Source organism: Streptomyces sp. NPDC043854 (assembly GCF_056436005.1).
On the sequence record NZ_JBWKDK010000002.1, the window covers coordinates 1 to 56381 of the forward strand.

53 protein-coding genes and 1 riboswitch (1 of these 54 running past the window's edge) are annotated in these 56381 nt (G+C 73.3%); of the genes, 39 read left to right on the top strand and 14 right to left on the bottom strand.

Features of this window, described 5'->3' with window-relative positions:
* A partial coding sequence (locus tag AC068A_RS02005) for a maltokinase N-terminal cap-like domain-containing protein (RefSeq protein WP_478579404.1) occupies window positions 1-241 on the bottom strand: 241 nt, incomplete at its 3' end.
* Between the two features lie 54 nt (window positions 242-295).
* Window positions 296-1021, bottom strand: a complete 726-nt coding sequence (locus AC068A_RS02010) for a MerR family transcriptional regulator (protein ID WP_478579406.1) — start codon at window positions 1019-1021, stop codon at window positions 296-298.
* Window positions 1022-1121: 100 nt separating this feature from the next.
* On the opposite strand from AC068A_RS02010, the gene AC068A_RS02015 reads away from it, so the two are divergent.
* On the top strand, window positions 1122-2963 hold the full coding sequence (locus tag AC068A_RS02015) for an AMP-dependent synthetase/ligase (protein WP_478579409.1): 1842 nt from the start codon (window positions 1122-1124) through the stop codon (window positions 2961-2963).
* A 229-nt stretch (window positions 2964-3192) separates the two neighbouring features.
* Here AC068A_RS02015 and AC068A_RS02020 read toward each other — a convergent pair whose 3' ends face one another.
* Both AC068A_RS02020 and AC068A_RS02025 read right to left on the bottom strand, forming a co-directional pair.
* Complete coding sequence (locus tag AC068A_RS02020; protein ID WP_478579412.1) at window positions 3193-3537, bottom strand: DUF6415 family natural product biosynthesis protein; 345 nt, start codon at window positions 3535-3537, stop codon at window positions 3193-3195.
* An 84-nt stretch (window positions 3538-3621) separates the two neighbouring features.
* Complete coding sequence (locus AC068A_RS02025) at window positions 3622-4797, bottom strand: helix-turn-helix domain-containing protein (RefSeq protein ID WP_478579413.1); 1176 nt, start codon at window positions 4795-4797, stop codon at window positions 3622-3624.
* A gap of 114 nt (window positions 4798-4911) precedes the next feature.
* Between AC068A_RS02025 and AC068A_RS02030 the strand changes: the two genes are divergently transcribed.
* Complete coding sequence (locus tag AC068A_RS02030) at window positions 4912-5457, top strand: flavoprotein (RefSeq protein ID WP_478579415.1); 546 nt, start codon at window positions 4912-4914, stop codon at window positions 5455-5457.
* A gap of 134 nt (window positions 5458-5591) precedes the next feature.
* Here AC068A_RS02030 and sph read toward each other — a convergent pair whose 3' ends face one another.
* Entirely contained in the window at window positions 5592-6584 is a 993-nt protein-coding gene (sph, locus tag AC068A_RS02035) for a sphingomyelin phosphodiesterase (RefSeq protein WP_478579418.1), read from the bottom strand.
* Between the two features lie 100 nt (window positions 6585-6684).
* A complete protein-coding gene (locus AC068A_RS02040) occupies window positions 6685-7752 on the bottom strand; it encodes an aminoglycoside phosphotransferase family protein (protein WP_478579421.1) in 1068 nt (355 codons plus the stop codon).
* Window positions 7753-7878: 126 nt separating this feature from the next.
* Here AC068A_RS02040 and AC068A_RS02045 point away from each other — a divergent pair, with 126 nt between their 5' ends.
* Window positions 7879-8781: an oxygenase MpaB family protein gene (locus AC068A_RS02045; protein WP_478579423.1), complete on the top strand. Its 903-nt coding sequence runs from the start codon at window positions 7879-7881 to the stop codon at window positions 8779-8781.
* Window positions 8782-8835: 54 nt separating this feature from the next.
* On the opposite strand, the gene AC068A_RS02050 is transcribed toward AC068A_RS02045, so the two are convergent.
* Window positions 8836-10401: a M1 family metallopeptidase gene (locus AC068A_RS02050; protein ID WP_478579425.1), complete on the bottom strand. Its 1566-nt coding sequence runs from the start codon at window positions 10399-10401 to the stop codon at window positions 8836-8838.
* A 493-nt stretch (window positions 10402-10894) separates the two neighbouring features.
* Between AC068A_RS02050 and AC068A_RS02055 the strand changes: the two genes are divergently transcribed.
* From AC068A_RS02055 to AC068A_RS02075, 5 genes are all read left to right on the top strand, one after another.
* The gene (locus tag AC068A_RS02055; protein WP_478579428.1) at window positions 10895-11761 is read left to right on the top strand and encodes an SCO6745 family protein; all 867 of its coding nucleotides are present in this window, start codon (window positions 10895-10897) and stop codon (window positions 11759-11761) included.
* 221 nt (window positions 11762-11982) lie between these two features.
* Entirely contained in the window at window positions 11983-14412 is a 2430-nt protein-coding gene (locus AC068A_RS02060; protein WP_478579430.1) for a Tex family protein, read from the top strand.
* Between the two features lie 258 nt (window positions 14413-14670).
* A complete protein-coding gene (locus tag AC068A_RS02065) occupies window positions 14671-15171 on the top strand; it encodes a hypothetical protein (protein WP_478579433.1) in 501 nt (166 codons plus the stop codon).
* On the top strand, window positions 15161-16342 hold the full coding sequence (locus tag AC068A_RS02070) for an MAB_1171c family putative transporter (protein WP_478579436.1): 1182 nt from the start codon (window positions 15161-15163) through the stop codon (window positions 16340-16342). The genes AC068A_RS02065 and AC068A_RS02070 overlap by 11 nt, the downstream gene beginning before the upstream one ends.
* A gap of 33 nt (window positions 16343-16375) precedes the next feature.
* The gene (locus AC068A_RS02075; RefSeq protein ID WP_478579438.1) at window positions 16376-17149 is read left to right on the top strand and encodes an SDR family NAD(P)-dependent oxidoreductase; all 774 of its coding nucleotides are present in this window, start codon (window positions 16376-16378) and stop codon (window positions 17147-17149) included.
* 48 nt (window positions 17150-17197) lie between these two features.
* Here AC068A_RS02075 and AC068A_RS02080 read toward each other — a convergent pair whose 3' ends face one another.
* Window positions 17198-18835 carry an ABC-F family ATP-binding cassette domain-containing protein gene (locus AC068A_RS02080; protein ID WP_478579441.1) on the bottom strand — a complete coding sequence of 546 codons (1638 nt, stop codon included), beginning with the start codon at window positions 18833-18835 and terminating at the stop codon, window positions 17198-17200.
* A 111-nt stretch (window positions 18836-18946) separates the two neighbouring features.
* Between AC068A_RS02080 and AC068A_RS02085 the strand changes: the two genes are divergently transcribed.
* Together AC068A_RS02085 and AC068A_RS02090 are read left to right on the top strand one after the other, a co-directional pair.
* Complete coding sequence (locus tag AC068A_RS02085) at window positions 18947-19906, top strand: GlxA family transcriptional regulator (protein ID WP_478579444.1); 960 nt, start codon at window positions 18947-18949, stop codon at window positions 19904-19906.
* Between the two features lie 104 nt (window positions 19907-20010).
* Window positions 20011-20649: a DJ-1/PfpI family protein gene (locus AC068A_RS02090; RefSeq protein ID WP_478579447.1), complete on the top strand. Its 639-nt coding sequence runs from the start codon at window positions 20011-20013 to the stop codon at window positions 20647-20649.
* Here AC068A_RS02090 and AC068A_RS02095 read toward each other — a convergent pair.
* Window positions 20624-21397, bottom strand: coding sequence for an enoyl-CoA hydratase/isomerase family protein (locus AC068A_RS02095; protein ID WP_478579450.1), 774 nt, complete (start codon window positions 21395-21397; stop codon window positions 20624-20626). The genes AC068A_RS02090 and AC068A_RS02095 overlap by 26 nt on opposite strands.
* A 79-nt stretch (window positions 21398-21476) precedes the next feature.
* Between AC068A_RS02095 and AC068A_RS02100 the strand changes: the two genes are divergently transcribed.
* Together AC068A_RS02100 and AC068A_RS02105 are read left to right on the top strand one after the other, a co-directional pair.
* Window positions 21477-22226, top strand: a complete 750-nt coding sequence (locus tag AC068A_RS02100; protein ID WP_478579453.1) for an HdeD family acid-resistance protein — start codon at window positions 21477-21479, stop codon at window positions 22224-22226.
* A gap of 130 nt (window positions 22227-22356) precedes the next feature.
* Window positions 22357-22878 (top strand): ATP-binding protein, encoded by a 522-nt coding sequence (locus tag AC068A_RS02105; RefSeq protein WP_478579456.1) that lies wholly within the window; start codon window positions 22357-22359, stop codon window positions 22876-22878.
* A gap of 137 nt (window positions 22879-23015) precedes the next feature.
* Here the strand turns inward: AC068A_RS02105 and idi are convergent, their stop codons facing one another.
* Window positions 23016-23615: an isopentenyl-diphosphate Delta-isomerase gene (idi, locus tag AC068A_RS02110; protein ID WP_478579459.1), complete on the bottom strand. Its 600-nt coding sequence runs from the start codon at window positions 23613-23615 to the stop codon at window positions 23016-23018.
* A gap of 152 nt (window positions 23616-23767) precedes the next feature.
* Window positions 23768-24229 carry a GNAT family N-acetyltransferase gene (locus tag AC068A_RS02115; protein ID WP_478579462.1) on the bottom strand — a complete coding sequence of 154 codons (462 nt, stop codon included), beginning with the start codon at window positions 24227-24229 and terminating at the stop codon, window positions 23768-23770.
* A 201-nt stretch (window positions 24230-24430) separates the two neighbouring features.
* Between AC068A_RS02115 and AC068A_RS02120 the strand changes: the two genes are divergently transcribed.
* The 15 genes from AC068A_RS02120 (at window position 24431) to AC068A_RS02190 (ending at window position 41564) form a co-directional block, all read left to right on the top strand.
* Complete coding sequence (locus AC068A_RS02120; protein ID WP_478580049.1) at window positions 24431-26200, top strand: DUF5941 domain-containing protein; 1770 nt, start codon at window positions 24431-24433, stop codon at window positions 26198-26200.
* Window positions 26197-26949: a phosphocholine cytidylyltransferase family protein gene (locus tag AC068A_RS02125; RefSeq protein ID WP_478579465.1), complete on the top strand. Its 753-nt coding sequence runs from the start codon at window positions 26197-26199 to the stop codon at window positions 26947-26949. The genes AC068A_RS02120 and AC068A_RS02125 overlap by 4 nt, the downstream gene beginning before the upstream one ends.
* Window positions 26937-27998, top strand: coding sequence for an iron-containing alcohol dehydrogenase family protein (locus AC068A_RS02130; protein WP_478579468.1), 1062 nt, complete (start codon window positions 26937-26939; stop codon window positions 27996-27998). The genes AC068A_RS02125 and AC068A_RS02130 overlap by 13 nt, the downstream gene beginning before the upstream one ends.
* Window positions 27976-28755 carry a CDP-alcohol phosphatidyltransferase family protein gene (locus tag AC068A_RS02135; protein ID WP_478579470.1) on the top strand — a complete coding sequence of 260 codons (780 nt, stop codon included), beginning with the start codon at window positions 27976-27978 and terminating at the stop codon, window positions 28753-28755. The genes AC068A_RS02130 and AC068A_RS02135 overlap by 23 nt, the downstream gene beginning before the upstream one ends.
* A 35-nt stretch (window positions 28756-28790) precedes the next feature.
* Window positions 28791-29645, top strand: coding sequence for a glycosyltransferase family 2 protein (locus tag AC068A_RS02140; RefSeq protein WP_478580052.1), 855 nt, complete (start codon window positions 28791-28793; stop codon window positions 29643-29645).
* Window positions 29646-29741: 96 nt separating this feature from the next.
* Window positions 29742-30671 carry an ABC transporter permease gene (locus AC068A_RS02145; RefSeq protein WP_478579473.1) on the top strand — a complete coding sequence of 310 codons (930 nt, stop codon included), beginning with the start codon at window positions 29742-29744 and terminating at the stop codon, window positions 30669-30671.
* A complete protein-coding gene (locus AC068A_RS02150) occupies window positions 30664-31446 on the top strand; it encodes an ABC transporter ATP-binding protein (protein ID WP_478579475.1) in 783 nt (260 codons plus the stop codon). Before AC068A_RS02145 ends, AC068A_RS02150 begins: the two co-directional genes overlap by 8 nt.
* Window positions 31447-31822: 376 nt before the next feature.
* Entirely contained in the window at window positions 31823-32761 is a 939-nt protein-coding gene (gene hpnC, locus AC068A_RS02155) for a squalene synthase HpnC (RefSeq protein WP_478579478.1), read from the top strand.
* Complete coding sequence (hpnD, locus tag AC068A_RS02160) at window positions 32758-33717, top strand: presqualene diphosphate synthase HpnD (protein WP_478579481.1); 960 nt, start codon at window positions 32758-32760, stop codon at window positions 33715-33717. Before hpnC ends, hpnD begins: the two co-directional genes overlap by 4 nt.
* The gene (gene hpnE, locus AC068A_RS02165; protein ID WP_478579484.1) at window positions 33714-35093 is read left to right on the top strand and encodes a hydroxysqualene dehydroxylase HpnE; all 1380 of its coding nucleotides are present in this window, start codon (window positions 33714-33716) and stop codon (window positions 35091-35093) included. Before hpnD ends, hpnE begins: the two co-directional genes overlap by 4 nt.
* 50 nt (window positions 35094-35143) lie before the next feature.
* Entirely contained in the window at window positions 35144-36247 is a 1104-nt protein-coding gene (locus tag AC068A_RS02170) for a polyprenyl synthetase family protein (protein WP_478580055.1), read from the top strand.
* Between the two features lie 130 nt (window positions 36248-36377).
* Window positions 36378-38444, top strand: a complete 2067-nt coding sequence (gene shc, locus AC068A_RS02175) for a squalene--hopene cyclase (protein ID WP_478579487.1) — start codon at window positions 36378-36380, stop codon at window positions 38442-38444.
* On the top strand, window positions 38444-39109 hold the full coding sequence (locus AC068A_RS02180) for a phosphorylase family protein (protein ID WP_478579490.1): 666 nt from the start codon (window positions 38444-38446) through the stop codon (window positions 39107-39109). The genes shc and AC068A_RS02180 overlap by 1 nt, the downstream gene beginning before the upstream one ends.
* A 5-nt stretch (window positions 39110-39114) precedes the next feature.
* On the top strand, window positions 39115-40173 hold the full coding sequence (gene hpnH / locus AC068A_RS02185; protein ID WP_478579493.1) for an adenosyl-hopene transferase HpnH: 1059 nt from the start codon (window positions 39115-39117) through the stop codon (window positions 40171-40173).
* Window positions 40170-41564 carry an aspartate aminotransferase family protein gene (locus AC068A_RS02190; RefSeq protein WP_478579496.1) on the top strand — a complete coding sequence of 465 codons (1395 nt, stop codon included), beginning with the start codon at window positions 40170-40172 and terminating at the stop codon, window positions 41562-41564. Before hpnH ends, AC068A_RS02190 begins: the two co-directional genes overlap by 4 nt.
* A 37-nt stretch (window positions 41565-41601) precedes the next feature.
* Here the strand turns inward: AC068A_RS02190 and AC068A_RS02195 are convergent, their stop codons facing one another.
* A complete protein-coding gene (locus tag AC068A_RS02195; RefSeq protein WP_478579499.1) occupies window positions 41602-42420 on the bottom strand; it encodes a tyrosine-protein phosphatase in 819 nt (272 codons plus the stop codon).
* A gap of 312 nt (window positions 42421-42732) precedes the next feature.
* Window positions 42733-42951: riboswitch (cyclic di-AMP (ydaO/yuaA leader) on the top strand.
* Between the two features lie 2 nt (window positions 42952-42953).
* Between AC068A_RS02195 and AC068A_RS02200 the strand changes: the two genes are divergently transcribed.
* From AC068A_RS02200 to AC068A_RS02240, 9 genes are all read left to right on the top strand, one after another.
* Window positions 42954-43925 (top strand): M23 family metallopeptidase, encoded by a 972-nt coding sequence (locus AC068A_RS02200; protein ID WP_478579502.1) that lies wholly within the window; start codon window positions 42954-42956, stop codon window positions 43923-43925.
* A gap of 166 nt (window positions 43926-44091) precedes the next feature.
* The gene (locus AC068A_RS02205) at window positions 44092-44895 is read left to right on the top strand and encodes an SGNH/GDSL hydrolase family protein (protein ID WP_478579505.1); all 804 of its coding nucleotides are present in this window, start codon (window positions 44092-44094) and stop codon (window positions 44893-44895) included.
* Window positions 44896-45105: 210 nt separating this feature from the next.
* Window positions 45106-46308, top strand: a complete 1203-nt coding sequence (locus AC068A_RS02210) for an MBL fold metallo-hydrolase (RefSeq protein ID WP_478579508.1) — start codon at window positions 45106-45108, stop codon at window positions 46306-46308.
* 308 nt (window positions 46309-46616) lie between these two features.
* Window positions 46617-48539 (top strand): sensor histidine kinase, encoded by a 1923-nt coding sequence (locus tag AC068A_RS02215; RefSeq protein WP_478579511.1) that lies wholly within the window; start codon window positions 46617-46619, stop codon window positions 48537-48539.
* Between the two features lie 125 nt (window positions 48540-48664).
* Window positions 48665-49084: a roadblock/LC7 domain-containing protein gene (locus AC068A_RS02220; protein WP_478580058.1), complete on the top strand. Its 420-nt coding sequence runs from the start codon at window positions 48665-48667 to the stop codon at window positions 49082-49084.
* Window positions 49084-49506, top strand: coding sequence for a DUF742 domain-containing protein (locus AC068A_RS02225; protein ID WP_478579514.1), 423 nt, complete (start codon window positions 49084-49086; stop codon window positions 49504-49506). Before AC068A_RS02220 ends, AC068A_RS02225 begins: the two co-directional genes overlap by 1 nt.
* A complete protein-coding gene (locus AC068A_RS02230) occupies window positions 49484-50134 on the top strand; it encodes a GTP-binding protein (protein WP_478579517.1) in 651 nt (216 codons plus the stop codon). Before AC068A_RS02225 ends, AC068A_RS02230 begins: the two co-directional genes overlap by 23 nt.
* The gene (locus AC068A_RS02235; RefSeq protein WP_478579520.1) at window positions 50131-50685 is read left to right on the top strand and encodes a GAF domain-containing protein; all 555 of its coding nucleotides are present in this window, start codon (window positions 50131-50133) and stop codon (window positions 50683-50685) included. The genes AC068A_RS02230 and AC068A_RS02235 overlap by 4 nt, the downstream gene beginning before the upstream one ends.
* Before the next feature lie 117 nt (window positions 50686-50802).
* Window positions 50803-51159 carry an MmcQ/YjbR family DNA-binding protein gene (locus AC068A_RS02240; protein WP_478579523.1) on the top strand — a complete coding sequence of 119 codons (357 nt, stop codon included), beginning with the start codon at window positions 50803-50805 and terminating at the stop codon, window positions 51157-51159.
* A 281-nt stretch (window positions 51160-51440) separates the two neighbouring features.
* On the opposite strand, the gene AC068A_RS02245 is transcribed toward AC068A_RS02240, so the two are convergent.
* Window positions 51441-51929 carry a ribose-5-phosphate isomerase gene (locus AC068A_RS02245; RefSeq protein WP_179175802.1) on the bottom strand — a complete coding sequence of 163 codons (489 nt, stop codon included), beginning with the start codon at window positions 51927-51929 and terminating at the stop codon, window positions 51441-51443.
* A 218-nt stretch (window positions 51930-52147) separates the two neighbouring features.
* On the opposite strand from AC068A_RS02245, the gene AC068A_RS02250 reads away from it, so the two are divergent.
* Window positions 52148-53584: an amino acid permease gene (locus AC068A_RS02250; RefSeq protein WP_478579527.1), complete on the top strand. Its 1437-nt coding sequence runs from the start codon at window positions 52148-52150 to the stop codon at window positions 53582-53584.
* A 78-nt stretch (window positions 53585-53662) separates the two neighbouring features.
* On the opposite strand, the gene AC068A_RS02255 is transcribed toward AC068A_RS02250, so the two are convergent.
* Complete coding sequence (locus AC068A_RS02255) at window positions 53663-54250, bottom strand: biotin transporter BioY (protein WP_478579530.1); 588 nt, start codon at window positions 54248-54250, stop codon at window positions 53663-53665.
* 281 nt (window positions 54251-54531) lie between these two features.
* On the opposite strand from AC068A_RS02255, the gene AC068A_RS02260 reads away from it, so the two are divergent.
* Complete coding sequence (locus AC068A_RS02260) at window positions 54532-55944, top strand: amino acid permease (RefSeq protein WP_478579533.1); 1413 nt, start codon at window positions 54532-54534, stop codon at window positions 55942-55944.
* Window positions 55945-56153: 209 nt separating this feature from the next.
* Window positions 56154-56381, top strand: the 5' end (the start) of a protein-coding gene (locus tag AC068A_RS02265) for a superoxide dismutase (protein ID WP_478579535.1). The gene runs 429 nt beyond the window's last position; only the first 228 of its 657 coding nucleotides appear in the window; the start codon lies at window positions 56154-56156; its stop codon lies off the right edge, out of view.

The window sequence follows — 56381 nt, forward strand, 5'->3', positions numbered from 1 at the left end:
GGAGCGGGGCGCTTGGGGGGGTAGGCGGCGGGGGGGGGGGGGCGGGCGGCCCCCCCCCCCCCCCCCCCACGACCATGAAGTCGATGCCCACCTCGCCCTCCGGGTCGTCGAGGCGGAACCCGCCGGCCTTCACCGGCTCCGGGGCGCCGCCCGTGGCGGTGTACCAGGGCTGGTCGGGGAGCCAGGAGGCGAGGAGCTCCAGCTTGGTGGGGGTCATCGTGGTTTTGTGGATCACTGCCATGCGGCCGAACCTACCTCCCCCGCACCGGAGTTGGGAGATCCGGGCGGGGCGCGGTCAATCGCCCGTGGCGAACTCCGCCTTCAGCTCCTCCTTCAGCGACCGCTGGAACGCGGTCACCAGCGCCTGCACCATCATCGGCTGCATGTGCGCCGACAGCGCCTTCATGGACTCCACCCGCTCCGGGTCGTCCTCGCCCTCGGTGAACGGCCCCCACACCTCGTCGCGGAAGAGGCGGGTCAGCTCCTGCGCCGTCGCCCGGGCGTGCTCCAGCATCACCCGGCGTGCCGCGAGGATCGTCTCGTGGGAGATCGGCACGTCGAGCAGCGCCACCCCGAGCCGCAGCAGCGACAGGTCCACCCGGAACCCCCCGCCGCTGTCCGCGATCACGTCCATCGCGGCGAGGCGGTGCAGGTCCTCCTCCGGCAGCGGCCGCCCGGCCCGCTTCTCCAGCTCCTCCCGGGACACCTCCTCGGCCGAGTCCGGCGCCCAGGTCGCCACCAGGGCCCGGTGGATGGCCAGGTCGTGCGCGCTCAGGTCGTCGGGCAGGGCGTCGAGGTAGCGCTCGATGGCGGACAGGGTCATGCCCTGGTGCTGGAGCTCCTCGATCAGCGCCAGCCGCGACAGGTGTTCGAGCCCGTAGTGCCCCACACGACGGGGTCCGATCACGGGAGGGGGCAAAAGGCCGCGGGTGCTGTAGAACCGTACGGTGCGGACGGTGACCCCCGCCCGGGAGGCGAGCTCGTCGACGGTGAGCACGGGCTCGGGTACCCGGGTGGTCATGGTCGCTCGCCCCGCTCTCTGATCAGCACGTCCCGTTTCAGTACCGCGGTTCAACAGTATTGCTGTCGCACCAACGATGTGAAACGGCCAGGAGCTGCCCATGACCACGAAACTGCGACTGCCCGGACGTCCCGAAGAGCTCACCCTCCCCGCCCTGCTGGCCCGCAACGCCGCCGAGTACGGCGACCTCCCCGCCCTCTCGTGGCGCACCGCCCCCGGCTCCGCCGACTGGACCACCCTCGGCTGGGCCGAGGTCCGGCGCAGGGTCGCCGTCCTCGCCGCCGGGTACGCCGCCCTCGGCGTCGAGCGCGGCGACCACGTCCTGATCATGATGGGGAACCGGCCCGAGCACTGGCTCAGCGACCTCGCCCTCGTCCACCTCGGCGCCGTCCCGGTCACCGTGTACGGGACCTCCGCGCCCGGGCAGATCGCCCACATCGCCCGCCACAGCCGGGCCCGCCTCGCCCTGGTCGAGGGCGCCCGCGAGCTCGCCCGCTGGGAGCCGCTGCTCGCCGACCCCGCCGTCCCCCTGGAGCGGCTGGTCGTGGCCGACGCCGCGGACGCCGCCGGCCACGGCACGTACGGCTCGCTGTACGCGAGCGGGGCCCGGCTGCACCGCGCCGACGCCTTCGAGAAGGCCTGGCAGGAGACCCGGCCCGAGGACCCGCTGACCGTCGTCTACACCTCGGGCACCACCGGGGACCCCAAGGGCGTCCGGCTGACCCACCGCAACATCCTGCTCCAGTCCGTCCGCCTGGACCGGCGCGTCGAACTGCCCGAGCACGCCGAGCACATCTGCTACCTGCCCTTCGCGCACATCGCCGAGCGCATCCTCGGGATCTACCTGCCGCTGCTGCGGGCGGCGCACGTCCGGATGGTCGCCGACCCGGCCGCCGTGGCGCCTGCCGTCCGCGAACTGCACCCGGTGCAGTTCTTCGGGGTGCCCCGGGTGTGGGAGAAGCTCGCCGCGTCCGTGCGGGCGGTGCTCGCGCAGCTGCCCGCCGGGCAGCGGGAGGCCATCGAGGCGGCGGGCGACCTCGCGCGCGCCCGGGCCGGGCACCGCGAGCGCGGCGAGCCGGTCCCGGCCGCGCTCGAAGCCTCGTACGCCCGGGCCAAGGAGCAGGTCCTGGACCCACTGCTGGGGCTGGCCGGGCTGGACCGGCTCGTGTGGACGGCCAGCGCCACCGCGCCGATGCCGATCGACGTGGTCCGCTTCTGGGCGGGCTGGGGGATCACGATCATGGACGCCTGGGGGCTGACCGAGACCTCGGGCGTCTGTACGGTCAACAGCCCCGACGCCTTCCGCCTCGGCTCCGTCGGCCGCCCGATCGACGGGCTGGAGCTGCGGCTGGCCGGGGACGGGGAGATCCTCGCCCGCGGGGAGACCGTCTTCGGCGGCTACCTGCGGCCCGACGGCTCGCTGGAGCCGGCGCACGACGCCGACGGCTGGTTCCCGACCGGGGACGTCGGCCGGCTCGACGAGGACGGGTTCCTGTGGCTGACGGACCGCAAGAAGGAGCTCATCATCACCTCGAACGGCAAGAACGTCTCGCCCGCCCTGGTGGAGAACACCGTCAAGGAACACCCGCTGATCGGCCAGGCCATGGTGCACGGCGACGGCCGCTCCTACCTCGTCGCCCTGCTGGTGCTGGACGCGGAGCTGGCTCCGGCCTGGGCGGCGGCCCGCGGCATCGAAGCCGCCTCCCCCGCTGAACTCGCCTGCCACCCGGAGGTCCGCGAGGAGATCGCCCGCGCGGTCGAGGCGGCCAACGCCCGGCTCAACCGCACCGAGCAGATCAAGCGCTACCGGCTGCTGACCGAGGAATGGGGCCCGGAGTCGGGCGAGCTGACGCCCTCGCTCAAGCTCCGCCGCCGCGTGGTCCGGGACAAGTACGCAGACCTGATCGACGGCCTGTACGCGGACCCGCACGAGGCCCCGTAGCGCGGCATGGCTGTGGCCCCCGGCCCCCGGCCTCCCGGCCGGCCCCACGGCGCGGCCGGCCCCGCCCCCGGCCCCCTGCCTCCGGGCGGTGGGCGGTCGGGGGCCGCGTCGCCGCGGACTGGACCCACCCGTGCAGGGCCGGGGGCTCAGGTGCGTGCGATGCCGTTGACGAGCAGGCCGAGAGCCGCGAGCAGGGCCACGACGTACAGGCCGTCGAGGGCGTGCCGGGTCACGACGCGCTCGCCCCGCGCTCCGCCCCGGCCGCATGCTCCAGTGCGCGCACGAGCTGCCGGATGATCCTGGCCAGGCCCCTCGCATAGTTCCAGTTCGCGTGGGGGCCGGACCCCAGCGGGCCGACGGCCGCGAAGTACTCCCATTCGGCGAGGGCCTCGAACGCCCCGACGGGGCGGTGCTGCGAAGGCATCCTGGAGAGGGCATCGTGCAGCTTCTGCCCGCAGGTGATCAGTTCGTCGGTGAGCGCCGCGACGCCCTCTTGGGCAGGCCGCTCGCCGTACGGGGCGAGCGCCCGGCCGACCAGGGCGGTCGCGACCATGTGATCCTGCGGCATGCTCATGCCGGTGCTCCCTACCGTCGTGAGGAGGTGGAGACACCAGCGTGACGGCCCGGCGAGGGATGAACGCTCACAGAATTGTGAGTGCTACATGCCGACCCAGCGGGCCATCCCCCCGAGGCTGTCCGGGGCTCGCCGCGACATGTGCACCAGTCCGCGGATGGTGCTCCGGGTACCGGGAAGATGCCGTGTCTGTTCCGGCGCCAACTTCCTCGCCTCCGCCAAGTACCGCAGTGACGTCTTGGCGGAGCCGGCCTCCATCTCGACAAGCGCCCGATCCACCAAATAGCGGGCCCGGCGCGACATCAGCATCGACTCCGGCAGCTTCAGCGCGCGGGCCTGACCGAGAGCATCATCGAAGCGGCGCATCGCGATCGATGCGCCAAGCTCGTGCAACTGGACGTTGACCCGCCCGAACGAGAGCCAGTGCACCTCCCTGGCTTCGCCGCCGACGCGGTCCGCCAGGTCACGGGCGGCGGCCAGATGCGTTGCCACAGCGGTGGCGTCCTCGTTCCTCGCGGCGACCGTGGCCGCCCCGAGGTGGAGCTGCCCGGCCACGGCGAGGGCCTCACGGCTCGTCTCCTCGGCCAGCAGGCTGTGCCCCGAAGAGATCAGCGGCAGGCTCGTCGCACAGCGCCAGAGAATCGCCCGCTTGTACCGCTGTACCGCTTCGGTGCACGGGTCCGAGGCCCTCCCCGCGGCCCACCCCATCCGGTCCAGGGCGACGCGGGCGAGGTCAGGGTGGTCAAGCTTGAGCGCCACATCGTGGGCGGTCCGGTACGCCGAGGCGAGGGCCCGCCACAGCGACGTTGACGGGGCGGTCCATACAGTGTGGGTCAGTTCCACGATCAGGCCGGGCAGCGCATCGGCCGCCGCACGCAGGTGCGCGGCACGCACCTGCCGGCACAGCGCGTCCGCCTCGGCGATCAGCTTGGGCGCCGGCCGGACAGCGGTCAGGTCCGGGTTCGGTCCGAGGTCGAACCGGTCGAGCGCCTCCCGGATCGGGACGACGAGGGCGAGCAGCCGCTCGGAGGGCAGTTGTGCCGTGGCTGGCGGTCCTGTCAGCTTGGACGTGTCCACCCCAAGCGCTCGTGCCACTGCCGCCACGAAACCGGGAGTTGCGGAGCGGGCGCCGCACTCGACCTGGTTCAGCAGGCTGAGGCTGTACGGAATGCGGTCGGCCAACTCGCGCTGTGAGAGACGTCGTAAGCGACGCTGCTCCCTGATCCGAGAACCGGTGCGGTCGTCGTCGGGTAGAGGCATATCGGTCTCCGTCCAAGACTCGTCATCAAGGACGGTACCCGTGCCCGCGGCGCCGACCGCGTGGTCGCCCCCGGCTCCTCGGGGGGTGGGGGCGATTGCATAGGCTCGGGAGCCATGACGACGAGGACCGTGTACCTGCTCTGCTCGGCCGCCCCGCCCGTCTTCGAGATCGCCGGGGTGGTGGAAGAGGCGCAGCGTCGCGGCTGGGACGTCTGCCTGGGCCTGACCCCGACGGCCGCGGACTGGCTGGAGGACAGTCTCCCGGGGTTGGCCGCTCTGACCGGGCATGCGGTGCGCACGCGGTACAAGCGGCCCGGAGAGGCGGACGTGTGGCCACCCGCGGACGCCGTGCTGTTCGCCCCGGCGACCATGAACACCGTCAACCGGTGGGCGTTGGGGATCACCGATACGTGGGCCGTCGGGGTCGTGGCGGAGGGCATTGGCAAGGGCATCCCGATGGCCGTCATGCCGTGCGTGAATGCCGCCTATGCGCAGCACCCCCAGTTCCCGCTGTCGCTGGAAACGCTCCGGTCGGCCGGTGTCCGGGTGCTGTATGGCGAGGGCGGGTTCGTGCCGAACCAGCCGGGCGAGAAGAAGCCGTACCCATGGGGGCTGGCCCTGGATGCCCTGGACAGCGTGGTGCCGGTGCACGGGGACTGAACGCACGAAGGCGCCCCCTCCCGCGGCCCGCAGGCCGAAGAGGGGGCGTCGTGTCGTTCAGGAGGTGCAGTACCACCCGCTGGCCCAGCCGGTGTTGGGACGGGCCCGCAGTCGACTGATCCGGATGCGGGGGGCTAGCGGCCGATCACCGGGTAGTGGTCGGAGAGGTTGGTGTACGTGTAGGACGTGCCCCAGCTGGAGACCGTCCAGGGGGCGGATTCCTCCTTGACCACGTTGTTCTCCCAGCCGGCCGGGCGGGCGTTGCCCTTGCGGTACAGGACGTAGTCCAGGTCCTCGCGCGGGTCCGTGGGGTAGCGGTAGTTCGCGATCGAGTTCAGGGCCGTGTCGAAGGAGTACGGGTGCCCCGTGCGCGTGTCGGAGCCCGCCAGGTCGGCGTTGGCGAGCATGGACGCGTACTCGGGGGTGCGCGAGTCGACGTTCATGTCGCCGGCCACGATGACCTGCTCGTTCGCCGGGATGTTCTTGCCGTCCAGGAAGGCGTCGATCGCCTGGAACTGGCGGGCGCGCATCTGCGCCGCCTCGCCCGCGCCGCAGCCCGGGTCGGTGGACTGCGCGTGCGTGCCGACCACGTGCACCTTCGCGCCGTTGACGTCCAGCACGACGTAGGCGAAGCCCTTGTTGGACCACCAGTCGGCGCCGCAGGCGTCCTTGTAGACGAACTGCTCCTTGCGGACGATCGGCCACTTGCTCAGGATCGTGACGCCGCCGTCCTCCGGGGTGGTGGTGGAGTAGGCGCCGCCCGTCGCGTCCCAGCCGGTCTTGCTGCGGCCGACGACCGGGGTCTGGTACGGGTACTGGGCCGCCGAGTTGGCCTTCAGCGCGTCCGAGGAGCTGTTGTCGAAGGCCTCCTGGAGCACGACCACGTCGTGGCCCTGGTAGAAGGAGGTCCGGGGTATCTGCGCGGCCCGGTGGTCCTGGCCCCAGTTGGGGTACAGGTTCTTGCTCATCAGGAACACGTTGTACGTCAGGACGCTGAGCCGGGGGGCCGTGCTGCTCTCCGCCGCGGTGGCGGCGGGAGCCGTGGTGACGGTCAGGGCGCCGGCGGCGACCGCTGCGACCGCCGCCGCGGCGGCGCGGTGACGACGGGTGTGCTCGAGCTGCGGCATGAACTCTCCAGCATGGCTGTGGGGGAGATCGACGCCCGCAATCCAAGCAGCCGCAGTTACCTCTGGGTAACACCCGTGACAACACTTTCTGGCGGTTGTCCTACAGCGCGGGCTCGGACAGCAGTTCCAGCAGCCAACGGGCGCTGTCGGCGTGCCCGTTCGCGCCATTCGGGCCGTTCGCCACGCCTGTGCCGGCTGCTTGGGGGAAGACGCGGCTCCACGACGCGGCGCGGCCGATCGCCCCGAGCCGCCACGCCAGCGACACCGCGCGCCGCAGCCCCCCGGCCGCGGCCCCGCCACCGGTCCACGGCTCCAGGTAGGCGTCCCGCAGCCGGGGCAGCACCTCGGCCCCGTACCGCGCGCGAGCCGCCCGGGCCGGGACCAGCAGGCTGCAGAACGGGTGCGACACGGCGGCGTCGCCCCAGTCGAAGAAGGTGAACCGGCCCGGCTGCGGGACGAAGAGCTGGCCGTCGTGCAGATCGGAGTGGTCGAGCGTGTCGGCGATGCCGAGGCCCGCGAGCTCGGCGCACCAGTCCGCGAGCCGGGGCCGCAGCGCGTGCAGTGCGGCCCGCTGCTCCGGCTCCAGCGCGGTGTTCTCCCCGACGAGCCGGTCGAAGACCTCCGGCAGCGCGGCCGTGCGCGCGGACGGCACGCCCAGGGCCTCGATCTCCGCGGTGTACGGCACCAGGGCCCGCTGGAGGGCGGCGTACCGGCGGAGCGGCTCCTCCCAGGCGCCCGGGCCGGCGGGCCCGCGGTCGAGCAGGTCCCGGAACAGGGTCCCGCCGTCGGGCAGCAGCGCCCAGTCGCGGCCGGCGGCGACCGCGAGCGGCGCGAGCACGTGCTCGGGCACCCAGCGGGCCAGGGCTGCGGTCAGCCCGGCCTCGAACGCGCCGGCCGGCGGGTTGGCCTTGAACCAGACGGGTGCGCCGCGGGATCCGGTGGTGATTTCGCTACCCGGGGCTCCTTCGGCCGCCTCCACGGACAGGCGTACCAGGACCGACCACGGCCGCAGGCGCACCTCGTGCCGGCCCGTCTCGCGCAGCCCGCCGGCGGCGAGCTCCCGCTCCAGCCAGGTGAACACCCCCGCCCGCCACGGCTCTTCGTCCCAGGGCGTCACCGCCTCCGGGAAGCCGCCCCGGTCCACCACCGCCCGCATGTCGTCGCGCATGGGCCCCATCACACCACCGCGTACGGCGCCGCCTCCACCGACTTTGCCCGCCGGGCCGCCGACCTGGGGATACGGCCCCCGCGCGGCCATACTGGAGGTACGGAGCACCGAACCAGGGGGACGCACATGACCACCGCACAGCAGCCGGCCGCACCGAGCCCGCGCCCGGCCGGTACCCGCCGGCCCGACCCGCGGCCGCCGGCTCCCGGCGGGGTGCTGTGGACCATATCGGGGGACATCCGGGCGCTGCTGATGCTGCCCGCCGCCTTCACCATGCAGGTCGCCCACCCCGCCATCGGGGCCGGCGTCGACGAGCACTCGGTCTTCCGCACCGACCCCTGGGGGCGCGGCGAGCGCTCGCTGCGCTCCGTCCAGCTGTGGGTGTACGGCGGGGAGCAGGCCGCCGAGGAGGGCCGCCGGGTGCGCCGCCTGCACAAGGAGATCCAGGGCATCGACACCCGGGGCCGGCGCTACCACTCCCTCGACCCCGCCTGCTACGCGTGGGTGCACGCCACCGGGTTCCCGATCTACCTGTACGCCGGGCGCTACCTCCTGCGCCGCTTCACCCCGGCGCAGGAGCGGCAGCTGTACCGGGAGTGGCTCCAGGTGGGGCGGATCCTCGGCCTGCACGACCGGGACATGCCGCAGACCGTGGAGGAGTACTGGCCCTACTACCGCCGGATGCTGGCCGAGGAGATCGAGCCGACCAAGGTCGCCCGGGAACTCGTCGCCACCGACGTGCCCCTGCCGCGGCCCACGGGCGGCCCGCTGCCCGTGCGGCTGCTGCTGCGGGTCTTCTGGCCGGTGCTGCGGGCGGTGTTCCTGCGCTTCAGGGCCTTCGTCACCGTCGGGTACATGCCGCCCGAGGCCCGCGCCGCCATCGGGCTGGAGTGGTCCGCGGCCCAGGAGCGCAGGCTCCGGCGGTTCAGCACGGCCGTACGGCTGCTGGTGCCGCTGCTGCCGGAGCGGCTGCGGTACCTGCCCATCGCCTACCGGGCGCGGGCGCAGTGGCGCGCCGGCGCCCGCTGAGGGACGCCGGCGCGCGGGAGCCCGTACGGACCCGGGGCGGGTGCGGCAGCAGGCTCAGTGGCCGTGGCCGTGGCCGTGGCCGTGACCGCGCCCGCTGCCGCTGCCGCTGCCGTGCTCGCGGTCGTGGACCGAGTCCGTCGCGGCGATCTTCTTCCAGGACTTCGGCTCCACCGGCTTCGCGGCCGGGGCCCGCAGCGGGCGGGCGTCCTTCGACGCGGCGGCCGGCGGGGCGAACTCCGGCTTGCCCGGGGTGTACAGCCAGGTCTCGAACAGCTGGGCGAGCTGCTTGCCCGACACCTTCTCCGCGTACTGGACGAAGTCACCGACGGTGGCGTTGCCGTGGGCCCGCTCCGTCGGCCACCCCTTGAGGATCCGGAAGAACTTCTCGTCGCCGATCTCGTTGCGCAGCGCCTGGAGGGTGATGGCGCCGCGGTCGTACACGGCGAGGTGGAACAGGTTGTCCGGGCCCGGGTCGCCCGGCTTGACCTGCCAGAACGGGTCGTCCGCGGCGCGCAGCCCGTACGCCCACTCGGCCAGCTCCTGCGCGGTGCCCTCGCCCTCCTTCTCCGACCACAGCCACTGGCTGTAGCGGGCGAAGCCCTCGTTGATCCAGATGTCCTTCCAGCCGTCGACGGACACGCTGTCGCCGTACCACTGGTGGGCCAGCTCGTGCACGACCACGGAGGTGTTGGCGCCGCCCGCGAACTGGCGCGGGCTGTAGAACGGGCGGGTCTGGGTCTCCAGCGCGAAACCGCTCGGCACGTTGGGCACGTAGCCGCCCAGCGCGTTGAAGGGGTACGGGCCGAAGACCCCCTCCAGCCACTCGGCCACCTCCGCGGTCCGCTCCACGCTGGCGCGCGCTGCGCCCGCGTTGTCGCCGAGGTCCTTGCTGTAGGCGTTGAGGACGGGCAGGCCGCCGGCCGTCTTGTCGGTGGTGATGTCGAACTTGCCGACGGCGAGGGTGGCCAGGTACGTGGCCTGCGGCTTGTTCGAGCGCCAGTTGTAGCGGGTCCAGCCGAGCCGCGAACTCTGCGACAGCAGGACGCCGTTGCTGATCGCCTGCGTGCCGTCGGGGACGCTCACGGAGATGTCGAAGGTGGCCTTGTCGAGCGGGTGGTCGTTGCTCGGGAACCACCAGGCGGCCGCGTCCGGCTCCTGCGCCGCGACGCCGCCGTCCGGGGTGCGCTGCCAGGCCGACCAGCCGTCGACCTTGAACTCCGAGGGCTTGCCGGCGTACTTGACGACGACGGTGGCCTGGCGGCCCTTCGGCAGTGCCTGGGCGGGGGTGACCTCGAGCTCGTGCGCGCCGGAGGCGGCGAATCCGGCCTTGACGCCGTTGACGCGGACCTCGCTGACCTTCAGGCCGAAGTCGAGGTTGAAACGGGACAGGTCCTGGGTGGCGGTGGCCAGCAGGGTGGCCGTGCCCTCCAGGAGGTCCGTCTGCGGCTGGTACTTCAGGCGCAGGTCGTAGTGGGACACGTCGTATCCGCCGTTGCCGCTGGCCGGGTAGTAGGGGTCGCCGATACCCGGCGCGCCCGCGGCGGAACCCGCGGCCGATGCCGGGATCACCAGCAGCAGGGAGGCGGCGAGCACGCTCGGGGCGATGACTTTGCGGTGCACGGGGGCTCCAAGTGGTGAGGGGGGTGGCTTCGTTCGACCGTATTCACCCCCGCCCGCCACGTCATGTCCATGGCCCCTGATGTCACACGATCGCCATCCGGTCGCAAGGGAACCGCCCCTTGGACGGCGTACCGCCGCACCCGGTCCCGTCCTGTGCATCCCCCGTGTCCCGGGCTGCGCGGGGCCGTGGCGCCGTCGGCCGGAGCGCCGGGTACGCCGTACGGGGAGGGCGGGTTGTCCGGATTCCTCCCCGGTGTGTCTCCGGGCGGCTTTGGCGGAAACCTTGCGGTTCCTGTCCGGCCATCAGGCGGTGCACTCCCGCTTCCGGGTGACGCACGGGAAGAGCGGCGGACCGCACCGTGCCCGCCGCCCCCGCCCGGCACGCTGCGCCGCAGCAGTCCGGCTTCGGCCGGTTCGGCGTCGTAGCGAGGCGGAATCGGTTCTGCCGGGGCCCCGCCGGAGCGGCATACCGAGCAGTCGGTAACCTGCTCCCATGACGCTTCCCGAGCACGCCGCACGCCGCGCCTGGCACGGTGCGATCAACCCGCTCCACGCGACCATCTACTTCTCGCCCGACCTGACCGCGGAGTTCGCCGCCCTCGGTGTCGACGACCACTCCCGGGCGGCCCTGTCCTCCCGCGCCGCCGCCATGGGAGCCGTCGGCACCGGCACCGTCGCCGCCACCTTCTACAACTACCGGTACGAATTCCTCGCCCGGCACCTGCCGGCCGTCTGGGACACCATCACCCCCGAACAGGCCCTCGCGGCCCGCCTGCGCGCCGCCGACCGCACCCTGCGCCGCCTCCTCGGGGACGACACCGTCGCCTCCCCGGAGCTGGCGGAGGCCGCGGACCTGGCCATGCGCGCCACCGAGGCCTGCACCCGGCACGCCCGCACCCTCTACGCGGCCCACGCGGACCTCCCCGTCCCCGCGGAGCCGCACCTGCGCCTGTGGCACGCCGCCACCCTGCTGCGCGAGCACCGCGGCGACGGCCACGTCGCCGCGCTGCTCCTCGCCGGCCTGGACCCGCTGGAGGCCCTCGTCACCCACAGCGCGACCGGTCGCGGCATGAACGCCAAGTGGATCAAGGCGGTCCGCGGCTGGGAGCAGGAGGACATCGACGCCGCCGCAGCCCGGCTGCGCGCCCGCGGGCTCCTCGACGACGAGGGCGACCTCACCGTCGAGGGCAAGGCCGTCCGCGAGCACCTGGAGGACGAGACCGACCGCCTCGACGCGGCCCCGTACGAGCACCTGGGCGCCGACGGCCTGGCCCGGCTCGCCGAACTCGGCGGCGGCTTCGCCGCGAAGGCCGTCAGCGCGGGGGCCTTCCCCTCCAACGCCTTCGGCAAGGCGGCCTGACCGGGGGCGCCTGACCGGGGGCGCCTGACCGGGGGCGCCTGACTGGGGCGACCCGACGTGCGCCGGACGGTCCGGCCGCCGCGCCGGGCCGCCGCCGGTCCCGCCGGTCCGCGGGTACGCCCCGGTTCGCCGCCGGGGCGCGGGGCTCCCGGCCGCCGTCACCGCCACCTGCCACAATGGGGAGCCGTCCAACGCACAACGAAGGCAGGCGGGACCCGATCGTGACGACGTCCATCGAAGGCAGGATCGCCGAGGAGCTCGGCGTACGGGAACGGCAGGTCAAGGCTGCCGTCGAGCTGCTCGACGGCGGCTCCACCGTGCCGTTCATCGCGCGCTACCGCAAGGAAGCGACCGAGATGCTCGACGACGCCCAGCTGCGCACCGTCGAGGAGCGGCTGCGCTATCTGCGGGAGCTGGAGGACCGGCGCGCGGCGATCCTGGACTCCGTACGGGAGCAGGGCAAGCTCGACGCCGATCTGGAGGCCCGGATCAACGCGGCCGACACCAAGGCCCGGCTGGAGGACATCTACCTGCCGTTCAAGCCGAAGCGGCGGACGAAGGCCCAGATCGCGCGCGAGGCCGGCCTGGAGCCGCTCGCCGACGGCCTGCTCGCCGACCCGTCGGTGGAACCGGCCGCCGCCGCGGCCGCGTTCGTCGACACGGACAAGGGCGTCGCCGACCCCGCGGCGGCCCTGGAGGGCGCCCGCGCCATCCTCACCGAGCGGTTCGCCGAGGACGCCGACCTCATCGGCGAGCTGCGCGAGCGCATGTGGGGCCGCGGCCGGCTCGCCGCGAAGGTCCGCGAGGGCAAGGAGGAGGCGGGCGCGAAGTTCGCCGACTACTTCGACTTCGCCGAGCCGTTCACGGCGCTGCCCTCGCACCGCGTCCTCGCCATGCTGCGCGGCGAGAAGGAGGACGTCCTCGACCTCACCCTGGAGCCGGAGGACCCCGAGACCGCGGTCGTCCCCGGACCGTCCTCGTACGAGGGCACGATCGCCCGCCGCTTCGGCGTGGCCGACCGGGCCCGCCCCGGCGACAAGTGGCTCGCCGACACGGTCCGCTGGGCCTGGCGTACGAAGATCCAGGTGCACCTCGGCATCGACCTGCGGATGCGGCTGCGCTCCGCCGCAGAGGACGAGGCCGTCCGGGTCTTCGCCGCCAACCTGCGCGACCTCCTCCTCGCGGCCCCCGCCGGCACGCGGGCCACGCTCGGCCTCGACCCGGGCTTCCGCACCGGTGTGAAGGTCGCCGTCGTGGACGCCACCGGCAAGGTCGTGGCCACCGACGTGATCCACCCGCACGTGCCCGCGAACCGCTGGGACGAAGCCCTGGCCAAGCTCGCCCGCCTCGCGGAGCAGCACGAGGTCGAGCTGATCGCCGTCGGCAACGGCACCGCCTCCCGCGAGACGGACCGCCTCGCCGGCGAGCTGATCTCCCGCCACCCCGAGCTGAAGCTGACCAAGGTCATGGTCTCCGAGGCGGGTGCCTCCGTGTACTCGGCCTCCGCCTTCGCCTCGCAGGAGCTCCCGGACATGGACGTGTCGCTGCGCGGGGCGGTGTCCATCGCCCGCCGCCTCCAGGACCCGCTCGCCGAGCTCGTCAAGATCGACCCCAAGTCCATCGGCGTCGGCCAGTACCAGCACGACCTGTCCGAGGTGAAGCTGTCCCGCTCCCTCGACGCGGTCGTCGAAGACTGCGTGAACGGCGTCGGCGTGGACGTCAACACCGCCTCCGCGCCGCTGCTCGCCCGTGTGTCGGGCATCAGCGGCGGACTCGCCGAGAACATCGTGGCCCACCGCGACGCCAACGGCCCCTTCCGCAGCCGCAAGGCCCTCAAGGACGTGCCCCGGCTCGGCCCCAAGGCGTACGAGCAGTGCGCGGGCTTCCTCCGGATCCGCGGCGGCGACGACCCGCTGGACTCCTCCAGCGTGCACCCCGAGGCGTACCCGGTCGTCCGGTCCATGGCGAAGACCGCCGGCAGCGAGGTGGCCGCCCTGATCGGCAACACGTCGGTGCTGCGCTCGCTGAAGCCCGAGCAGTTCGTCACCGAGGCCTTCGGCCTGCCCACCGTCACCGACATCCTCGGCGAGCTGGAGAAGCCGGGCCGCGACCCGCGCCCGGCGTTCCGGACGGCCGCGTTCAAGGAGGGCGTCGAGAAGATCGGCGACCTGGCCCCCGGCATGGTCCTGGAGGGCGTCGTCACCAACGTGGCCGCCTTCGGCGCCTTCATCGACATCGGCGTCCACCAGGACGGGCTGGCCCATGTCTCGGCCCTGTCGAAGAACTTCGTCAAGGACCCGCGCGACGTGGTCAAGCCGGGCGACATCGTCCGCGTGAAGGTCCTGGACGTGGACATCCCGCGCAAGCGGATCTCGCTGACCCTCCGGCTGGACGACGAGGCCGGCTCCGCGCCGGGCACGCCCCGCCAGCGCGAGGACCGCCAGGACCGGCGCGGCGGCGGCCGTCCCCCGCAGCAGCGCGGCGGCCAGGACGGCCGGCGCGGCGGCCGGGGCGGCGGCGAGGGCCGGCGACAGGGCGGCCAGGGCGGCCAGGGCGGCGGCGCCCCGGCCCCCGCGAACAGCGCCATGGCCGACGCGCTGCGCCGGGCCGGGCTCGCGGGCCCGGGCTCCGAGGACCGCCGCAGGCGGTAGCGCCCGCACGCGTCGCCGGAGGGTACGGGGCCCGGCGCGGAGGTGGCCGAAAGCGAACCTCCCGCAGGGACGCGCCTTGCGAACTCCCGTACCCGATCTGTAGGCATGGTGGAACGCCCGTTCGTCATCAGGCGGACGGGCGTTCCGTTTCCCTCAGGACCGCACTCTCCCCGAGGCCCCTTGACGGCAGAGGACGCCACACCCATGCCTGCCCATGCCTACCGACGCTGCCCGCGAAAGGGTCCGAAGAGGGATCACATGCACCACTCTCAACTCGGCCTCCGCAAACGGTGTGAGAAGATTCTCGGCCATCTGGATCTGCCGCACCCGTTCTCCCTCGAGGAGCTGTGCGGGCGCATAGCCGAGCAGCGGGGCCGCCCCATCCGCCTCCACCCGCTCCCCAAGGAGGCGGCGGAGACCGGCGTCTGCGGCCTGTGGGTGGGCACCGCCCGGGTCGACTACGTCTTCTACGAGGAGAACACCACCCCGCTGCACCGCGAGCACATCGTCCTCCACGAGCTCGGCCACATCCTCTTCGGCCACCACTTCCTGGAGGGCGAGGAGCTCGACGGCCGGGCCCCCGTCGTCCTCGGCCGCTCCGACTACACCACCCGCCAGGAGCAGGAGGCGGAGATGCTCGCCAGCATGATCCGCATCCGCACCGCCACCCCCTGCCCGCAGCCGGCCGCCGAACTCCGCGGCACCCTCGCCCGGCTGGAGTCCGCCATGGGATACGAGCGGCGCCGCCGTGGCCACTGAGCTCAGCGCGATCGGCGACTGGCTCGCCGTCCCCAGCGTGGCCTGCCTCTGGGCCGCCGTCCTGCTGCGGGCCCCCGCCGCCCTGCGCTCCCCGCAGCAGCGCGGACTGTGGCTGGCCGTCGCCACGGCCGCCGCCGCAATGACCCTGAACCTCCCCGACGTCGTCGCGTACGCGATGCGCGACCCCGGCTACGCCCACACCGTCGGGCTCGTCCGCAACCTCACCGGCGTGCTGTCCGCCGGCGCCGTCCTCTACTTCGTGGCGTCCGCCACCCGCGGCCGCACCCTGCAACGCGCCGCCTGGGCGGGCACGGCGGCCTGGCTGGCCCTCCTCCTCGTCCTCGACCTGACCGCGCCCGCGCACGGCGCGCACACCCTCCCCCCGCGGGGCGGTCCCGTGCCCTCCCTCGCGTACTGGCTGATCCTCATCTGCGCACACCTGCTCGCCAACACCACCTGTGTCGCCCTGTGCTGGCGCTACAGCCGCCGCACCGAGAGCAGGGGACTGGCGCTCGGGCTGCGGCTGTTCGGCCTGGGCACCGCCCTCGCCGGCGTGTTCTGGTTCTGCTACCTCCTCAAGGCCCTGTTCGGCAGCTCCTGGGCCATGCCCGCCCTGCCGCTGATGATGAACCTGCACGGACTGCTGCGCGCCGCCGCCATCCTCGTCCCGACCGCCTTCACGCTGCGCCGCACCGCCGCCGACAGCGCCACCGCCTGGCGGCTGTGGCCGCTGTGGCACGACCTGGTGCAGGCCGTTCCGCACGTCGTGCTCACCAAGCCGAGGGCGGGCCGGCTCCTGGAACTGCTGTGGCCGCCCGTCCCGCGCAACATGCTCGTGTACCGCAAGGTCATCGAGACCCGCGACGCGATCCTCATCCTCGGCGAGTACGTCGCCCCCGGCATACCCGAGCTCGCCCGCAGCCACGTCACCCTCCGCGGCGTCCCCGAGCCGCGGCGCACGGCGGCCGCGCTGGCCTGCGTCCTGAAGGAGGCACGCGCGGCATTGCTCGCCGGACAGCCCGGCAAGCCCTGGCAGGCCGCGTACTGGGTGCTCCCGGCCGTCATGCAGCACTCCGCCGGGAGCGAGGCCGGCCTGGAGGACGAGGCGCGCTTCCTCGTCGACGTGGCCCAGGCCTACGGCTCGACCGCCACCGCCGACTTCGCGCCCTGAACCACCCGTACCACCGCAGGAAGTGACGCCGCCTTGACCACCGCAATGATCACCGGGGCCAGTGCCGGGCTCGGTGCCGCCTTCGCCCGCGGCTTCGCCGCCAAGGGCTGCGACCTCGTCCTCGTCGCCCGCGACGAGGACCGCCTGCACGCCGTCGCCCGCGAACTCGGCCGCGAGTTCGGCACGCAGTGCGAGGTGCTGCGCGCCGACCTGCTGGACGCCGCCGGCTGCGCGGCCGTCGCCGAGCGGCTCGCCGACCCCGCCCGGCCGGTCGACATCCTGGTCAACAACGCCGGGTTCGGGCTGGCCGACCCCTTCCCGTACAGCCCTGTCGCGGACGAGGAGCGGATGCTCGACCTGCTCGTGAAGGTCCCGCTGCGGCTCACCCACGCGGTGCTGCCCGGGCTGCGCGAGCGCCGCCGCGGCGCCGTGCTGAACGTGTCCTCGGTGGCCGGACTGCTGCCGACCGGCACGTACGGGGCTGCCAAGGCCTGGGTGACCGCGTTCAGCGAGTCCCTGCGGGTCGACATGGAGCCGTACGGGGTCCGGGTGCTGGCCGTGGTCCCCGGCTTCACCCGCACCGAGTTCCAGGCGCGCGCCGGCATGGACGTGAGCTCCCTGCGCGAGGCGGTCTGGCTGGAGCCGGAGGCCGTGGTGGCCAAGGCCCTGCGGGACCTCGCGCTGCGCCGGCCGGTCAGCATCACCGGCCGCCGCTACCGGGCGTACGCGCTGGCCGCCCGGCACCTCCCGCGCGGCTTCGTGGCGCGGAAGATGGCCCGCACCCGCCGCCCGCCTGCCGGCCGGTAGCCGACGGCGGACCCGGGGCGCCGGCCCGGCGTCCCGAGGGCAGCCCCGCTACAGCTCGACCACCTTGCCGTCGGCGACCTGCAGGCGCCGGGTCACGTGCACCGCGTCCAGCATCCGCCGGTCGTGCGTGACGAGCAGCAGCGTGCCCTCGTACGCCTCCAGGGCCGACTCCAGCTGCTCGATCGCCGGCAGGTCCAGGTGGTTCGTCGGCTCGTCCAGCACCAGCAGGTTCACCCCGCGCCCCTGGAGCAGCGCCAGGGCCGCCCGGGTCCGCTCGCCGGGGGACAGCGTCGCCGCCGGGCGCAGGACGTGCGCCGCCTTCAGGCCGAACTTCGCCAGCAGGGTCCGCACGTCGGCCGGCTCGGTGTCCGGGACCGCCGCGCAGAAGGCCTCCAGCAGCGACTCCTCGCCGAGGAACAGGCCGCGCGCCTGGTCCACCTCGCCGATCCGCACGCCCGAGCCGAGCGAGGCCGCACCGGAGTCCGGGGCCAGCCGGCCCAGCAGCACCGCCAGCAGCGTCGACTTGCCCGCGCCGTTCGCGCCGGTGATCGCCACCCGGTCCGCCCAGTCGAGTTGGAGGCTGGCCGGGCCGAAGGAGAAGTCCCCGCGCTGCACGGCCGCCTCGCGCAGGGTCGCGACCACCGAACCGGAGCGGGGGGCCGCCGCGATCTCCATGCGCAGCTCCCACTCCTTGCGCGGCTCCTCCACCACCTCCAGCCGCTCGATGGCACGCTGCGTCTGCCGGGCCTTGGCGGCCTGCTTCTCGCTCGCCTCGCCGCGCAGCTTCCGGCCGATCTTGTCGTTGTCCGAGGACTTGCGGCGGGCGTTGCGGACGCCCTTGTCCATCCAGTTGCGCTGCATCAGGGCCCGGCCCTCCAGCGCGGCGCGCTTGTCGGCGTACTCCTCGTACTCCTCGCGGGCGTGCGCGCGGTCCCTGGCCCGCTCCTCCAGGTAGGCGTCGTAGCCGCCGCCGTAGAGGTTGATCTGCTGCTGGGCCAGGTCGAGTTCGAGGACCTTGGTGACGGTCCGGGCGAGGAACTCGCGGTCGTGGCTGATGACGACCGTGCCTGCGCGCAGACCCGTGACGAACCGCTCCAGCCGCTCCAGGCCCTCCAGGTCCAGGTCGTTGGTCGGCTCGTCGAGCAGGAACACGTCGTAGCGGGACAGCAGCAGCGAGGCCAGGCCCGCCCGGGCCGCCTGCCCGCCGGACAGGGCGGTCATCGGCAGGTCCAGGCCCACCGCGAGGCCGAGCTCGTCGGCGGTCTCCCGGGCCCGCTCGTCGAGGTCCGCGCCGCCGAGGTTCAGCCACCGGTCCAGCGCCGTCGCGTACGCGTCGTCCGCGCCGGGCGTCCCGTCCACCAGGCCCTGCGTCGCCGCATCCAGCTCCGCCTGGGCGGCGGCGACACCGGTGCGCCGGGTCAGGAACTCGCGTACGGACTCCCCGGCGCGGCGCTCGGGCTCCTGCGGCAGGTGGCCCACGGCGGCGGTGGGCGGGGACAGCCTCAGCTCGCCGGACTCGGGGGTGTCCAGGCCGGCGAGCAGCCGCAACAGGGTCGACTTCCCGGCGCCGTTGACACCGACGAGGCCGATGACGTCGCCGGGCGCGACGACGAGGTCGAGCCCGGCGAAGAGCGTGCGCTCGCCGTGTGCGGCGCTGAGGTTCTTGGCGACGAGGGTTGCAGTCATGGTCCACCGATCCTATCCGCGCCCCGCGGACGGGCCGGCCCGGTCCTCGTGGCGGGATAGGTGGGATGCCCGTCATTGCCGCCATGCCCGCCGGTCTCACACCATGGGGTCATGTCGTCGCACAACGTGCTCGTCGTTCTGTACGACGGGCTGCAGAGCCTGGACGTGAGCGGTCCTGTGGAGGTCTTCGCCGGAGTGGCCTACTTCCCCGGGCAGGCCGGCTATACGATCCGGACCGCCTCCGCGGGCGGAGTCCCGGTGCGCACCAGCAGCGGGCTCACCCTGGTGCCGGACGGGGACCTGGAGCGCGAGCGGCCGGGCCCCGGCACCACGCTGCTGGTGCCCGGCGGCCGGTACTCGGGCGACTTCGACGCACGGCTCACCGACTGGCTGCGCGCCCACGGGGGTGGAGCGCAGCGGCTGGTGTCCGTGTGCACGGGCGGGCTGCTGCTCGCGGAGGCCGGGCTGCTGGACGGTCGGCGGGCCACCACGCACTGGTCCGTGTGCGAGCAGATGGCCCGCGACTACCCGCGGGTTGCGGTCGAGCCGGACCCGATCTACGTCCGGGACGGGCGGGTCGCCACCTCGGCCGGCGTCACGGCCGGGATCGACCTGGCCCTGGCCCTGGTGGAGGAGGACCACGGGCGGGACATCGCGTTGCAGATCGCCCGGCAGCTGGTGGTCTTCCTGCGCCGGCCGGGCAACCAGGCACAGTTCAGTGCCCAGCTGGCGGCCCAGACGGCCCACCGGGAGCCGCTGCGCGAGGTCCAGCACTGGATCACCGAGCACCCGGCCGCGGACCTGAGCGTGCCCGCGCTGGCCGAGCGGGCCCGGCTCTCGCCCCGGCACTTCGCCCGGGCCTTCCAGGCGGAGACCGGGGTGACGCCGGGGCGGTACGTGGAGCGGGTCCGCGTGGAGCACGCCCGCCGGATGCTGGAGGACAGCGGCGAGGGCGTCGCCCAGATCGCCCGGGCCTGCGGCTACGGCACCCCGGAGGCCCTCCGCCGCGCCTTCGTCAAAACCCTCGGCCAGCCCCCCGCCGAATACCGCCGCCGCTTCGGCCACCCCTGACCGCCCCGTCAGGGGCGCGGGGAACGGCGCGCTCAACCACGGACCCCCCGCACCCTGCGGCACACCCACAGCACCCACACCCCCCGACGTCCGAAGGAGAAGACATGCAAATCGCCGTCCTGCTCTACAACGGATTCACCGCCCTCGACGCCATCGGCCCCTACGAAACCCTCGTCCACCTCCCCGACTCCGAGACCGTGTTCGTCGCGGAGCGCCCCGGCCCCGTCCGCTGCGACAGCGGCCGCCTCTCCCTCGTCGCCGCCAAGGGCCTCGACGAGGTGACCCGCCCGGACATCGTCGTCGTACCCGGCGGCCCCCACCCGGAGACGGAGACCGGCAACCCCGTGGTCCTCGACTGGCTGCGCGCGGTCGACGCCACGACCACCTGGACCACGTCCGTCTGCACCGGCTCGCTCCTCCTGGCGGCCGCCGGCCTGCTCGACGGCCGCCGCGCCGCAGGCCACTGGCTGTTCCTGGACCAGCTGCCCGCCTTCGGCGCACGGCCCACCGGCGAGCGCGTGGTCTTCGACGGCAAGTACGTGACCGCCGCCGGGGTGTCCTCCGGCATCGACATGGGGCTGGCCCTGCTCGGCCGCACGGCCGGCGACGAGTTCGCCCAGACCGTCCAGCTGCTGATCGAGTACGACCCCCAGCCGCCCTACGACGCCGGCTCTCCGGCCAAGGCGCCCGCCGAGCTGGTCGCGCGGCTGCGCGCGCTCAGCCCGCTGAAGCAGCCCAGCTGAACTTCGGCGTACGGCGCTCCAGGAACGCGGCGACACCCTCGGCGGGGTCGCCGCTGCCCGCCTGCTGCCGGGCCCAGTGCTCGTCCCGGTCCGTCCGGCCGTCTGCGAACTCCTTCGCCGCGGCCTGCGTCAGCGCAGACCGGGCCGTCAGGACGCGGGCGAACTCCGCGACCCGCTCCTCCAGCCGGCCGGCGGGCAGCAGCTCGTTGAGGAAGCCCGCGCGCAGGGCGTGCTCCGCGTCGATCAACTCGGCGGAGAAGAGCAGGTACTTGGCGGTGGACGGTCCGACCAGGCCGGCCAGTCGGCGGGTGGACGAGGCCGGGTAGACGAGGCCCAGCCGCGCCGGGGTCACCCCGAACGAGGATCCCTCCTCGGCGAAGCGCAGGTCGCAGGCGCCGGCCAGCTGGCTGCCCCCGCCGACGCAGAATCCGCGGATCGCGGCGATCGTGGGCTTGGGGAAGGCGGCCAGCGCCTCCTCGGCGACGACGGACAGCGCCTGCGTGTCGCCGTCCCCGGCGAGGTTGGAGATGTCGGCGCCGGCGCAGAAGGTCGGACCGGCCCCGGTCAGGACGAGCACCCGCACGTCCGGGTCGGCGGCGAGGCCCGCCAGCAGTCCGGGCAGCGCGCGCCACATCGCGGCGCTCATGGCGTTGCGCTTGGCGGGGTGTGAGATGACGACCGTGGCGATCCCGTCGGCGACGGTGTGCCGGAGGGCTGCTTCCTCGGCTGCTTCCTGGGCTGCGTCCATGCGCCGGATGCTATCCCGGGCGGCCGATCCTATGATCAAGGGAGTCCGTTACGGGGGGCTGCGGAAAGGTGCCACACCCATGGGCGCAGACCGGGCAGACCGGGCAGGCCGGGCCGACCACTCGGACCGATCAGACCGTGCCGACCGCTCGGAAGGCGCGGATCGCTCGGACCGGGTGGACTGCGCCGGGGCCGAGGACGCCGGGCGGCTGCGCCGCCGCCTCGGCCGGCTGGCCGTGCTCGGCGCGGTCCTGGTGCTGGCCGGCCTGCTGGGCCTCGTGTACGTCAACGTCGCCGCCCTCACCTCGATGCTCCTGTTCGGCTGGCTGCTGCTGATCGGCGGGGCCGTGGGGCTGCTCCATGCCGTCGAGTCCCGCAAGAGCAACTACTTCTGGCTCGCGGTCATCGTGGCGGCGATCAACATCGCCGCCGGTTTCGTGATCCTGCGCCGACCCGAGGCGAGCGCCGAGGCGCTGACCATGTTCGCCGCGCTGCTGTTCCTCACCGCCGGAGTGTTCCGGCTGGTCGGGGCGCTGGTCGTGCGGGGTACGCAGTTCGGGCTGATGCTCGTGCAGGGCGCCTTCGGCATCCTGCTGGGCCTGCTGGTCCTGGCCGATTGGCCCGGCAACAGCCTGTACGTGATCGGAACCTTCTTTTCCGTCGCCCTGTTGTTCGACGGGCTGAGCCTGCTGGCCCTGGGCCTGGGCGGCCGCCGCATCCTGGGTGTGGTCAGGGAAGACGGGGAGTCCGGGCCGGGGGGCGCCGCGGGCGGGACGCGCGGTGCGGCCGGAAAACATCCCACGGAAGATCAGGAACAGTCGAACGGCTGACGCAGACATACGTCCGCGGTCAAAAAGTGTCCGATAAGCGCTGACTTGTTGTCAGCGGTCCGGTCCGGACCAGCCGGGTCCCCACCCTGGACGCGTGGAGACGATCGGGTGTGAAGGACGGGGCCGGAAGATGGATCTCAGTGGGCGTGTCCCGCCGGCCGAGGTGGGTGAGCCGGAGCCCCCGGCCGGCCCACTCGCGTACGAAGGCGTGTGGCGGTTCACCGTACCCGCTGTTGAAGAATCCGTTCCGCGGGCCCGCTGGGCCGTCCGCGACCTGCTGGGCCGCCAGGGCGTTCCCGCCGACCGGGAACTGGTGTACTCCCTGCTGCTGATCGTCTCCGAGCTGGTGACGAACTCGGTCCGGCACGCGGCCCTGCTCTCGCCGGAGGTCGCGGTCGAGGTCGCGATCGGCCGGGCCTGGGTACGGGTGGCCGTCGAGGACAACCACCCGTACCGGCCCAAGGCGCTGGAGGCGGATTTCGGCCAGACCGGCGGCCGGGGCCTGCTCCTGGTGCGCGAGACCACCCGGGAGGCCGGCGGGATCTGCGACGTCGAGCACACCTCGACCGGCGGCAAGGTCATCTGGGCGGCCCTGCCGATCACCGCCCCGGCCGCCGGCCCCGGCCGGGCCTTCCCGCACCCGGCGCGCTGACCTGCGGACCGGCTCGGCGGCGTACGGCGCACGGCGTACCGGAGACCGGGAGAACCGGAGGACCGGCCTCCCGGAAGAATCCGGCGCACCGGAAGAAATCGGCGTATCGGCGTACCGGCTAACCGCGGGCGTGCGGCCTACCAGCCCGCCGCGTCGCCCGTCAGCTCGCGGATCGCGGGCCGGGCCGCGTCCAGCACGGTCATGAACCAGGCCGAGAACGGCGCTTCCGCATGCCGCTTGGCCAGTTCCTCGGGCGTGACGAAGGCGGTGCCGGCCACCTCGTGCGGATCCGGCCGCACCGCGGCCTGCGCGAGTCCCACGAACAGGTGGTTGTACTCCTGCTCCACCAGGCCCGACGCGGGATCCGGGTGGTTGTACCGCACCGTCCCCGCCTCCGCGAGCAGCGAGGGCGACAGGCCCAGCTCCTCGTGGGTCCGCCGGGCCGCCGCCGCGAACGGCGACTCCCCGGGGTACGGGTGGCCGCAGCACGTGTTGGACCAGACGCCGGGGGAGTGGTACTTCCCGAGGGCCCGCTGCTGGAGCAGCAGGCGGCCCTGCTCGTCGAAGAGGAACACGGAGAAGGCCCGGTGCAGCAGACCGGGCGCCTGGTGGGCGGAGAGCTTCTCCGCCGTACCGATGGTGTTGCCGGACTCGTCGACCAGTTCGAGCATGATCGGTTCTTGAGTGCCGGTGCCGTGGGGTGCGCTGTTCGCGGCGGTGGCTGGTGTGGTCGGCATACCCATCCTTCGCTTCGGACTCTGGCCCTCAGTCTGCCGTACAAGGGAGTCTTGTCCCCACTTCGGCGATCCGCGCATGTCTGCCCCCGGACGCGTGATAAGCGCCGGAGGGGGTGGCCCGTGTGCGGCTCACACGCGGACCCCCTGCGGGATCAGACCCCGAAGGGGGCCGGATACGTGATCGTTCCCCGCGGGGCGGGTACGGAATCGTCGAGCACCAGTGCCACCAGTGCCTCGTCCGGGACCTCGAAGGGCGCCCGGATCCCGAACCGGGAGGCCGGCACGAAGCCGAACCGCGGACAGCGGGCCGGGTGCCCGAGAACGAGGACCAGCGCCGCTCCCTGCTCCTTCGCGGCCGCCGGCCGCGCCCGTACGACGGAGCTGCCCGCGCCCGAGCGCCGGACCGCCGGACCGCCGGATCGGCGGATCGGCGGATCGCCGGCCACCGGGGCGAGCAGCAGGGCACTGCGGCCGGGGCCGCAGCCGAGGCCGAGGACACGCGGCCCGTCGGGCAGCGGGCCGCACCGGGAGAGCAGGTGCCGGGTGGTCGCGTCGGAGCCGGGAGCCTGCCGGGGCAGGCCGCGGTGGAGCGCATCGTGCGTGAGTCTCCCCACGTTGACAGCCGGGTGGTTTGTGGGACCTCGGCGCGATCACCGATGATGATCCCACCGGGCCCCGAGGCCCGGAAATATTCGGCTTATCCGGGAGCAAACGGGTGGTGAACCCCGGCTTCCATTCATCCGATAGCCTCTGCCGACGTGCCGCCGCCCCCGTGCGGCGCCCGCCGCCGTGTTCGCTGCAAGGAGTGAGTTCGTCTGTCGACCGTCATCCTCACCGGCCTGCCGGTCCCCGGATCACCGCTCACGGACGATCTGCGCTCCCTCGGCTTCGACGTCCGCCCCGCCGCCGCGCCCGAGGACGCCGCCGCGGTGCTGGCCGGCGTACCCGCGGGGCAGCGGGTGGCCGTGGTGGACAGCGCCTTCGTCGGGCACGTCCACGCGCTGCGGCTCGCGCTGACCGACCCCCGCTTCGACGCCTGTGCCGTGACCGGCGCCTTCACCGTCCAGCCCGCCGCCCGCGCGGCCCTGGACGAGGCCGTCGCGCTCCCGGTGGACGGCAGCGGCCCGTACGCGGACCGGCTCGCCGACGCCGTCGAGGCCGGCGGGACCGCCGTCCAGCGGCCCGAGCTCGGCAGCCTGGTCGCCGCCGTCCCGGCCGACGTGGCCGAGCGCGAGGCGGCGGCCGCCGCGGTCGCCGCCGTGGACGAGGAGGCCGTGCGGCTGCGCTCCGCCGTGAAGTCCCGCGACGGGTTCTTCACCACCTTCTTCATCAGCCCGTACTCGCGCTACATCGCCCGCTGGTGCGCGCGCCGCGGCCTGACCCCGAACCAGGTCACCACCGCCTCGCTGGTCACCGCGCTGATAGCCGCCGGCTGCGCCGCCACCGGCGAGCGCTGGGGCTACGTCACCGCGGGCGTGCTGCTGCTGGTCTCCTTCGTGCTGGACTGCACCGACGGGCAGCTCGCCCGCTACTCCCTCCAGTACTCGACGATGGGCGCCTGGCTCGACGCGACCTTCGACCGGGCGAAGGAGTACTCCTTCTATGCGGGCCTCGCGCTCGGCGCCGCCCGGACCGGGGACGACGTCTGGGCCCTCGCGCTCGGCGCCATGATCCTGATGACCTGCCGGCACGTCGTGGACTTCTCCTTCAATGAGGCCAACCACGACGCCACGGCCAACACGAGCCCCACCGCCGCCCTGTCCGACCGGCTCGACAGCGTCGGCTGGACGGTCTGGGTCCGGCGCATGATCATCCTCCCGATCGGCGAGCGCTGGGCGATGATCGCGGTGCTGACCGCGTTCACCACCCCGCGGATCGTGTTCTACGCCCTGCTCGTCGGCTGTGCCTTCGGCGCGCTCTACACCACCGCCGGCCGCGTCCTGCGCTCCGTGACCCGCAAGGCCGTGCGCACCGACCGGGCCGCCGGAGCGCTCGCCGACCTCGCCGACTCGGGCCCGCTGGCCGAGCTCGTCGCCCGGCCCGCGGTCCGCCAGCCGCTCCGCCTGTTCTTCGCCGCGCTCGGCGCCGTACTGGTGGTCGGGGCCGCGTGGAGCATGCCCTACGGCAACTGGACGGTGATCCTCTGCGCGTGGCTGTACGTCGTGATCAGCGGCAGCGCCGTCGCCACCCCGCTCAAGGGAGCCCTGGACTGGCTCCTTCCGCCGCTGTTCCGGGCGGCCGAGTACCTCACCGTGCTCGTGCTCGCCCTCAAGGCGGACGTCCCCGGGGCCCTTCCGGCCGCATTCGGACTGGTCGCGGCGGTCGCCTACCATCACTACGACACGGTCTACCGCATCCGCGGAGGCTCCGGCGCGCCCCCGCGGTGGCTGGTGTGGACCATCGGCGGCCATGACGGCCGGGTCCTGCTGACCGTGGTCCTGGCCGCGGTCCTCGCCCGGGACGCGTTCCCCGTCGCGCTCACGGTCCTCGCCGTGTTCGTGGCACTCGTGGTGCTCGTGGAGAGCATCCGCTTCTGGGTCTCCTCCGGGGCACCCGCCGTACATGACGAAGGAGAACCAGCATGATCGGCCTTGTCCTCGCTGCCGGTGCCGGACGCCGCCTGCGTCCCTACACCGACACCCTGCCCAAGGCCCTCGTGCCCGTCGGCCCCGAAGGCGACGAGGAGAGCCTGACGGTCCTCGACCTGACCCTCGGGAACTTCGCCGCGGTCGGCCTCACCGAGGTCGCCATCGTCGTCGGCTACCGCAAGGAGGCCGTCTACGCGCGCCAGGCCGCGCTGGAGGCCAAGTACGGGCTGAAGATCACGCTGATCGACAACGACAAGGCCGAGGAGTGGAACAACGCCTACTCCCTGTGGTGCGCCCGTGAGGTCCTGAAGCGGGGCGTGATCCTCGCCAACGGCGACACCGTCCACCCGGTCTCCGTCGAGCAGACCCTGCTCGCCGCCCGCGGCAACGGCCAGAAGATCATCCTGGCCCTCGACACGGTCAAGAGCCTGGCCGACGAGGAGATGAAGGTCGTCACCGCCGACGGCCAGGGCGTCCGGAAGATCACCAAGCTGATGGACCCGTCGGACGCCACCGGCGAGTACATCGGCGTCACCCTGATCGAGCCCGAGGCGGCCGAGGCCCTGGCCGAGGCCCTGAAGACCACCTTCGAGCGGGACCCCGACCTCTACTACGAGGACGGCTACCAGCAGCTCGTCAACGACGGTTTCGTGGTCGACGTGGCCCCCATCGGCGACGTCAGGTGGGTCGAGATCGACAACCACGATGACCTCGCCAAGGGCCGGACGATCGCATGCCAGTACTGACGAGGCTCATCCCCTCACCCGTTGTCGTCGACATCAGCTGCGGGGCGATGGACAAGCTGGACGGCATCCTCGCCGACCAGCGGATCTCCGCCGCCGGAAAGCTGGCGATCGCGATCAGCGGCGGCTCCGGCCAGGTGCTGCGCGCCAAGCTGGAGCCCGCCCTGCCGCACGCCGACTGGTACCCGGTCGTCGACGGCACCATCGACTCCGCGGTCAAGCTCGCCGACGACATAAAGGGCCGCCGCTACGACGCCGTCGTGGGCCTGGGCGGCGGCAAGATCATCGACGTGGCGAAGTACGCCGCGGCGCGGGTCGGGCTGCCCATGGTGGCCGTCGCCACCAACCTCTCCCACGACGGCATCTGCTCGCCCGTCGCGACCCTCGACAACGACAACGGCCGCGGCTCCTACGGAGTGCCCACGCCGATCGCGATGGTCATCGACCTCGACGTGATCCGGGACGCCCCGGCGCGGTTCGTCCGTGCGGGCATCGGCGACGCCCTGTCCAACATCTCCTCGATCGCCGACTGGGAGCTGTCGCACCGGATCAACGGCGAGCACGTCGACGGCCTGGCCGCCGCCATGGCCCGGACCGCCGGGGAGTCGGTCCTGCGCCACCCCGGCGGCTGCGGGGACGACGAGTTCCTCACGGTGCTCGCCGAGGCCCTCGTCCTCACCGGCATCGCCATGTCGATCAGCGGGGACACCCGGCCCGCCTCCGGCGCCTGCCACGAGATCAGCCACGCCTTCGACCTGCTCTACCCCGGGCGCTCGGCGCTCCACGGCGAGCAGGTCGGCCTCGGCGCCGCCTTCGCGATGCACCTGCGGGGGGCGGCCGAGCAGTCCGGGCTGTTCGCCGAGGTGCTGCGCCGCCACGGGATGCCCGTGCTGCCCGCCGAGATCGGGTTCAGCGTGGACGAGTTCGTCGCCGCCGTGGAATACGCCCCCCAGACCCGCCCGGGACGCTTCACGATCCTGGAGCACCTCAACCTGTCCGCCGCCGATATCAGGGACGCGTACGCCGACTATGCCAAGACCATCCGTAGCTGAACTCCGGCCCGTCGTGCACCCGGCGGGCGTCAAGGACCGGCGCAGCGGCGAGCACTGGGGCGGCCGCCTCTACATGCGCGAGGTCTCCCTGCGTATCACCCGCGTCCTGGTGGGCACCAAGGTCACGCCCAACCAGCTGACCTACCTGATGACCCTGGCCGGTGTCCTGGCCGCCCCGGCCCTGCTGGTGCCGGGCATCTGGGGCGCCGTCCTCGGCGTGGTCATGGTCCAGCTGTACCTGCTGCTGGACTGCGTGGACGGCGAGGTCGCCCGCTGGAAGAAGCAGTACTCGCTCTCCGGCGTGTACCTGGACCGCGTCGGCGCCTACCTGTGCGACGCGGCCGTGCTCGTCGGCCTCGGCCTGCGCGCCGCGGACCTGTGGGGCGGCGGCCGGATCGACTGGCTGTGGGCCTTCCTGGGCACCCTCGCGGCGCTCGGCGCGATCCTGATCAAGGCCGAGACCGACCTGGTCGGCGTCGCCCGGCACCAGGCCGGCATGGCCCCGGTCAAGGAGGCCGCGGCCGAGCCGCGCTCGTCCGGCATGGCGCTCGCCCGCCGCGCGGCGTCCGCGCTGAAGTTCCACCGGCTGATCCTCGGCATCGAGGCCTCCCTGCTCGTGCTGGTGCTGGCCGTCGTGGACCAGATGCGGGGCGACCTGTTCTTCACCCGGCTCGGTGTCGCCGTCCTGGCCGGCATCGCGCTGCTCCAGACGGTGCTGCACCTGGTGTCCGTCCTCGTCTCCAGCAGGCTGCGGTGAACGCCCCGCTGCGCGTCGGCGCGGTGATCATCACCATGGGCAACCGCCCCGACGAGCTGAAGGCGCTGATCGACTCCGTGGCCCGCCAGCAGGGCGACCCCGTCGAGGTCGTCGTCGTGGGCCAGGGCGTCGAGGTCACCGGGCTCGCGGATCTGCCGGCGGATGTGCGCACCGTCACCCTGCCCGAGAACCTGGGCATCCCCGGCGGCCGCAACGTCGGCATCGAGGCCTTCGGCCCCGGCGGCAGCGACGTCGACATACTGCTCTTCCTCGACGACGACGGGCTGCTGGAGCGCACCGACACCGCCGAGCTGTGCCGGCAGGCCTTCACCGAGGACCCCCGGCTCGGGATCATCAGCTTCCGCATCGCCGACCCGGAGTCCGGTCAGACCCAGCGCCGGCACGTGCCCCGGCTGCGCGCCTCGGACCCGATGCGCTCCTCCCGCGTGACGACCTTCCTCGGCGGCGCTAACGCCGTGCGCACCTCGGTGCTCGCGCAGGTCGGCGGCCTGCCCGCGGAGTTCTTCTACGCGCACGAGGAGACCGACCTGGCCTGGCGGGCCCTCGACGCGGGGTGGTCGATCGACTACCGGGCGGACATGGTGCTGCTGCACCCGAAAACCGCCCCCTCCCGGCACGCGGTCTACCACCGTATGGTGGCCCGTAACCGGGTGTGGCTCGCCCGCCGCAACCTGCCCGCCCCGCTGGTGCCGGTCTACGTGGGCGTCTGGCTGCTGCTGACGCTCCTGCGCAGGCCCTCGGTCCCGGCGCTCAAGGCCTGGTTCGGCGGTTTCAAGGAGGGATGGACCACCCCCTGCGGTCCCCGGCGCCCCATGAGGTGGCGCACGGTCTGGCGGCTGACCCGGCTGGGGCGACCGCCTGTCATCTGACGCTCCGGCGTCTGAGAACATGGCGCGGTCACGGTCCGTGCGTCCCACGCCCGATGCCACCTACTGCCGCATCTTGAAGACGGAAAGTTTCAACTTGTGAGTGACACAACCCAGGATGGCGCCCTCGCCACGAGCAAGCCGCCGTCCGAAGACGCGGGGCTGAGCCCCGCCGAGCTCGCCAGGAAGTACGGCCTGTCCGTCAGCGGCGCCCGGCCCAGCCTCGCCGGATACGTGCGGCAGCTGTGGGACCGGCGCCACTTCATCCTGGCGTTCTCCCGGGCCAAGCTGGTCGCTCAGTACAGCCAGGCCAAGCTCGGGCAGCTCTGGCAGGTGGCGACCCCGCTGCTGAACGCGCTGGTCTACTACCTGATCTTCGGCCTGATCCTGAACGCGGGCCGCGGGATGGGGACGGACGTCTACATCCCCTTCCTGGTGATCGGCATCTTCGTCTTCACCTTCACCCAGAGCTCGCTGATGGCCGGCGTGCGCGCCATCCCGTCCAACCTCGGACTGGTCCGCGCCCTGCACTTCCCCCGCGCCTCCCTGCCGATCTCCTTCTCGATGCAGCAGCTCCAGCAGCTGCTGTACTCGATGATCGTGGTGCTCGTCACCACGGTGGCGTTCGGCAACTACCCGCGGCTGTCCTGGCTGCTGGTCCTGCCGGTGCTGGCACTGCAGTTCGTCTTCAACACCGGTCTCGCGCTGGTCTTCGCGCGCATGGGGGCCAAGACCCCGGACCTCGCACAGCTGATGCCGTTCCTGACGCGCACCTGGATGTACGCCTCCGGCGTCATGTTCTCGATCAACGTGGTGCTGAAGGACAGGCCCGCGTGGATCGCGGACGTGCTCATGTGGAACCCGGCCGCGATCTACATGGACCTGGTCCGCTTCGCCCTGATCGACGACTACGGCCGCGAGAACCTGCCGCCGCACGTCTGGGCCTTCGCCGTCGGCTGGGCCCTCCTGGTCGGTATCGGCGGATTCGTGTACTTCTGGAAGGCTGAGGAGCGTTACGGCCGTGGCTGAGAACAACCGGGGCCGCGTCCCCACCGTCATCGCCGACGACGTCCACATCGTCTACCGCGTCAACACCGGCAGCTCCGGCAAGGGCAGCGCGACGGCGGCGCTCAGCAAGATACTCCGCAGGGGCAAGGGCGACGCGCCGGGCGTCCGCCGGGTCCACGCCGTGCGCGGCGTCTCCTTCACCGCGTACCGCGGCGAGGCCATCGGCCTCATCGGCTCCAACGGCTCCGGCAAGTCGACCCTGCTGCGCGCCATCGCCGGCCTGCTGCCCTGCGAGGAGGGCCGGGTCTACACCGACGGACAGCCCTCGCTGCTGGGTGTCAACGCCGCGCTGATGAACGACCTCACCGGCGAGCGCAACGTGGTACTCGGCGGTCTGGCGATGGGCATGAGCCGCGAGCAGATCCGCGAGCGCTACCAGGACATCGTCGACTTCTCGGGCATCAACGACAAGGGCGACTTCATCTCCCTGCCGATGCGCACGTACTCTTCCGGCATGGCCGCGCGCCTGCGCTTCTCCATCGCGGCCGCGAAGGACCACGACGTCCTGATGATCGACGAGGCCCTCGCCACCGGTGACCGCAAGTTCCAGATGCGTTCCGAGGACCGCATCCGCGAGTTGCGCCAGCAGGCCGGCACCGTCTTCCTGGTGAGCCACAACAACAAGTCCATCCGCGACACCTGCAGCCGCGTCCTGTGGCTGGAGAAGGGCGAGCTGCTGATGGACGGGCCCACCGAAGAGGTCGTCTCGGCCTACGAGAAGGCAACCGGTCACTGACCGCCGGCACCGCAGGCCCCCGTCGCCCCGTGCGGCGGGGGCCTCGGCGTGTCCCCCCGTGAGTCCCGGGTGTGTGTCCCCGGCGTGTCTCCCGGGGAGCGTCCGGGGCAATTCGGGCCGACATTCGGTAGCGGTGCGAATACCCCGGAAGGTTCCGCGGCGTTGTACAGCGTAAGCTGGAGCGGTCCTGAACCGCGGCAAGAGGGGACGATTCCCCGCAGGTGAACGGCCTGGGACGGTCCGGGGAAAGTCCGGCGGCGTGTCCGAAATAGGATGTATTGCGTCGGCAGTGTAGAACGGGAGATGTGACGGCAATGGCTACGGGAATTCTCCGGCCCCCAGGCATCACGGCCGTCCGCGCCGCGGGCGGCGGGCGGTGACCCCGGCGCACGGCATCCGTCCCCGGCAGACCCCGGCCCCCGACGCCCACGCGCGCGCCACCCTCGGCAAGGCCCGGACGGAGAACTTCCCCGTCGCCCCCGCCTTCCTGCCCCGCGCCTGGCGCGACGGGCTGATGGCCGTGTACGGCTACGCCCGCCTCGTCGACGACATCGGCGACGGCGACCTCGCCCCCGGCGGCCGCGACGCCGTCCTCCTCGGCCTCGACCCCGCAGCCGCCGACGACCGGCTCGCCATGCTCGACGCCTTCGAGGCGGACCTGGGGCGCGTCTTCGGCTCCGCCGGCGGCGGCCCCCGCCATCCCCTCCTCCAGGCCCTCCGGCCGGTGGTCCGCGCCCACGGCCTCACCCCCGAGCCGTTCCTCGGCCTCATCGCCGCCAACCGCCAGGACCAGCACGTCAGCCGCTACGAGACCCACGCCGACCTGCTCGCCTACTGCGAGCTGTCCGCGAACCCCGTCGGCCGCCTCGTCCTCGCCCTCACCGGCACCGCCACGCCCGAGCGGATCCGCCGCTCCGACGCGATCTGCACCGCCCTGCAGATCGTCGAACACCTCCAGGACGTCGCCGAGGACCTCGGCCGGAACCGGATCTACCTCCCCGCCGAGGACCTGCGCCGCTTCCACGTGGCCGAAGCCGACCTCAAGGCCCCCACCGCCGGCGCCTCCGTGCGCTCCCTCATCGCCTACGAGGCCGCCCGCGCCCGGGACCTCCTGGACGAGGGCACCCCCCTCGTGGGCAGCGTCCACGGCCGGCTCCGGCTGCTGCTCGCCGGCTTCGTCGGCGGCGGCCGCGCCGCCCTGCGCGCCGTCGCCGTCGCCGGCTTCGACGTACTCCCCGGCCCGCCGCGGCCCACCCGGAGCGGACTGCTCCGCGAGGTGGCCGCCGTCCTGCGCACCGCGCCGAGAAAGGGGTGAGCCCGACCGTGGAGGGTTCCGCACACACGACCGCGCCGTCCGCGCCGGTCCTGGCGGCCTACAGCTACTGCGAGGCCGTCACCGGGGCGCAGGCCCGCAACTTCGCGTACGGCATCCGGCTGCTGCCCACCGACAAGCGCCAGGCCATGTCCGCCCTGTACGCCTTCTCCCGGCGCGTCGACGACATCGGCGACGGCACGCTCCCGGCCGACGCCAAGCTCGCCCGCCTGGAGGAGACCCGGGCCCTGCTCGGCCGGATCCGCGACGGCGCGGTCGACGAGGACGACACCGACCCCGTCGCCGTCGCCCTGACCCACGCCGCGCGCCGCTTCCCCATCCCCCTCGGCGGCCTCGACGAGCTCATCGACGGCGTGCTGATGGACGTCCGCGGCGAGACCTACGAGGCCTGGGAGGACCTCGAGGTCTACTGCCGCTGCGTCGCCGGGGCCATCGGACGGCTCTCCCTCGGCGTGTTCGGCACGGCGGCCGGCGCGGCCGGCGCCGAGCGCGCGAGCGGGTACGCCGACACCCTCGGCCTCGCCCTCCAGCTCACCAACATCCTGCGCGACGTCCGCGAGGACGCCGGCAACGGGCGCACCTACCTGCCCGCCGAGGACCTCGCCAAGTTCGGCTGCGCCGAAGGCTTCGCCGACGGCCGGCTCCCCGCCGGAGCCGACTTCGCCGGCCTCGTCCACCACGAAGTCCGGCGCGCCCGGGCCCTGTTCGCCGAGGGCTACCGGCTGCTGCCGATGCTCGACCGGCGCAGCGGCGCCTGCGTCGCGGCCATGGCCGGCATCTACCGCCGCCTCCTCGACCGCATCGAACGCGAACCCGAGGCGGTGCTCCGCGGCCGGGTCTCCCTGCCCCCGCACGAGAAGGCGTACGTCGCCGTGCGCGGCCTGTCCGGCCTCGACGCGCGGACCGTCTCGCGCCAGCGCACCAGGAGGCCCCTGTGACCGCCACCGCGCACCACGCCGTGGTCGTCGGCGGCGGCCTCGCCGGCGTCACCACCGCCCTGGAACTCGCCGACGCAGGTGTGCGCGTCACCCTCCTGGAGGGCCGCCCCCGACTCGGCGGGCTCGCCTTCTCCTTCAAGCGCGGCGACCTCACCGTCGACAACGGCCAGCACGTCTACCTGCGCTGCTGCACCGCCTACCGGTGGTTCCTGGACCGCGTCGACGGCGCCGCCCTCGCGCCGCTCCAGGACCGGCTCGACGTCCCCGTACTCGACGTCGGCCACCCCCGCGGGCCGCGCCTGGGCCGACTGCGCCGCAGCGCCCTGCCCGTCCCCCTGCACCTGGCCGGATCGCTGGCCCGCTACCCGCACCTCTCGCTCGCCGAGCGGGCGGCCGTCGGGCGCGCCGCCCTCGCCCTGCGCGGCCTGGACCCCGCCGACCCGGCCCTCGACGGGCTGGACTTCGCGACCTGGCTCGGCCGCCACGGCCAGAGCCCGCGCACCGTCGAGGCCCTGTGGAACCTCATCGGCATCGCCACGCTCAACGCCACGGCCGAGCAGTCCTCGCTCGGACTGGCCGCCATGGTATTCAAGACCGGCCTGCTCTCCGAGAACGGCGCCGCCGACATCGGCTGGGCCCGGGTCCCCCTCGGCGACCTGCACGACACCCTCGCCCGCAAGGCGCTCGACGCCGCCGGCGTACGGACCGAACTGCGCACCCGGGTCACCTCCGTCTCCCGCACCCGGGACGGGAACTGGCAGGTCGCCACCGAGGCCGAGACCCTCGACGCCGACACCGTCGTGCTCGCCGTCCCGCAGCGCGATGCCCACGGGCTGCTCCCGGCCGGCGCCCTCGCCGACCCCGACAAGCTGCTGGACATCGGCACCGCGCCCATCCTCAACGTCCACGTCGTCTACGACCGCAAGGTCCTGCGCCGGCCCTTCTTCGCCGCGCTCGGCACCCCCGTCCAATGGGTCTTCGACCGCACGGAGTCCTCCGGGCTGCCCGACGGCGGCCAGTACCTGGCCCTGTCCCAGTCGGTCGCGCAGAGCGACATCGACGAGCCCGTGACCGTCCTGCGCCGCAAGTACCTGCCCGAGCTGGAGCGGCTGCTGCCCGCCGCGCGCGGCGCCAAGGTACGCGACTTCTTCGTCACCCGGGAGCGCACCGCCACGTTCGCCCCCGCCCCCGGCGTCGGCAGGCTGCGCCCCGGCGCGGGCACCGACACGCCGGGTCTCTATCTCGCCGGTGCGTGGACCGCCACCGGCTGGCCCGCGACCATGGAAAGTGCCGTCCGGAGCGGCATGAGCGCAGCACACGCCGCGCTCGCCGCGCTCGGCCGCCACCGGGCCCACCCCTTGCAGGAGGCGGCATGACGATCACCAGCACCACCGGCACAGCACGCACGGAGAACAGAGGAGAGCCAGTGAACCCGGGGAATCCGGCCGTCGAGAACACCGAAGCCGGTAACAGAGCGGCGGAAGCGGCGCAGACGGAGGTCGCGGACACCCTCGCCCTCCTCGAGCGCGGCCGCACCCTGTCCACCCCTGCACTGCGTGCCGCGGTGGAGCGGCTCGCGGCGCCCATGGACACCGTCGCCGCCTACCACTTCGGCTGGATCGACGCCCAGGGCAACCCCGCGGACGGCGACGGCGGCAAGGCCGTCCGCCCCGCCCTCGCACTGCTGTCCGCCGAGGCCGCCGGAGCCCCCGCCGAGGTGGGCATCCCCGGTGCGGTCGCCGTCGAGCTCGTCCACAACTTCTCGCTGCTGCACGACGACCTGATGGACGGCGACGAGCAGCGCCGCCACCGCGACACGGTCTGGAAGGTCCACGGCCCGGCCCAGGCCATCCTCGTCGGCGACGCGCTGTTCGCCCTCGCCAACGAGGTGCTCCTCGAGCTCGGCACCGTCGAGGCCGCCCGCGCCACCCACCGGCTGACCATCGCCAGCCGCAAGCTCATCGACGGCCAGGCCCAGGACATCTCCTACGAGCACCGCGAGCGCGTCAGCGTCGAGGAGTGCCTGGAGATGGAGGGCAACAAGACCGGCGCACTGCTCGCCTGTGCGATCTCCATCGGCGCCGTCCTCGGCGGCGCGGACGACCGCACGGCCGACAAGCTCGAGGAGTACGGCTACCACCTCGGCCTCGCCTTCCAGGCCGTCGACGACCTCCTCGGCATCTGGGGCGACCCGGAGTCCACCGGCAAGCAGACCTGGAGCGACCTGCGCCAGCGCAAGAAGTCCCTGCCCGTCGTCGCCGCCCTCGCGGCGGGCGGCCCCGCCGCCGAGAAGCTCGGCACGCTGCTCGCCGCCGACGCCAAGAGCAACGACTTCGAGAACTTCTCGGAGGAGGAGTTCGCGGCCCGCGCCGCCCTCATCGAGGAGGCGGGCGGCCGGGAGTGGACGGCAGAGGAGGCGCGCCGCCAGCATGCCATCGCCGTCCGCGCCCTCGACGACATCGACATGCCCCAGCGGGTGCGCGAGCAGCTCGTCGCCCTCGCCGACTTCGTCGTCGTACGCAAGAGGTGATCGCCACTCTCGTCACCCGGGTACGGATATGACGCGCGAGTCGCCGGCCGGCGCCACCAGCCCGTAGCGCCGGCCGACGGCAGACCCCAGCACAGCAGAAGCACAGGCCACTGCACGTTAAGGGGAAGCCATGACAGCGACGACCGACGGCGCCGGTCCCCGCGGCGCCGATCCGGATGACACCGCCGCGACCGCCACCGCCACCACCGCCGCGGACGGTGCCGTGACCGGGGGTGTCACCGCGGGCGCGGGCGCCGGCGCGGCGTGGCCCGGAGTCCGCGAGGCCGTCGAGCGCGCCACGCGGCACCTGCTCCGGCGGCAGGACCCGGCCGGCTGGTGGAAGGGCGACCTGGAGACCAACGTCACCATGGACGCCGAGGACCTGCTGCTGCGCCAGTTCCTCGGCATCCGGGACGAGGCCACCACCCGGGCCGCCGCCCGGCACATCCGGGGCGAGCAGCGCGCCGACGGCACCTGGGCCACCTTCCACGGCGGACCGCCCGAACTCTCCGCCACCATCGAGGCGTACGTCGCCCTGCGCCTGGCCGGCGACGAGCCCGACGCCCCGCACATGGCCCGTGCCTCGGCCTGGATCCGCGCCCACGGCGGGATCGCCGCCGCCCGCGTCTTCACCCGGATCTGGCTCGCGCTCTTCGGCTGGTGGAGCTGGGACCACCTCCCCGAAGTCCCGCCCGAGCTGGTCTTCCTGCCGCCCTGGGCACCGCTGAACATCTACGACTTCGGCTGCTGGGCCCGCCAGACCATCGTCCCGCTGACCGTGGTCTGCGCGCACCGCCCCGTCCGCCCCGCCCCCTTCGCCCTGGACGAGCTGCACACCGACGCCCGCCGGCCCGTCCCCGCAGGGCGGCTCGCCCCGCTCCGCACCTGGGACGGGCTGTTCCAGCGGATGGACAGGGTCCTGCACGTCTACCGCAGGTTCGCCCCCCGCCCGCTGCGCCGGGCGGCCATGGCCACCGCCGCCCGCTGGATCATCGAGCGGCAGGAGAACGACGGCTGCTGGGGCGGGATCCAGCCGCCCGCCGTGTACTCCCTCATCGCCCTGCACCTGCTCGGCTACGACCTCGGGCACCCCGTGATGCGGGCCGGCCTGGAATCCCTGGACCGCTTCGCCGTCTGGCGCGAGGACACCGCCCCCGGCCCCGACGGCCGGCCGGGCGACGCCGGGCCCGTCCGGATGGTCGAGGCCTGCCAGTCCCCGGTCTGGGACACCTGCCTCGCCGCCATCGCCCTGGCCGACGCGGGGCTGCCGCCCGACCACCCGGCCCTGGTGAAGGCGGCCGACTGGATGCTGGGCGAGGAGATCACCCGGACCGGCGACTGGGCGGTGCGCCGGCCCGGACTCGCCCCCGGCGGCTGGGCGTTCGAGTTCCACAACGACACCTACCCCGACATCGACGACACCGCCGAGGTCGTCCTCGCACTGCGCCGGATCAGGCACCCCGACCCGGCCCGGGCCGACGCCGCCGTCGCCCGGGCCGTCTCCTGGACCCTCGGCATGCAGTCGGGGAACGGCGCCTGGGCCGCCTTCGACGCCGACAACACCAGCACCCTGCCCAACCGGCTGCCGTTCTGCGACTTCGGCGAGGTCGTCGACCCGCCCTCCGCCGACGTCACCGCCCACGTGGTGGAGATGCTCGCCGTCGAGGGCCGGACCGCCGACCCGCGGACCCGGCGCGGCATCGCCTGGCTCCTCGCCGAACAGGAGCCGAACGGAAGCTGGTTCGGCCGCTGGGGCACCAACTACGTGTACGGGACCGGGTCGGTGGTGCCGGCCCTGGTCGCGGCGGGCGTCGCCCCCGCCCACCCGGCGGTCCGGCGGGCGGTGGCCTGGCTGGAGTCCGTACAGAACGACGACGGCGGCTGGGGCGAGGACCAGCGCTCCTACCGGGATCCGGCGGCCTGGGCAGGACGCGGCGACTCCACCGCCTCGCAGACCGCATGGGCGCTGATGGCCCTCCTCGCGGCGGGGGAGCGCGAGGGCAAGGCCGTCGAACGGGGCATCTCCTACCTGACCGGGACCCAGCTGGCGGACGGCTCCTGGGACGAGCCGCACTTCACCGGCACCGGCTTCCCCTGGGACTTCTCCATCAACTACCACCTCTACCGCCAGGTGTTCCCGCTCACCGCGCTCGGCCGCTACCTGTACGGGGAACCCTTCGCGCCCGGAAGGCCCTGATGGCCGCCGCCCGGCCCGGCGGCCCCGCGCCCCGGCCGCTGCTGATCGCCTGCGCCCTGCGCATCGAGCGGGCGGCCCTGCGCAGCGGCGGCGACCGCGGCGCCCCCCGTGGGTACACGGTCCTGCGCACCGGTATGGGGCCGCGCGCCGCCGAGCGGGCCGTCGGCCGCGCCCTCGCCGCACCGGAGCTGGCGCGGGCCGCCGTCCTGGCCACCGGGTTCTGCGCCGGGCTGGTCCCGGGCATGCACCCCGGCGACCTGGTCCTCGCCGAGGAGACCCGCGACCCGCGCGGCACCGTCGCCTCTGAGGGAACGTCCCTGCTCGCCGAGGCACTGGCCCGGGCCGCACCCGGCCGGACCGTGCACACCGGCGCGCTGACCGGATCCGACCGGGTCGTACGGGGCCAGGAGCGCGCCCGGCTGCGTGCCACCGGCGCCATCGGGGCCGACATGGAGTCGGCGGCCACCCTGTGGGCCGCCGCGCGGGCGACCCCGCCCGGTGCGCACCGCCCGGTTGCCGCCGTCCGGGTGGTCGTGGACGCCCCGGAGCACGAGCTCGTCCGTATCGGCACGCTCCGCGGTGGAATATCGGCCTTCCGCGTACTGCGTGCCGTACTGCCCGCGTTCTATGACTGGCACCGTTCTTTGCCGCTTTCCGGGAGGTGAGCCAGATGGCCATGCCGCTGCGACAGTCCATCAGGGTCGGGACCTATCTGCTCGAACAGAAGCTCCGCAAGCGCGAGAAGTTCCCCCTGATCGTCGAGCTGGAGCCGCTCTACGCCTGCAACCTGGCCTGCGAGGGCTGCGGGAAGATCCAGCACCCCGCCGGGGTGCTCAAGCAGCGCATGCCGGTGGCCCAGGCGGTCGGAGCCGTCCTGGAGTCCGGCGCCCCCATGGTGTCCATCGCGGGCGGGGAGCCCCTGATGCACCCGCAGATCGACGAGATCGTGCGCCAGCTGGTGGCCAGGCGGAAGTACGTCTTCCTGTGCACCAACGCCCTGCTGCTGCGCAAGAAGATCGGGAATTTCACCCCCTCGCCCTATTTCGCCTTTGCCGTGCACATCGACGGACTGCGCCAACGACACGACGAGTCGGTGGCCAAGGAGGGCGTGTTCGACGAGGCGGTCGCGGCCATCGGGGAGGCGAAACAGCGCGGATTCCGGGTCACCACGAACTCCACCTTCTTCAACACCGACACCCCGCAGACCGTCATCGAGGTGCTCAACTACCTCAATGACGACCTGAAGGTCGACGAAATGATGATCTCGCCCGCCTATGCCTACGAAAAGGCGCCCGACCAGGAGCACTTCCTGGGTGTCGAGCAGACCAGGGAACTCTTCAGAAAGGCCTTCGCGGGCGGCAACCGGCGCCGCTGGCGGCTCAACCATTCCCCGCTCTTCCTGGACTTCCTGGAGGGCAAGGCCGATTTCCCCTGCACCGCCTGGGCCATTCCGAATTACTCCCTCTTCGGCTGGCAGCGCCCCTGCTACCTGATGAGCGACGGGTACGTGACGACGTACCGCGAGCTCATCGAGGAGACCGACTGGAACAGGTACGGCCGCGGCAAGGACCCGCGCTGCGCGAACTGCATGGCGCACTGCGGCTACGAGCCCACCGCCGTCCTCGCCACCATGGGCTCCCTCAAGGAGTCCCTGCGCGCGGCCCGGGACACGGTCAGCGGCAACCGGGGCAACCGCGGCAACCGGGGCGACCGGGACGGATCGGCATGACTGCCGGGTCCGGGGGCTTCGACCTGAAGGCCCTGCTGGCCGAGCGCGGTGCGGAGCGGTACGCGCTCCACGCCCGGTACCTGAACCCGCAACTGCCCCGCATGCTCCACACCATCGGCTTCGACAAGGTCTACGAGCGGGCCGAGGGCGCCCACTTCTGGGACGCCGAGGGCAACGACTACCTGGACATGCTGTCCGGGTTCGGGGTGATGGGCCTGGGCCGGCACCACCCGGTCGTCCGCCGGGCCCTGCACGACGTGCTCGACGCCCGGCTCGCCGACCTGACCCGCTTCGACTGCCAGCCGCTGCCCGGGCTGCTGGCCGAGAAGCTGCTGTCGTACAGCCCGCACCTGGACCGGGTCTTCTTCGGCAACAGCGGCACCGAGGCCGTGGAGACCGCTCTGAAGTTCGCCCGGTACGCCACCGGGCGGCCCAGGGTCCTCTACTGCGACCACGCCTTCCACGGGCTGACCGCCGGCTCGCTCTCGGTCAACGGGGAGGCCGGCTTCCGGGACGGCTTCGCGCCGCTGCTGCCCGACACCCGGATCGGGCTCGGCGACCTGGCCGCCCTGGAGCGGGAGCTGAAGCGCGGCGACGTCGCCGGATTCGTCGTCGAGCCGATCCAGGGCAAGGGCGTGCACGCGGCGCCGCCCGGCTTCCTGCCCGCCGCGCAGGAGCTGCTGCGCCGGCACAAGGCGCTGCTGATCGCCGACGAGGTGCAGACCGGCCTCGGACGGACCGGCGATTTCTACGCCTACCAGCACGAGCCGGGCGTGGAGCCGGACCTGGTGTGCGTGGCCAAGGCGCTGTCGGGCGGCTACGTCCCGGTCGGCGCCACCCTGGGCCGCGACTGGATCTTCAAGAAGGTCTACTCGTCCATGGACCGGGTCCTGGTGCACTCCGCCAGCTTCGGTTCCAACGCCCAGGCGATGGCGGCCGGGCTGGCGGTGCTCTCCGTCATGGAGGACGAGTCGCTCGTCGCGAACGCCCGCGCGACGGGCGACCTGCTGCGCGGGCGCCTCGCGGCGCTCGTGGACGAGTACGAGCTGCTGTACGAGGTCCGGGGCCGGGGCCTGATGATCGGCATCGAGTTCGGACGGCCTTCCTCGCTGCGGCTGCGCAGCCGGTGGACCATGCTCCAGGCGGCCCGCAAGGGGCTGTTCGCGCAGATGGTGGTGGTGCCGCTGCTCCAGCGGCACCGGATCCTGACGCAGGTGTCCGGGGACCACCTGGAGGTGATCAAGCTGATCCCGCCGCTGATCGTGGACGAGGTGGACGTCGACCGGTTCGTCGGCGCCTTCCGTGCGGTCATGGACGAGGCGCACGCCGGCGGCGGGCTCCTGTGGGACTTCGGCCGGACCCTGGTCAAGCAGGCCGTAGCGGGAGGCTGACGGCCCGCCCCGCCGGCAGCCGACCGTCCGCCGCGGCTCAGTCGAGCAGCCGCTCGCGCAGCCGGCCGAGGGTCCCGGCCGCGAGGCCGAGGCCCTCGGCGAGGTAGCGGTCGACGCCGCCCCAGTGCTCGTCGATGGTGTCGAAGGCCGCGGCCAGGTACGCGGCGCGGGCGTCGAAGAGCGGGGCGAGCAGCTCCGTCACCTCGGGGGAGCGGGCCTCGGGCGCGTCGCTGCCGCGGCGGACCCGGTAGCGGCGGTGCGGGGCGTTGGACTCCAGGTAGTCCGCGACGATGGCCTCGCGCTCCACGCCCAGCGCGAGCAGGGTGACGGCGATCGACAGGCCGGCCCGGTCCTTGCCGGCGGCGCAGTGCATGAGCGCGGGGAGGCTGTCCTCGGCGAGGGCGTGCAGGACCCGGCCGTGCTCGGCGGTGCGGTGCACGACCATCGAGCGGTACGAGCCCACCATCCGGGCGGCGGCCTTGCCGTCGCCGAGGATGCCGCGGAGCTGCTCCACGTCCCCGTCGCGGACCATGGTCCAGAATTCCTTGCCGTCGGCCGGGTCGGACAGCGGGATGTTGACGTTGCGCACCCCGGGCAGCTCGATGTCGGGACCCTCCAGGGCTTGGTCGGCCGCGTTGCGGAAGTCGAAGACGGTGTGCAGTCCGAGCGATGCGAGGAATTCTGCATCGGTTTCGGTGGCATGTGCCAGATGTCCGCTTCGGAAGAGTCGTCCCGCCTTGACCTGCCGCCCGTCCGTGGTCGGCAGGCCGCCCACGTCCCGGAAGTTGCGCACACCGGACAGTTCGGGCTCGGGGGGCGGGGTGCCCGGCGGGGTGGTGGGTATCTGCTGGGTCAAGGGGAAATCCTCTGCATCGTCATCGAGTGTCCGAATTGCGCTGCTTGGGACCAACTTGCCGGTGCCGGAGGCGAGATCGGGCACGGCCCCGTGAGCCAGATCATACGGTGACCGTGAGTGCCTGATCGTCGAAGTCGAATGGCCCGGCCGGGACGGTTGTTGGCGGCGGAGAATGGACGCAGGGTGACCGGAATTCCGCTGGACTCCCCTTCCTGTGAATCCGTCAGGAAATTCACGGCTTGTTCCGTACCGGCCCGCTCGATTACCTTCGCGACCAATCCGGATGGACCGCCTAATCCTGCCGCCGTCCGGAAAGCACACTCGACCGAACTCGCGCGGCAGGAGCGGGGGAACCAGGTAGGCCGCTGCGCCGGAGTTCCGCTCCGGAGCAGCCAGGGGTGAAGCCGTACGTGTTCCGTTCACGTCGCGTGCACGTCACATGCGTGTCCGCGTTGTTGTACGTCCACGGACGGCCGGACATCTCCAATCCGAACCCGACAGCTCACCTCGCAGGCGCCGGAGAGGAATTCGCCATGCCGGCAAAGGGTAAGCACCGCCGTCCGAAGTCCCGTTCCCTGGCCCGTGGTTTTGTCGCCACCGTCGCCGGCACCGGCGGAGCGGCCCTGGCCCTGCCGCTGATCGGCGCCGCCGGCGCCCACGCGGCCGCCGCCCCGGCCGCCGCCACTGCGGTCCCGGCCGCGGCCCTGCAGGTTCCGGCGGCCGCACCCGCAGCCGCCGCCTCCGCTGCTCCGGCCGTCTACACGGTCCGGACGGGCGACTGCCTCTCCGTCATCGCGGCCGACCACGACCTCCCGGGCGGCTGGCAGCGGCTCTACGCCGACAACCGCGAGGCCGTCGGCGACAACCCCTCCCTGATCCACCCCGGCCTGAGGCTGTCCCTCGGAGCCCCGGGTGCGTCGGCGGCTCCCGAGCGGGCCCCGGTCGAGCAGCCCGCCCCCGCGCCGAAGCCGAAGAAGAAGGCCCCGGCCGCCGGTTCCCCGCTCGCCGCGGCCCCCGCGCCTGCGCCCGCGCCCGCCAAGAAGAGCGCGGCCGCCGACACGGCCTCCGCCGACACCGCCGCAGCCGGCGCGGTCGCCGCGGCCGGCTTCACCGCCCCCGTCTCCGGCGGCGTCTCCACCGCGTACAAGACCGCCGGCGCCATGTGGTCCAGCGGCTACCACACCGGCGTCGACTTCATCGCGAGCTCCGGCACCACCGTCAAGGCGGTCGGCGCCGGCACCGTCGTCTCCGCCGGCTGGGGCGGCTCGTACGGCAACGAGGTCGTCATCCGGCACGAGGACGGCAAGTACTCCCAGTACGCCCACCTCTCCCAGCTCTCCGTCTCGGTCGGCCAGAGCGTGAGCGCCGGCCAGGCCATCGGCCTCTCCGGCTCCACCGGCAACTCCACCGGCCCGCACCTGCACTTCGAGATCCGCACCGGTCCCTCGTACGGCTCGGACATCGACCCGATCGCCTACCTGCGCTCCAAGGGCGTGACCATCTGACGGCTCGCTCAGCCGCCGGAGGCGACAGATCCGCGTGAGGCCGGACCCGAGGGGGGTCCGGCCTCACGCGCTGCCATTCCGTACCGACCAGGTGGTATAGATCACGGTCCGTCAACCCCTTCCTACGGTGGCGTAGGTCACGTCCCGCGGTGAAGGATATGGTCCCGTGGCAGCGACGACGACGACAGAGACGACAGAACAGAAAATCCGGACCATCGGCTCGTACACGGCACTCGGGGACAGCTTCACCGAGGGGGTGGGGGACCCGGGGCCCGACGGGCTCTTTCTCGGATGGGCGGACCGGCTGGCCGTGCTCCTGGCCGACCAGCGCCCGGAGGGCGACTTCCGGTACGCGAACCTCGCGGTGCGCGGACGGCTGCTCGACCAGATCGTGGCCGAACAGGTCCCGCGCGCCAAGGAGCTCGCCCCCGACCTGGTGAGCTTCTGCGCCGGCGGCAACGACATCATCCGGCCCGGCAGCGACCCGGACGCCGTCGCCGAGCGGTTCGAGGCCGCCGTCGCCGACCTCACCGCCTCCGTCGGCCAGGTCATGATCACCACCGGCTTCGACACCCGCGGCGTGCCCGTCCTCAAGCACCTGCGCGGCAAGGTCGCCACGTACAGCGCGCACGTGCGCGCCATCGCCGACCGGTACGGCTGCCCCGTCCTCGACCTCTGGTCGCTGAAGTCCGTACAGGACCGCCGGGCTTGGGACGGCGACCGGCTGCACCTCTCGCCCGAGGGGCACACCCGGGTCGCGCTGCGCGCCGCCCAGGTGCTGGGGCTCGAGGTGCCGACCGACCCCGACCAGCCGTGGCCGCCGCAACAGCCCCGCGGCTCGGTGGACGTGACCCGCGACAACATCCAGTGGGCCCGGGAGCACCTGGTGCCGTGGATCGGCAGGCGGCTGCGCGGGGAATCCTCCGGGGACCACGTGGAGGCGAAGCGGCCCGACCTGCTGCCGCTGTAGGGCCGGCGGGAGGGCCGCCTGCCGGGGCGGCGGCGGGATGGCCGCAGGGGGCTGCGGCGGGGCTGCCGCAGGGGGCTGCCGCAGGGGCGGTGCGGGCACGCCTGACGGAATCCTCCGGGGCCGCCCTGCGTTGGTGGTGGTAGACCAGTGAGGAAGCAGACCGCCGGCCACGGCCTGCGACCGCCCGCCCCACCCCTCCCAGGAGGCGTTTTGACCGGCTCCCAACCCCTGCGTCCGCTGCTGCGCGCCCTGCGCCCCGAAGCCTTCGGCGCGGATCCGTCCGGCGCACGGCTGGAGCGGATCCGGCGCTCGCCGAACTTCGCGGACGGCTCCTTCCGGAACCCGGTCGGTGCCCGGACCAGACCCTCCGGCTCCATGCTGGAATTCGCCAAGGTCTACTTCCACAAGGAGCAGCGGATCCGGCGCAGCCCCGCCGCGTCCGTACCCGTCCACCCGACGACCCTCGCCGACCTGGCGAAGCCGCCGGTCAGCGGGCTGCGCCTGACCTGGATGGGCCATTCGAGCGTCCTCGCCGAGATCGACGGGCGCCGGATCCTCTTCGACCCGGTGTGGGGTGAGCGCTGCTCCCCCTTCCCCTTCGCCGGGCCCAAGCGGCTCCACCCCGTGCCGGTGCCGCTGGCCGCCCTGGGACCGGTCGACGCCATCGTGATCTCCCACGACCACTACGACCACCTCGACCTGCCGACCGTCAAGCAGCTGGCCGGCACCGACACGGTCTTCGCCGTCCCGCTCGGTGTCGGCGCGCACCTGGAGCACTGGGGCGTCTCCGCGGACCGGCTGCGCGAGCTCGACTGGAACGAGTCCACCGAGATCGCCGGACTCTCGCTGACCGCCACCCCGGCCCGGCACTTCTGCGGGCGCGGGCTGCGCAACGCGCAGCACACCCTGTGGGCCTCCTGGGCCGTCGCCGGTGACGAGCACCGGATCTTCCACAGCGGCGACACGGGCTACTTCCCCGGGTTCAAGGACATCGGCGCCGAGCACGGCCCCTTCGACGCCACGATGATCCAGATCGGCGCCTACTCCGAGTACTGGCCGGACATCCACATGACCCCGCAGGAGGGCGTGCGCGCCCACCTCGACCTCCAGGGAGCCGCGCCGCACGGGGTGCTGCTGCCGATCCACTGGGGGACCTTCAACCTCGCGCTCCACCCGTGGGCGGAGCCGGGCGAGTGGACCCTCGACGCCGGGGCGGAAGCGGAGCAGCCCGTGGCCGTCCCCCGGCCGGGCGAGCCGTTCGAGCCGGGCGGCGTCCTCCCCACCGACCGCTGGTGGCGCCCGGTGGCCCGGCCCATCGACCACCCGTGGCGGCCTGCGACGGCGACCGCCCAAGCGGCTGCCGATGCCGTCCCTCCGGCCGACCGCGACCTGGACCTCGCCGGCGAGCGGTGACGACGCGCCGCGCGGGCGGCCCCGCACCGGCTGCCCGCCAGAACCACCCAGACGGCGCCCGCGAGGCCGGAAGCACCGGGCCCGACCCGCGGGCGCCGGGGGCGGACCGCCGGGCCCGAACACGCGCTCCCGGCGGATTCGGGCTGCCGTACGAGCGCCCCCTCGGGAGCGGGAAGCACCCCGGTGAAGTTCCCCGACTGGCCGTCAGCGGCGGGATTATCCGGTCTAGCGTGGGTATCCGGTGATCAACACCGGGTCCCGTCACCCCTGGGGCCCGGGCCCACGTATGAGGACGCCTGAGGACCCCGATGTCCGGACTCCGCGCCGCCCGCCACGCCCCGTCGAGACACGCCGCCCCCGGTCCCGAGCGGCAGATACGGCCCCAGCTGGTGCGCGCCGCCGTGCTGCCCACCCTCGCCGCCGGGCTCAGCGGAACCGCCGGGGTGATCTTCACCCTTCAGCTCGGCGGCGGCGACGGCCACCGGGACGCCCGGCTGTGGCCCGTCCTCTTCGGCTGCGCCCTGCTCGTCGTCGGCGCGCTCGCCGCCGCCCTGCTCGGCGCCCAGCGCGGAGCCAAGGCGGTCCGGGACCGCTGCGAGGCCCTGCGCCGCTCCAGCGTGCGCGGCCGCCAGGAGCTGCGCACCGCCGCGGAACGGCTGGAACGCGGCGAACAGCCGGCCCGGCCGGTCCGCGGCGGCCCGACCGCGCCGCCGCCCGGCACCGACCCCGAGCGGGTCGACGAGTTCTGGCTGCTCTCCCAGGAGCTGCGCGGCGCCCGCGAGCAGGCGCACGCCGCCCTCGTACGGCTGGCCGGCCCCGCCGCCCCCTCCGACAGCGACCGCAAGGTCGAGGTCTTCGTCAACCTCGCCCGCCGCCTCCAGTCCCTCGTGCACCGCGAAATCTCGCTGCTCGACGGGCTGGAGGACACCGTCGAGGACCCCGACCTGCTGAAGGAGCTCTTCCACGTCGACCACCTGGCCACCCGGATCCGCCGGCACGCCGAGAACCTCGCCGTGCTCGGCGGCGCCGGCTCCCGCCGCCAGTGGACCCGCCCCATCGACCTGAGCGAGATGCTGCGCTCGTCCGTCGCGGAGGTCGAGCAGTACACGCGGGTCAAGGTGGTGCCGCCGGCCGGGGGCACCGTCCGCGGCCACGCCGTCGCCGACGTGGTGCACCTGCTCGCCGAACTGATCGAGAACGCCACGGTGTTCTCCGCCCCGGACACCGACGTGGTCGTACGCGCGGAGCGGGTCACCGCGGGCATCGCGGTGGAGGTCGAGGACCGCGGGCTGGGCATGCCGGCCGCGGAGCAGCACCGGATGAACGCCCTCCTCGTCGATCCCGACCAGGTCAGCGTGCGGCACCTGCTGGCGGACGGGCGGATCGGCCTGTACGTGGTCTCCGCGCTGGCCCGGCGGCACGGGATCGCCGTCGAGCTCAAGTCCAACATCTACGGCGGCGTGCTCGCCGTGCTCGTCCTGCCCCAGGACCTGCTCGGTGCGGAGGCGCCCGGCGCCGCCGACGCGCTCGGCGGCTCCCGGGCCACCTCGTGGGGGACCGGCCAGGGATCCGGATCGGGGCCAGGGGACGGGTCCGGTGCCGGGGCGGGGACCGCGGCCGGGGGCGGCTACGGGCCCGCGGCGGGGGCCGGGCCCGGGGCCGGCACCGGGTTTGGGTCCGGTGTCGGCCCCGGGTTCGGGTCCGGTGTCAGCCACGGGTCCGGGATGCCGCCGCTGGAGCCCGTCCGGGTGTCCGTGCCCCGGCCGGAGCCCGCGGACCCGCGGCCCACGGCACCGGCCTGGGCGGCGGCCGCCCCGGGCCCGCGGGCCAGGCATACGGGGCCCACGGGACCGGTGGCCTCCCCGCCGGCTCCTCCTCCGGCGCCGGCTCCTGCCCCCACCCGGGCCGCTGCGCCGGCACAGCCGCCGCAGCCGCAGGCTCCGTACCCGGCCGGGTCCCGGGCAGCGGCAGGGGCACCGCCGGTGCCGGTGCCGGTGCCGGTACCGAGGCCGGTGCCGAGGCCGTCGGCCGCGTCCGTGCCGGCCGCCCGGACCGACCCGGACCGACCGCCCCTGCCCCGCCGGCGGGCCCAGGCACACCTGGCCCCCGGGCTGCGGGACGCCCCCGCCCCGCGGCGGGCCCGCACCCCCGACCAGCCCGTGCACGACCCGGATCTGATGGCCGCATTCCGGCGCGGCTTCGGCCTCGCCCAGTCGGAGAACGACGCATGACCCCGAATCCCCATCCCGGCAAGGAGCGCACCACCATGGGCGGCGAACCGGCCACCACGACGGCCCCCGCAGCGGCACCGGCACCGGCACCGGCCACCAAGGCCAAGGCCACGGCCACGGACACGATCACGGCCACGACGGGAGGCCGGCTGTCCGATCTCGACTGGCTGCTCAGTGGCCTCGTCCAGCGGGTCCCGTACACCCGCAGCGCGGTGCTGCTGACCGCCGACGGCCTCGTCACCTGCCTCCACGGCCTCGACGCCGACAGCGCCGACCACCTGGCGGCGCTCGCCTCCGGCCTGTACTCCCTCGGCCGCAGCGCCGGATCCCGCTTCAGCGACGGCGCGGAGGTCCGGCAGGTGGTCGTCGAGCTCGACACCGCCCTCGTCTTCGTCTCGGCCGCCGGATCCGGGACCTGCCTGGCCGTCCTCGCCGACCGGGAGGCCGACGCGGGCGTCCTCGGCTACGAGATGGCGATGCTGGTCAAGAGCGTCCGCCCGTACCTGGCGGCCCCGCCGCGGCGGCCGGCCGCCGGCCGTGAGTGATGCGGGCCGCCCGGGCCGCGTACGGCAGGGGAGCCCCGCGCGAGACGACGCCCTGGCTCGACGACTCGGCCGGCCGGGTGATGCGCCCGTACACGGCCAGCGGCGGGCGCACCCGGCCGACCGTCGCCCTCGACCTGCTGTCGCTGGTCACCGCGACCGGGGTGCGGCCGCGCGCCGCCCTCGGCGCCGAGCACACCCTGGCCCTGCGCCTGTGCGCGGGCGCCACGGCCGTCACCGTCGCCGAGGTGGCCGGGCAGCTGCGGCTCCCGGCGGCGGTGGTGAAGGTGCTGCTGTCCGACCTGATGGAATCCGGGGCCGTCACGGCGCAGGCGCCGCGGTTCCCGGGCGGCGGGACCTGCGCCGCAGCCGATGACCAGACCCTGCTCCGGGCGGTGCTCGATGGCCTACGCCGACGACTGTGACACCCGTACCGACCCCCGCGCGGCCGCCGCCGCCCTGCCCGCGACGCTGAAGGTCATCGTCGCGGGCGGGTTCGGGGCGGGCAAGACGACCTTCGTCGGGGCGGTCAGCGAGATCGAGCCGCTGTGCACGGAGGAGTTGCTCAGCGGCATCGGCGAGGCCGCCGACCCGCTGGACGGCGTCGAGACGAAGACGGCCACGACCGTCGCGCTCGACTTCGGCCGGATCACCCTGGACGAGCGCCACGTCCTCTACCTGTTCGGCACACCCGGCCAGCAGCGCTTCCGCTTCCTGTGGGAGGAGTTGTGCGTCGGGGCGCTCGGCGCGGTCGTGCTCGCCGACACGCGCCGCCTCGCCGACTGCTTCCCGGCCGTGGCCTTCTTCGAGCGGAGCGGCATCGGATTCGTCGTCGCCGTCAACGAGTTCGACGGTGGCCACCGCTACACGGCGGCGGAGGTCCGCGAGGCGGTGGGCCTCGCGCCCGGCGTGCCCGTCGTACGGTGCGACGCGCGGCTGCCGAGATCCGGGACGGGGGTGCTGGCCGCCCTCGTCCACCACCTGCTGTTACGGGCCGCACCGCAGCGGCCGGACCGGAATTCGAAATGGTCGGAATGGGGGGACCCGTTATGACGTACTACGAATCGACAGGACACCTGCTGCTCACGCCGGTGGACCGGGAGGCACCCGCGCGCGCGGTCCGGCTGCGCGAACTGGGCCTGGGGCAGCGGGCGGACACCGAGCTGGACGCCTTCGCCCGGCGGATCGCAGAGGTGCTCGCGGCGCCGTACGCGGGGGTCAACTTCGTCGGCGAGGAGCGGCAGTTCTTCGCCGGCCTGTACCACGCGCCGGACGCGCCGCCCAGCGGCTACCCGGCGCGGGTGCTGCCGCGGGATCACGGGTACTGCCCGCACGTGGTCGTGCGCCGGCGGGCGCTCGTGCTGGAGGACGTACGGGACTTCGCGCGGTTCGCCGGGAACGCCGTGGTCGACGAGAGCGGGGTGCGGTCCTACGCGGGCGCGCCGCTGACGGACCGGCAGGGGATGGTCCTGGGCACGGTGTGCGCGGTGGACGTGGGGCCCCGCCGGTGGGGGACGGGGGGCCTGGCCACCGTGAAATCCCTGGCGGCGGAGCTCGCGGACCTCGTACGGGCGCGCGAGGAGGACGCCGCGCGGGCCGGCTGAGCGGCCTTCGCCGGGGCGGTTGTCAGTGCCGGGCGCTACGGTCGCTGACGTGGACCCGTGCACGCGTGGACCCCTGGATCCGTGGATCCGGGGACTCGACCGGAGAGGAGCCCCGGCATGGCCGTGACCGCCGAGGACGTCCGTACGACCGCGCTGTCGCTCCCCGACAGCAGCGAGAAGCTCTCCTGGGGCATGCCCACGTTCCGGGTGGGCGGCCGGATATTCGCGGCCCTGGGCGACGACGACACCACGATGGGCGTCAAGTGCCCCAGGGAGGACCGGGCGGAGCTGATCGCCGCCGAGCCGGAGAAGTTCTTCGTCCGGGCCGGCCACGACGACAACTACGCCTGGCTCCGGGTCCGCTTGGGGGCGCTGGAGGACGCGGCCGAGCTGCGGGCGATCCTGGTCGACTCCTGGCGGCAGGCGGCCCCCAAGCGCCTGGCCGAGGCCCATCCGGAGCTGGCGGGGGAGTGACCGGCGGCCGGGCCGCCGGCGGGGCCATGGCCGGGGGCGGGGGGGGGGGGGGGGGGGGAAACCCCCCCCACCCCCCCCCCCCCCCCCCCCCCCCCCCCCCCCCCCCCCCCCCCTCCCTCCCCCCCCCCCCCCCCCCCCCCGCCTCCCCCCCCCACCCCCCCCCCCCCCCCCCACCCCCCCCCCCCCCCCCCCCCCCCCCCCCCCCCCCCCCCCCCCCCCCCCCCCGACCCCCCCCCCCCCCCCCCCCCCCCCCCCCCCCCCCCCCCCCCCCACGGGGCGTCCTACTGGTCCTGCGGGTGGTGGGCCGGGATCGGGGGCAGCTCGCCGGTCTGCTCGTACGCGGAGAGCATGTCGATGCGGCGGGTGTGGCGCTCCTCGCCGGAGTACGGGGTCGCCAGGAAGGCCTCGATGAAGGAGGTGGCCTCGTCCTGGGTGTGCATCCGGCCGCCGACGGAGATCACGTTGGCGTTGTTGTGCTCGCGGCCGAGCTTCGCGGTCTCGACGCTCCAGGCCAGGATGGCGCGGACGCCCTTGACCTTGTTGGCGGCGATCTGCTCGCCGTTGCCGGAGCCGCCGATGACGATGCCCAGGCTGCCCTCGTCGGCGGCGGTCTTCTCCGCGGCGCGCAGGCAGAACGGCGGGTAGTCGTCGACGGCGTCGTAGATGTGGGGCCCGCAGTCGACGGGCTCGTGGCCGTTGTTCTTGAGCCAGTCCACGAGGTGGTTCTTCAGCTCAAAGCCAGCGTGGTCGGATCCGAGGTAGACGCGCATGGGACGAGTGTGTCACGGGTGGCCCCGACAACCTGCCCCGGGGTGTCGCGTAAGTCACGTCTAAAGCTCAAGTAAACCCAAAGAACGCAGATGAGACACGGTGGGACCAAGGTCCCGGACCTTCGTCCCAGGCAACGATCCGGATGCAGGCCTTCCGCCCGCGTTCATCTCGGGTTTGAATGCCGGGACTCGCAACCCGGGAACCTAAGGATTCGTCCATGAGCACCACGACGACCCTTCAGAAGGCAGGCGACCCCACCGGTAACCCCGGCGGCGCCACGCCCAACGACGGTCTCAAGGCCGGTCTCAAGAACCGCCACCTGTCCATGATCGCCATCGGCGGCGTCATCGGCGCCGGACTCTTCGTCGGCTCCGGCGGCGGTATCGCCAAGGCCGGCCCCGCCATCCTGCTCTCCTACATGCTCGTCGGCGCCATGGTCGTCTTCGTCATGCGGATGCTCGGTGAGATGGCCGCCGCCAGCCCGAACTCGGGCTCCTTCTCCGCCTACGCCGACCGCGCGCTGGGCCGCTGGGCCGGCTTCTCCATCGGCTGGCTCTACTGGTTCTTCTGGGTCGTCGTCCTGGCCGTGGAGGCCACCGCCGGCGCCGTGATCCTGGAGGGCTGGGTCCCGGCCGTCCCGCAGTGGGCCTGGGCCCTGATCGTGATGGCCGTCCTGACCGTCACCAACCTCGGCTCGGTCGCCTCCTACGGCGAGTTCGAGTTCTGGTTCGCCGGCATCAAGGTCGTCGCCATCGCCGCCTTCGTCGGCATCGGCGTGCTCGCCGTGTTCGGCGTCCTGCCGGGCTCGGACAACCCGGGTGCGGGCTTCGCGCACCTCACCGACACCGGCGGCTTCATGCCGAACGGCTGGGGCTCCGTCCTCACCGGTGTGCTGATGGTCGTCTTCTCCTTCATGGGCAGCGAGATCGTCACCCTGGCCGCCGGCGAGTCCGAGGACCCGCGCCGCGCCGTCACCAAGGCCACCAACTCGGTCATCTGGCGCATCGCCGTCTTCTACCTGGGCTCGATCTTCGTCGTCCTGACCCTGCTGCCGTGGAACGACAAGTCGATCGTGGAGAAGGGCTCGTACGTCGCCGCCCTCGACTCCATCGGCATCCCGGCCGCCGGCCAGATCATGAACGTGATCGTCCTGACCGCCGTGCTCTCCTGCCTGAACTCGGGCCTGTACACCGCCTCCCGCATGGCGTTCTCGCTGGGCGAGCGCGGTGACGCCCCCAAGGCCTTCGCCAAGGTCAACAAGCGGGGCGTGCCGATGGCGGCCATCCTGGGCTCCACGGTCTTCGGCTTCGTCGCCGTCATCTTCAACTACACCAACCCGGAGACCGTCTTCAGCTTCCTGCTGAACTCCTCCGGCGCGATCGCGCTCTTCGTCTGGCTGGTCATCTGCCTGACCCAGCTGCGCATGCGCAAGATCCTGGTCGCCGAGGCCCCGGAGAAGCTGACGGTGAAGATGTGGCTCTTCCCGTATCTGACCTGGGCCACCGCCGCGATGATCGTCTTCGTCCTGGGCTACATGCTCTATGACGAGGGCAACCGCGAGACCGTGGTGCTGTCCGTGCTGGTCGCCGCGATCGTGATCGCGGTCGGCGTGGTGCGCGACGTCCGCCGCCGCAAGGCCGCCGTTCAGGCCTGACCCGCAAGGGCCCCAGACGGCAGCAGCCCCGGACCGCGCACCGCGGTCCGGGGCTGCTCGCTTCGGAGCCGTTCACCGCTACGAGCGGCCGGCCAGCTTCCAGGCGGTCGGCAGCAGGCCCATGGCCAGCGCCGCCTTGAGCGCGTCGCCGATCAGGAACGGGGTCAGCCCCGCCGCGACGGCCGCGCCGAAGGACATCCCGGTGGACAGCGCCAGGTACGGCACGCCCACCGCGTAGATCACGGCGGAGCCGAGCGCCATCGCACCGGCCGTGCGCAGCACCGACCGGTCGGCGCCGCGGCGGGCCAGGACGCCCACGACGGTGGCGGCGAGCAGCATGCCGATGACGTAGCCGAAGGAGGCGCCGCCCGCGCCGGAGGTGCCGTTCGCGAACCACGGCAGGCCGGCCGCGCCGAGGAGCGCGTACAGGCCGAGCGAGAGGAAGCCGCGGCGGGCGCCGAGGGCGGTGCCGGCGAGGAGCGCTGCGAAGGTCTGGCCGGTGACCGGGACCGGGGAGCCGGGGACGGGCACGGCTATCTGCGCGGCCAGGCCGGTCAGGGCGGCTCCGCCGACGACGAGCGCGATGTCGCGGGCACGGCTCGCGGGCAGCAGGTCGGCCAGGACGGCGCCGGGGCGGATGGAGACGGAAGCAGAAGCGGTGCTCATCGGGACTCCGCGGGATGAGGGGTGACGGGACGATCACTGACGCTAGTGCGCGGGCCCGTACCGCCCCACCGCCGCCTGGGACAAAGCACCGCTCCCCCCTTTGGTCGGAAGTGAACAAAGTCCTCGGTTCACACCTGAGGCGCCGTGATGCTCATCACGAGTCAGATCAGTCAACACATCCTTTTTGCGCGGAAGGGCACCCTCCGGTGAGACTGTAGGGTCCCGCCAACTACTGCGGAGCCCACCGCCGCTGCCGAGCACGAGAGTACGAGCCTCCACTCATGCGCGACCCCCTCACCGACACTCCTCCGCGCAGCCCCGAGCTGCCCGCGGAGCCCCTGAGCCACAGCCTCAAGCAGCGCCACCTGACCATGCTCGGCCTCGGCGGCGTGATCGGCGCCGGGCTGTTCATCGGCTCCGGCGCGGGCATCGGCATCGCCGGCCCCGCGATCATCTGCTCCTACCTGCTGGCCGGCGCCCTGGCCATGCTGGTGATGCGGGCACTGGGCGAGATGTCCGCCGCCCTGCCCGCCTCCGGTTCGTTCTCCGTGTACGCGGAGCGGGCGCTGGGCCGCTGGGCGGGCTTCTCGGCGGGCTGGCTGTACTGGTTCCTGCTGGTCGTGGTGCTGGCCGTGGAGGCCACCGGCGCGGCGAAGATCGCGCACGGCTGGGTGCCGGCCGTCGACCAGTGGCTCTGGGTGCTGCTCTTCATGGTGGTGTTCACCGTCAGCAACCTGGCCGCGGTGAAGAACTTCGGCGAGTTCGAGTTCTGGTTCGCCGCCCTCAAGGTCGGCGCGATCGTCCTGTTCCTGATCCTGGGCACCCTGGCGGTCTTCGGCATCCTGCCCGACACCGATCCGGTCGGCCTGGCCAACCTCACCGGGAACGGCGGCTTCTTCCCCGCGGGTGCGGGCGGCGTGATCGCCGGCATGCTGGCGGTCATCTTCGCCTTCGGCGGCCTGGAGGTCGTCACCATCGCGGCCGCCGAGTCGGACGACCCGGCGCGCTCGGTGGCCCGCGCCGTGCGCAGCGCCGTGTGGCGCATCCTCTTCTTCTACGTCGGCTCCATGCTGGTCGTCGTCACGCTGCTGCCGTGGGACTCGCTGGAGCCGGGCGAGAGCCCGTACGTGGCCGTCCTGGACTCCATCGGCATCCCGGCGGCCGGGCAGATCATGAACATCGTGGTGTTCGTGGCGCTGCTGTCGGCGCTCAACGCCAACCTGTACGGGTCCTCGCGCATGGTCTTCTCGCTGGCCGAGCGCGGCGAGGCGCCGGCGGCGCTGCTGACGGTGTCGCAGGGCGGGGTGCCCCGCCGGGCCGTGTTCGCCTCGGTCGCCTTCGGGTTCGTCTCGGTGGTGCTGAACCTGCTGTGGCCGGACACGGTCTTCCTGTACATGCTCAACGCGGTCGGCGCGGTGCTGCTGTTCGTGTGGGCGCTGATCGCGGTGTCGCAGCTGCGGCTGCGCCGAGAGCTGGAGCGGGACATGCCGGAGCGGCTGACGCTGCGGATGTGGTGCTTCCCGTACCTGACGTGGGTGGCGCTGCTGGGGATGGCGGCGGTGCTGGTGCTGATGCTGTTCGACGAGGGGGCGCGGCCGCAGCTGCTGTGGTCCTCCGGTGCCGCGGCCGCGGTGCTGGTGGTGGCGTGGATCCGGGAGGTGCGGGCGCGCCGCTCGAAGGAGGCTTCCGCCTGACCGGCTGACGGTGACGCAGTGTCGGGCCGCCGCCCGGGGCTGACGGCCGCAGCACACCGCCGAGGGCGGGTTCCGCGCGTATGCGCGGGGCCCGCCCTCGCGCGTACCAAGGTGAGCCTTACATGTAACCCGGAATAGATACTGCTAGCGTGCAGTTGCGCATTGGTTGCAATAGCAGTTGGGCACGCTGAGGGGACCGGATTACACGCATGGCCATCTACACGCTTCCCGAGCTTCCGTACGAGTACTCGGCTCTGGAGCCGGTGATCAACCCGCAGATCATCGAGCTGCACCACGACAAGCACCACGCTGCCTACGTCAAGGGCGCGAACGACACCCTGGAGCAGCTGGAAGAGGCACGGGACAAGGAGAACTGGGCCGTGCTGAACGGCCTGGAGAAGAACCTCGCCTTCCACCTCTCGGGCCACATCCTGCAC

What these genes read in the sequence shown, in the direction of transcription:
- AC068A_RS02125 (WP_478579465.1), top strand. Translation starts at nt 26,197, where the DNA reads ATGATCGGCCTTGTCCTCGCTGCCGGTGCCGGACGCCGCCTGCGTCCC.
- AC068A_RS02030 (WP_478579415.1), top strand. Translation starts at nt 4,912, where the DNA reads ATGACGACGAGGACCGTGTACCTGCTCTGCTCGGCCGCCCCGCCCGTC.
- AC068A_RS02180 (WP_478579490.1), top strand. Translation starts at nt 38,444, where the DNA reads ATGGCCGCCGCCCGGCCCGGCGGCCCCGCGCCCCGGCCGCTGCTGATC.
- AC068A_RS02250 (WP_478579527.1), top strand. Translation starts at nt 52,148, where the DNA reads ATGAGCACCACGACGACCCTTCAGAAGGCAGGCGACCCCACCGGTAAC.
- AC068A_RS02020 (WP_478579412.1), bottom strand. Translation starts at nt 3,537, where the DNA reads ATGAGCATGCCGCAGGATCACATGGTCGCGACCGCCCTGGTCGGCCGG.
- AC068A_RS02190 (WP_478579496.1), top strand. Translation starts at nt 40,170, where the DNA reads ATGACTGCCGGGTCCGGGGGCTTCGACCTGAAGGCCCTGCTGGCCGAG.
- AC068A_RS02260 (WP_478579533.1), top strand. Translation starts at nt 54,532, where the DNA reads ATGCGCGACCCCCTCACCGACACTCCTCCGCGCAGCCCCGAGCTGCCC.
- AC068A_RS02065 (WP_478579433.1), top strand. Translation starts at nt 14,671, where the DNA reads ATGCACCACTCTCAACTCGGCCTCCGCAAACGGTGTGAGAAGATTCTC.
- AC068A_RS02080 (WP_478579441.1), bottom strand. Translation starts at nt 18,835, where the DNA reads ATGACTGCAACCCTCGTCGCCAAGAACCTCAGCGCCGCACACGGCGAG.
- AC068A_RS02100 (WP_478579453.1), top strand. Translation starts at nt 21,477, where the DNA reads ATGGGCGCAGACCGGGCAGACCGGGCAGGCCGGGCCGACCACTCGGAC.
- AC068A_RS02010 (WP_478579406.1), bottom strand. Translation starts at nt 1,021, where the DNA reads ATGACCACCCGGGTACCCGAGCCCGTGCTCACCGTCGACGAGCTCGCC.
- AC068A_RS02045 (WP_478579423.1), top strand. Translation starts at nt 7,879, where the DNA reads ATGACCACCGCACAGCAGCCGGCCGCACCGAGCCCGCGCCCGGCCGGT.
- hpnH (WP_478579493.1), top strand. Translation starts at nt 39,115, where the DNA reads ATGGCCATGCCGCTGCGACAGTCCATCAGGGTCGGGACCTATCTGCTC.
- AC068A_RS02130 (WP_478579468.1), top strand. Translation starts at nt 26,937, where the DNA reads ATGCCAGTACTGACGAGGCTCATCCCCTCACCCGTTGTCGTCGACATC.
- AC068A_RS02090 (WP_478579447.1), top strand. Translation starts at nt 20,011, where the DNA reads ATGCAAATCGCCGTCCTGCTCTACAACGGATTCACCGCCCTCGACGCC.
- AC068A_RS02255 (WP_478579530.1), bottom strand. Translation starts at nt 54,250, where the DNA reads ATGAGCACCGCTTCTGCTTCCGTCTCCATCCGCCCCGGCGCCGTCCTG.
- AC068A_RS02105 (WP_478579456.1), top strand. Translation starts at nt 22,357, where the DNA reads ATGGATCTCAGTGGGCGTGTCCCGCCGGCCGAGGTGGGTGAGCCGGAG.
- AC068A_RS02015 (WP_478579409.1), top strand. Translation starts at nt 1,122, where the DNA reads ATGACCACGAAACTGCGACTGCCCGGACGTCCCGAAGAGCTCACCCTC.
- AC068A_RS02240 (WP_478579523.1), top strand. Translation starts at nt 50,803, where the DNA reads ATGGCCGTGACCGCCGAGGACGTCCGTACGACCGCGCTGTCGCTCCCC.
- AC068A_RS02025 (WP_478579413.1), bottom strand. Translation starts at nt 4,797, where the DNA reads ATGCCTCTACCCGACGACGACCGCACCGGTTCTCGGATCAGGGAGCAG.
- shc (WP_478579487.1), top strand. Translation starts at nt 36,378, where the DNA reads ATGACAGCGACGACCGACGGCGCCGGTCCCCGCGGCGCCGATCCGGAT.
- AC068A_RS02225 (WP_478579514.1), top strand. Translation starts at nt 49,084, where the DNA reads ATGCGGGCCGCCCGGGCCGCGTACGGCAGGGGAGCCCCGCGCGAGACG.
- sph (WP_478579418.1), bottom strand. Translation starts at nt 6,584, where the DNA reads ATGCCGCAGCTCGAGCACACCCGTCGTCACCGCGCCGCCGCGGCGGCG.
- AC068A_RS02135 (WP_478579470.1), top strand. Translation starts at nt 27,976, where the DNA reads ATGCCAAGACCATCCGTAGCTGAACTCCGGCCCGTCGTGCACCCGGCG.
- AC068A_RS02235 (WP_478579520.1), top strand. Translation starts at nt 50,131, where the DNA reads ATGACGTACTACGAATCGACAGGACACCTGCTGCTCACGCCGGTGGAC.
- AC068A_RS02215 (WP_478579511.1), top strand. Translation starts at nt 46,617, where the DNA reads ATGTCCGGACTCCGCGCCGCCCGCCACGCCCCGTCGAGACACGCCGCC.
- idi (WP_478579459.1), bottom strand. Translation starts at nt 23,615, where the DNA reads ATGCCGACCACACCAGCCACCGCCGCGAACAGCGCACCCCACGGCACC.
- AC068A_RS02245 (WP_179175802.1), bottom strand. Translation starts at nt 51,929, where the DNA reads ATGCGCGTCTACCTCGGATCCGACCACGCTGGCTTTGAGCTGAAGAAC.
- AC068A_RS02200 (WP_478579502.1), top strand. Translation starts at nt 42,954, where the DNA reads ATGCCGGCAAAGGGTAAGCACCGCCGTCCGAAGTCCCGTTCCCTGGCC.
- AC068A_RS02055 (WP_478579428.1), top strand. Translation starts at nt 10,895, where the DNA reads ATGACGCTTCCCGAGCACGCCGCACGCCGCGCCTGGCACGGTGCGATC.
- AC068A_RS02085 (WP_478579444.1), top strand. Translation starts at nt 18,947, where the DNA reads ATGTCGTCGCACAACGTGCTCGTCGTTCTGTACGACGGGCTGCAGAGC.
- AC068A_RS02040 (WP_478579421.1), bottom strand. Translation starts at nt 7,752, where the DNA reads ATGCGCGACGACATGCGGGCGGTGGTGGACCGGGGCGGCTTCCCGGAG.
- AC068A_RS02140 (WP_478580052.1), top strand. Translation starts at nt 28,791, where the DNA reads ATGGGCAACCGCCCCGACGAGCTGAAGGCGCTGATCGACTCCGTGGCC.
- AC068A_RS02095 (WP_478579450.1), bottom strand. Translation starts at nt 21,397, where the DNA reads ATGGACGCAGCCCAGGAAGCAGCCGAGGAAGCAGCCCTCCGGCACACC.
- AC068A_RS02230 (WP_478579517.1), top strand. Translation starts at nt 49,484, where the DNA reads ATGGCCTACGCCGACGACTGTGACACCCGTACCGACCCCCGCGCGGCC.